This is a genomic window from Verrucomicrobiota bacterium (assembly GCA_037139415.1).
Classification (GTDB): Bacteria; Verrucomicrobiota; Verrucomicrobiia; order Limisphaerales; family Fontisphaeraceae; genus JBAXGN01.
On the sequence record JBAXGN010000006.1, the window covers coordinates 1 to 57,671 of the forward strand.

Below are 57,671 nucleotides of genomic sequence, written 5' to 3' on the forward strand. Positions count from 1 at the left end.
TCAAGGTGGCTCCGTAAGGGCCGGAATCCGGGCAGGTCGGCATCCGCTCCAGGAAAGATTCGTTCACCAGGTTGCTGACTTGAATGGCGGCATTCGGTTTCAGATGGTGGCGCTCCCGGTACGCTTCACAGGCGGCCAGGAACTGCCGCTGGTTCAAAAAACAAGTATTACAAGGTTCGTAGGGGCTGCAATGTGTCCGTGCTTTGACAAATTGGGGCACTATGATGGCCACGAGCAAACCGGCCGACGCGATGTATAAAACCACGCGCAGCCAAAACCCTTTGTCCCGCTTTTCTTTAACCTGGTTCATTGGTTGCTTTCACTGGTCGCTTTGCGGTAAACGAGTGCGGTTGGTGCCCGGTTTGCAAAAGGTCGCGAGCAGATTGTTCAGGCAGACGCGCTTGCCCGGCGTATAGGTGATCATAGTTTTAGCGCCGCAATACCCGGAGTTATGAGTACGAATCGTTTCGTTTGCTTATCCATTTTACATTCCTTGGCCAGGCGTTAAAGACACGGTACAAGTGAGGTTGGTGCCAAACTTGCGCGCATCATAGTTACCCTCGAAGAGCATGCTCAACGGCCTCTCCCAAGACTGGTAGTTTGGTGCAGAAACCTGAAGTTTGCCTCCCAGGTGATAGATCTCAGTGGTTTTAGTCGGCCCCAAACTCCGACGCCAGGTATCGGTCCGTTTGGCAAACCAATGCGATATATGTGCCAAACCGTCATTGCCGGTTGCTTGAACCGCACGCCGTTCCACATTTTCAATGGTGACGGTGAACGGCCCCGAAACCGGCTGCCCGTGTTGATCAAGAACCCGGATGTGGAAACAGAGGTCCCCGTAGCCAGTCGTGCTCGCTCCCCCGGGAATCACAAGATACCCGACCAGCAACAGCAGGGCGACGGAAACGCTTACCAGAAAAGTTTTCGACGGCCTCATCATAAAACAGCGGAGGATGCGACCAACTGGTTCATGCCTTTAATTTTTGCTCCCAACCCACGGTAAGCGGACGCGGCCAGCCGTCGCAATGCTCCCCATAGCGATGCATGGTCGGAGTATCATTGCTGAACTGATAAGAATTTGCTTTTGGCTCACTATGCATCTAGACGAGCCTACACCCACCCCAGTTGGGGAATCAATTATTGGCCGGATCAAACCTTCCAAGGGCTGCGGTAATCGCGCGTCAGCCATTTGGGATCGCTGGTGCTATCCGCGAACGCGAGCTTCTTGGGATCCCACTTGATCTTCTTGTTGTTGTAGTAGGCCTGGTTCATCAGGTGGCAGCAGATGGCTGAGCGGGCGCCGACCTGTTCGCTGGTGATCGGTTTCTTGCGGGACTTCACGCAGTCCATGAAATCAGCGATGTGGTTCTTGCTTTCGTAAAGCTTGATCTTGGCGTCCTTGAGGAACTCCTTTTCAGCAATTTGAACCTGGGCCGTGCAAGAGGTGTCTTTGTCTTCCTTGCCTTTATAGGAGGCGATGGTCTTGCCCTGGCGAACCACCACGAACTTACCGCGGTTGACCATGACTTCGCCCTCGCTGCCGAAAAAGTGCACGCCGAAACCATCCGCGTGCTTGACCGTGATGCCGTTGGCATAAACCAACGTCGCGCCGCGCTTGGCCCCGGCCTGCTCCGGCGGCAAGGCTTCCACCGGGCCGCTGGCGTCCATGCCCAGGCCCCATTGCGCGATATCGAGATGGTGCGCGCCCCAGTCCGTGACCATGCCGCCGCCAAATTCCCGATAGGTGCGCCAGTGCGGGAAATGGTTATGGATGCCGCGCGGACTCAAGGTGGAGTTATAGGGCCGCATGGGGGCCGGGCCAACCCATAGGTTCCAGTCCAGCCCCGGTTCTGCGGCTTCTTCCGGCAGATCGCACGGCACCCCGGGATCGCCAAACTGGCATTCGACGCGGCTGATCTTGCCGATGGCGCCGTTCTGCACCAACTCGCAGGCGATGCGGAATTCCTTGCTGGACCGCTGCATGGAGCCGGTCTGCAACACGCGCTTGTTGGCATCCACGGCGCTGAGCAGCGTGATGGATTCGTGCAGGTTGTGCGTGAGCGGTTTTTCGCAATAGACATCCTTGCCGGCGGTGAGCGCGGCCATGACGATGACGGTGTGCCAGTGGTCCGGCGTGGCAACGCAGACGGCATCAATATCCTTGCGGGCCATCAGTTCGCGGAAATCGTTGTACGATGCGCAGGCGCTCCCCTGTTCACCCTTCTTGCCGTAATTTTCGTCCACGCGTTTTTTGGCGGCTTCGCGGCGGGTGGTGTCCACGTCACACACGGCCAGCACTTTGGTTTCCTGGGAGAGGAAACCGCCCAACAAACCTTGCGCCTGTTTGCCCAAGCCGACGAAGCCCATCGTCAGTTTGCTGTTGGGTTTGGTATCCGCCGCCCAGATGCCAGAGGGCAGGATAAAGGGAACGCTGAGGGCAGCGGAGGTTTGGAAGAATGAACGACGTGAGAGTTGCATAGGGTTATTACTGGTTGGTTTAGTTGTTGTTCCGGGTTGCGTTTGGGAGACAGGCCACATACCGGGCCAACACCGCGCGCTGGCACCACCCGGTGCTGCAAGAGTTCGTGCTCGCAGTGTTTTCCATCGGCTCTAAATTTAAAGTCATGGCTGTCACGCGAAGGAGACTACTCCCCTTCCATTGGAAATGTCAAAACCTGAAAACGGAAACAGTCAGCGGCGGTGCAACCCTGGATAACGGATCGAGTCCGTTTTTTTGGATGGCAAAATTTTGAACCGGCATTATTGTATTCAGAAACCGTCAAAGCACAGTGGGACGGGCGCAGTCGTAATCAGCGCCATAAGCGATTTTAAACGAACAAGCCAATGAGACCGGGCGGCATAAAACAGGGGAGCCTGATTTTTGGATGGATGCTGGCAGCAGGGGTGACTCTGCTAGGTGCTGGCAAAGCATCCGATATGCCGATCGCGCCGGTCCCCAGCACAATCACCAACGAGTGTTATTCACTCACTTTGGCTGATGGCGGGGCGATGTTATTGACTCCAGGGATGTCGCCGCAGCGGATTATTCCGGAGTTCACCGTCCTGCTCAGCGAGCGGGACCCGGGGATATTCCGGAACTTTAATCATCCCAATCACCCCATCGCACCACGCCCGGCAGTCCGGTGGCGCAATGCCACCGAAACGGCGGAATCCTTGACCGCCTGGCTGGCTTCTCCGACTGTGCACGCCGGCATTCAATACGACGCCTCAGTCAGGAATGATCCGGTGGAGGGTTTGGTTTGGGAGTACCGGGACAAGACCGGGCGAACGGCCGTGCGGGTAGCGGGGAAATCCGGCGAAGGGGCAACCCGGCCATTCACAGTCGGGGAGAAGCGGATCGTGCGGGCTGCCAAAATCAGTGTGACAGCTCAAACCATAAGCTGGGAATTTGCGCCACAACCGGAATTCGCATTGTCCGCGACGCTCACGCTGCCCGCCGGGAACGGCGATCCGGAACTTTCCCTGGTGCTGACACCCAAGCAGAGCCGGTTCTTTTCCGTGGCGTTTACCGGTGCGCCAGCGACGCCGCGCACGAACCTGGTGCGCGCCCCGCAAGAATGCGCCGGACCTTATGGGCGGCAGGGCGACTTTGTGCTCAGCGAGGCGGATCTCAAATTACCACGGGTCTTTACCGCAACGAAAGAGGGCTGCTTTGCCTTGGTGGCGGCCCCATCCGAATGCCGGTTCCGCCTGCCCGCTCTGGAGGATTCCCGATTCGGGTTGATGCGGAGTTTTGACCAGGATGCGGTGCGCCCGGTCCTGATCGCCCCCTTGTTGGGCGGAGCGGAGTCACGGATGGTGGCCGGCAAGCCATGGAAGTTCACCATGCGTCTGGTGGCGAAGGCGGGGGATTGGAAAGTGCTGCAGCAGCATGTTGCATGCGGAATTTTTGGCCTGCATGACGACCGGGATAACTCGGGCCCCGGCTCCCTCAACGCCACCTTGGAGCGCGTCATGGATTTCCTGGATGATCGCAACGGGCATAACTACGCGATGTGGAGCGACGAGCAGAAGTATTACGATTATTTCACCGACCAGACCGGCGTCTTCAAACCGTTCTCCCCGCTTTACGGGCTGGGGGCTGCGCTGGCCACGGACGACGAGGCGTTTTTCCGCCGCCGGGTCCGGCCTGCGATCGAATTCGCGCTGTCACGGCGGTATAATTTGTTTGCCCCGTTCGAGGGGGTGAACCGCCGGATTGTGAAGGCCGCTGCCAGTAATGTTGGGGCTCCTTATATCGGCTACGCCCAACTGATTTCGCTCCATGAAATGCTCCAGCAACGGTCGCCGGTATTGCGGGCATTGGCGGACCAGAAGCCGGTGGCCACCATTCCCGATTTTTTGGCGCGTTGGCGGATTACGGGTAAACCAGCCGACCTTGAGGCGGCCTGGAAATCCGCCGATGGCCTGCTGAAAACCGGCAACGCCGGGGCCGAGCACGCACTGTTTGATTACCTGGAATTATACGATGCCACCAAGGATGCCCGCGCGTTGCGCGCTGTGGTCGAAGCCGCCTATGAGCGCACCGTCTCCCTGAACCTTTACCCGATGCCACCCGCGACCCAAGTCACGGTGGATGCCAAGGGCGTCGCACCGGTGCATCGGCACTCCTTTGGGCGGCACAAAAACATTTGGGGGTTCCTGGAACCCGTCCCCGTTCCTGCACCGGAAGTCACGGTGCCCGCCTGGCGTATCGCGCGGCTTGGTCTGGCTTCCCCGGCGTATCCGATTGAATACTGGATGAACACGCATGGCGCGTTGCTGCGCGCAGCAGCGGTGGCGGGCGACGACTTCCTCCGCGACGTGGCCCGGTGGGGCATGGTCGGACGCTTCGGCAATTATCCCGGCGACAATCGTTCCCACGACTCGCTGATCGCCGAGCGGCCGGATGCCGTCGAGACTCCGCCGTGGAACTGGAATTTTGCCACGGTGAATCCCGGTCATGCCTGGGACTTTGCCGGAGCCATCATTGACTGGCTGGTCAGCGATGCGTTTCACCGTTCTGGAGGCGCCATTGATTTCCCGGCCCACAGCGCGGCGGGCAGCCAATTCCGCGTGCGCCTGTACGGTGCGGCACCGGGGCATTTCTACGGCGAGACCAACGTGCATCTCTGGCTGCCCAAGGGGTTACTCGCCAGCGACGACCGGGAACTCGATTGGCTCGCCGCGTATGGCAACGGCCAGCTTTACCTTGCGTTCTTGAACCAATCCAGTCACGAAACCCGCGCTCAGATCCACCTGAAACCGGAACTTGCCGTCTGCCCCGATGGTCCGGCCCGGCAATGGCGGAACAATCAAATCGCTGAACCGCTTTTCGTGCAGGACAATCGCTTTGGCCTGGCTGTCCCGGCCAAAGGCATCGTCGCCCTGACAATTCCTGCGGCTGTCAAACCACGCTTCCAGGCCAATCTTTTGGCGGCCGACAACCCGGCGTTGGGTGCGGGCAGCTTCCAGCAGTTCCAAACCTCCTTCGGCCAGGTTCACGCCATGCTTTTGCGTGCCGGAAAAGGCCTGACAAGTGCGTATATTTACACCGATGCCTCCGCCGAAGACGTCATCGCCGCCCGCCTGCTCTGGCGGCAGGGAGCAGGCGCATGGCATGAAATGACCGATGCCATCTTCCCCTACGAATTCTCGATTGAACTCAGTGATGACGGCGGCGATTTTCAATGTTGCTTTGAAGTGGAAGACACCCAACAGAAAATTCAGAATTCGCCGGTCCTCGTCCTGAAACTCACGGGCGGTCCCGCCGCACCGGCTGGTCCGCCGCCGTTGGCATCCTCTCCTTTCATCGCCCCCTTCCCGCGCAAACGTTCGCCGGCTCCAGAAAGCTTCCGGGTCAGCGATGATTTTCTCGGCTACCTCAAGGGCGCGGCCAATCCGCAACAACTCGGCTTGCGCGGCGGGCGCTTCTACCCCTATTCGACTCCGTTGGGTCGGCGGATCGCCTATGGTCTTGAGGTTTGGGACAAGGCGCTTTACGCCCAAGGCTGCACTCCCGCCGAAGCCACTGCCCGGCTGCGCGCCGAACTCGCCCAGTGCGCCGGAGAACTCACCGAACGGCTGGCCCGTCAACCCAACCCGGTGAGCTACGACCGGCTCCCTGATTCACAGCGCGAACTCCTGCTAGACTTCGCCCTTTCCGAAACCACTGTGCGCATCCCTGCGAATGTTCTGGCGGCCATCCTTGCCAATGATTGGCGCGCCTTGAAAACCAATCACGCTTATATCCGCTACGCCGGCAACGCTCCCGACCACAACCGCAACCTGGCCTTTGCCCGGCGCTGGAAGCTGCTTTGACGAAACCGGCATTGACCCTCAGGGCCGGACGAGCACCACGCGGGAGCCGAGGAAAGGGTACGGAACCACAGGCCCTCCCACCTCGTAGTATTCGTAACGCACCAACGCGCTTGATGCAGCCCTGCATCACCATCCCAAGGCACTGGAGATAGTGATGGGAACAGTCGCCATTGGTCATCCAACCATGACAGTCAATCAAATCCGCTCGATCAGTATTTCTTGCGGTAAGCGGACTTTGGGGGCGCGCGCGTAGTTATCGGTGGCCGAGCGGTAGCCCAAGGCGCACGCCACCACGGCTTGGTAACCGGAATTGTTCAGGCCAAGGATTTCATTATACTTGTCCGGGGCAAAGCCTTCCATGGGGCAGGCGTCCACCCCGACCAAGGCGGCGGCGGTGAGCAGGTTGCCGAGCGCAATATAGGCTTGGCGTGCCGTCCAGTGATCCAGTTTTTGGGAAAGTGGTCCCTGGATTGAACCTACCATCATGTCGCGGTAGCCCTTCAGTGAACCGGCATCCACCTTGCGCACGGCGGCAATCCGGTTGACATACTGATCCACATACTCCACCGGGACCTGGGTGCGGGCGGCGAACACCACGTAATGAGAGCAATCCACCACCTGTTTTTGGCCCCAGGAATGCGGTACCAATTTTTCTCGCACGAACGAATCGGTGATGATCAGGAATTTGTACGGTTGCAGCCCAAAGGAGGAGGGCGAAAGCACCAGGGCGCGTTCCAGATCCATCCAAAGTTCACCAGGAATTTTTCGGGCAGAATCAAAGGCTTTGGTGGCGTAGCGCCATTCCAAGGCGCCAATCAGTTGGCTCGGCGAGATGGCCGGGGTGTGGGCAGTACTCATAGTTATATTATGTTTCCATGTTGCTAACTTTTAAAAACCATTGCTGCCAATATAGCCTGCTTTTATAAAATGGCATGTTTCTTGTTGAATCCCGACGGACTGCCCGACACTGGGTGTTACAATGCCTTGAGCCGTAATTCCGTATGACTGACAAGCCTTGGTGGTTAAAGGGTGTGGCGAACCAAGAAACTTGAATTATTGCGCCAAGAAAAACGTCAAGCAGTAGCATGAAGCAAACACGTCGAACATTCTTTCGGGTCAGTGGAACCGCCGTAACCGCGTTTTCCATCGTCCCGCGCCATGTGCTGGCCGCCAGCGGGCAAACGCCACCCAGTGAAAAATTGAACATTGCCTCCATCGGTGTCGGCGGCATGGGGGCGGGCGATGTCGGTTCGGTGGGTGCCAGCAATAATCTGGTGGCGCTGTGCGACGCGGATCAGGTGCGGAGTGATGCCTCCCAGAAAAAATTCCCAAACGCGCGCCGGTACCAGGATTTCCGGAAGATGTTTGATGAGCAGGAAAAGAACATGGATGCCGTCACGGTATCCACGCCGGACCACACCCACGCGGTGGCGGTGATGGCCGCCATTAAACGCCGCAAGCATGTGTATTGTCAGAAACCGTTGGCGCATTCGGTGTATGAGGTGCGTCAACTGATGAAGGCCGCCAAGGAGTACAAGGTGGTGACCCAGTTGGGCAACCAGGGGCACTCCTCGGATTCCATCCGCCAATGCTGCGAGATGATCTGGGCGGGCGCGGTTGGCAAGGTACACACCATTCATGCCGGGTGTTCGGCGGTGAATTCCGCCTTGGATCAGTTGCCCAAGCTGGCAGAAACCAACCCTGTGCCGCCCACGCTGAATTGGGATGTCTGGCTGGGGCCCGCGAAGCAGCGTCCGTATCATCCGTCCTATTTGCCGGGGCGCTGGCGCGGATGGACGCCCTTTGGCAATGGGACCATCGGGGATTGGACCTGCCATGTGATTGATCCCGTGTTCTGGGCGCTGGATCTGGGTGCGCCGTCCACCATCCAGGCGCAAGTAAAGGATTACGATCCCAAAACCCAGAGCGATGCTTTCCCCAAAGGGGACATCATCACCTATGAATTCCCAGCCAAAGGCCCGCGCGGCCCCGTCAAACTCGTGTGGCACAGCGGCACGGAGAAAATCCCGCGCCCGGCCGAGCTGGAAGCCGATCAGAAGTTGGATACCGGCGCGGTGGTCCTGGGGGACAAGGGAACCATGGTCTATGGGTCGCACGGTGCCAGCCATGTCCGGCTGATACCCGAGACGCGGATGGACGCCTATCAACGGCCCGAGAAAACCATCCCGCGCGTCAAAGAACACCACGCGGACTGGTTGAACGCAATCCGCTCTGGCGGCAAGGCCGGCTCCGATTTCGCTTACGGAGGACCGTTATCGGAAATCGCCATGCTGGGCGTGATCGCCCTCAAGTATCCGGGAAATAAGCTGGTTTGGGATGCGGACGCCATGCGCTTTACGAATTTCGCCGACGCCAACCAGCATCTCAACCCGCCCTATCGCGCCGGTTGGTCGTTGTAAACGTTACCGGAATTCGACCAGGGTCGCCATCCGTCATTTACAGGGACGGCGTTACAACGGCCGTTCCAGTGGAGGCGTGTGGCGCATTCCCGGCGCGCACTTCGGTCGGCGGCTTGTAATAGAAGGAATCCCAGTAGGCGCGGTCGGTGGCATAGATATCCACAGGTGTATTGGGGCCCAAATCTTTGGGCAGGATGCCGAAGCGTTGCATTTCGCGAAGGTAATGTTCGTTGGGGCGGAAGCCGGGCATATCAAACCGCTTGCCTTGTTCCAGACGATCATGGGCATTTTGCAACATGGCGAGCATGGATTTGTAGAGCGGATCATTCTTATCCTTGAAGCTGACCTGCTTGCACAGTCCCAAGCCACCCGCCTCTTTGGCCAGCGGCGCACGCACGATCAAGGCGCGCTCCGGGTTTGAGATATTCTGGATTGATTCAAGGGCATGACCGTACCTTCCGAGAATGGTCAAGGCGGTGAACTCCTTGCCGAGGCGGTCTTTGTGCGTGACGGAGTGGCAGGAACCACAGCGCTGCATGACTTGCGGGCTGCCGCCCACACCCACGGGATAACTGCCACAGCCCAAGGAGGCATAGGTGCCGGGATACGTGGCGCTGGTTTCGATCCAAAGCCGTAACAATTTCATTTCATGCTCCGTGAGCTTGGCATTGTAATGGCTGCCATCCGCCAGTTTCATGAGGCGACTGGCCGCGCTGCCGTAGCTGTAAGGTTCCCGGTTGCCATGGGGTTGGTTCCGCCCATCGGTGACGAGTCCGCGCTGGTTGATCGTCCAATAGCTGATGGTGTACATCGAGGTTTTATCCCCGCACAAATCCACCTTGCCATCCCGCTTGTCCGAGTTGTGGCAACTGACGCAACGACGGTCCAGGATGGGCTGAATATCCCGTGGAAAATCCAACACGGACGGCACATCCTTGATGGGTTTGACCGGGACCGGCAATTTTTTCATGGCCATCAGGGAAAGGTTGTTGGGGAGCGCGGCCTGGGTGCGTTGCTCATGGCAGCCGACGCAACCCGTGGTTTCGCCGGGTTGCAGCGTGACGAAGCTATGCATGCGTTTGACCGAGCGGTCATTCTCATCCAGGGCCACAAAGAACAGGGAGCGCAAGGCCGGCAATTCCAGAAATGCCGAGCCATCCGGTTCCACCGGCGCTTCGCCAACGATTTCGGCCAGGGTGAACGAACCGCCAATGGTCAGCGGCTCCATGCCGCCGGAGAAGTTGACGGGCTTGGGCAGTTGCTGGAGCACCAACAGCTTCTTGATGCTGCCGCGCTTGACGCCCGACATGTTGCGCCCGGTATAAATGTCTTGCAGGAATAGCCGCCCCGTGGCTTGTGACAATTCCACGCGGGCCGGAATGACGCGTTCCCGTTCGCGCGGCTGGATGGGCCGCGGTTCATGGCATTGCAACTGTTTCGGGTCGTCAGGCAGGGCGAAAATACGTTCCGCGTTGCCCTCGCCATCCATCACAAACAAACCCTTGGCGTGCGCCACTAGAAAACACGTTTCGGTGACGGGATAGGGATCCTTGTAGTCACCGCTCTTGCTGACAGTGCGATAAGAAGTGGGATCATCCGGCCCGTTTGAGCCATCCAGAATGGTGATGGGGCCCAAGTGTTCCGGTCGGCCATGGCCGGGGGAAAAACTGGCGACAATCTTGGTGGTGCCGGGAATCGGCTTGGCATCCAGCATCACCATGCCTCCCTTCATATTACCGAAAAACACATTCTGGCTGGTGCCATCCGGGTTCATAGTCCAGAGATGGTGGAAATCCAACTGGCTGCGGTCCACGTATTCCCAACGCATGTAGAGAAGGCGGCCATCCGGTAACACCCACGGGGTATTGTCGTGGTCGTTATTGGTGGACAACATGCGCACGTTTTTCCCATCCCCGTCGCACCGATGCAAGGTGGCCACACGCGTGTGCCAGCAATTCACATAGCGGCGACAACGGGACGAGGTGAACACGATGGAGCCATCAGGACAATACGTGGGTTCAATGTCGTCGTCCGGCCCATCCGTCAACTGCCTCAGGCCGGTGCCATCCACGTTGATTTCGTAGAGATGGAAAGGATGCTCTCCGCCCTTGCGATAGGCAAAGAGGATCTTGTTGCCGTCATAGTGAACCTGCGGATCACGGATACCCCCTTTGGGGTCCGCAAGAATATCCTTTACCGCGCCCGTGCGCAGATTCATGCGGCATAGCCGGCCACCTTCACCGTAGCCCCAATAAACCCCATCCTCTTTTTTGAATCCAAGAGTTTGCGCTTCCTCCGAGTAATCCGCATAATTTCCAAAGGTAACATACCAATGGTCGCGTCCCGGCACCCGCACTGCAAATACGATTTCCTCCGTATCCTTTAACGGGCCGGCCAGCATTTGCTTTAATAGCGGGCCGGGGTATTCCGCGGGGAACGTCATGCCGGGCGGAGTATAGGCCTTGCCCGCTTTGGCCGCCGGCTTGGCAGGCGCGGCAGTCACGGCTGTCTGCGGCTTGGCGGCGGCCGGTGCTTTGGCCGCAACCGCGTTGGTCTTACTGGCGGAATTGAGCGGGCCGGGCGCCGACTGAACGGCGGCCGCCAATGCCACCACCGCACCCACGGTGAGCCAGCGCTTCCCGAGCTTCAAGTTTGCAAACATTTTCATCGTGATACCCGCATTATTCAAACACTTTGGCTGTATTGGTTAAATACTTTCCCCGGTTCCCGCAGCTAGGCAAGCCAAAGGTACGGGTACTTACCATGGTTAGACTTAAACTGGACCAACTTATTCATTGGGCAGGCGGTTACCACCGCCACCGCCTAGTCCGTTACCTTTTTTTCCGGCGAGAATGGCGGCGCCGAGCGCGCCGGTGAATTGCGGTTGCGGGACCAACTGCACCGGGCAGCCCAGGGCCTGCTCCAGCGCGCGCAGCATGCCCGGTTGCAAGGCCACGCCCCCCGTGAAATAGACCGGCGGCACAATGGCGCGGCCCACCAGCGTCGTCACGCGCATGGCAATGGCGTTCTGCACACCGGCGGCAATGTCCGGCGCGGACACGCCCTCGGCCAGCAGGCCGATGATTTCCGTTTCGGCAAAGACCACGCACATGCTGCTGATGGTGGCCGGGGCGCGGCTGGCCCGGCAAAGGGCGTCGAGTGCGGCAATGTCCACGCCGAGCCGCGAGGCGACAACTTCCAGGAACCGTCCGCTCCCGGCGGCGCAGCGATCGTTCATCGCAAAATCCCGCACCCGCCCGCCGTCTTCCAGACTGATGCTCTTGCTGTCCTGTCCGCCGATTTCAAGGATCGTGCGGGCCGCCGGCGCGAGGAAATAGACACCCTGCGCGTGGCAGGTGATCTCGGTGATGGTGGTGTTCGCAAACCGGATGGCGTTGCGCCCGTAGCCGGTGGCAACGACCGGAATGCCGTCCCGCTCCACGCCCGCGTCGCGCAAGGCTTGCTGGAAAAGTTTTTCCGAGAGTTTCTGCTGCTCGACACCCTGGTCCGCGATGGCGGTGGCCAGGATTTTCGATTGCGCGGTGTCGAACACCACGACCTTGATCGCCCGCGATCCTGCATCGATTCCCGCGCAAATCATAAGGTTTGGTTCATAGGCGAGCCCGGACGGTTTCCATCAGCGCCTCCAGGCGCGCGGTGAGGCGCGCGGAATCGGCGGGGGAATAATCCGTGGTGATTTTCAAGTATGGGTGGTGCAAGGTATCCTCGGTGAACGTGCGCACGCGATAGGATTCCACATCGTAAGTGAGGCAGGCCTGCCAGATGAGTTCAATCACGCAGTGGGGCCGGAATTGGGCCGCCAGCGCGCGTAGGGTATCGAAGCGCCCGGTGTTGGGGGTCATCACGGAGCAGGGCAGGTGATAATATTTGCGCGCGAGGCTCCGGATGGGGTCAGGGTCATCCTCCGCCACATCTTCCAGGATCGGTTTCAGGCCGGTGCAGTTCTCCTGGCAGACGACGATTGCGCCGCAGGCTTCAATGAGTTCCAGCACGCGCTCCGCCCCGTGAGCCATCGGCACACCGGTGAGCAACACGCGCACCGGCGCTTTGCGCGGCGGGGCGGCGGGTTCATGAAGACCCTCATGGACGTGCCGCAGAATGGCCTCGTATTGCTCCAAGTCCGCCGAGATGCCCGAGATGAGACTTTTGAGGTCCAGCAATTGCCGTCCCGAGAAGGGCGGGATGTCTAGCGCCATCAGCTCGGCGAGTTGCCGACGCAAGGCGCGCTCGCGATTCATCACGCGGATGGCATCGCGCAGGCGGTCATCGGTAACTTGCACCTGGAACTGCGCTTCCAGAAACCGCATGAACTTCCGCAATTCCTCCGTCCAATGCTCCAGCGCCCCGGCGTCCTCGGATTTTTGCGGCAGTTCGAGCACGTACATGGGCTTGGTGGCGGCCATCAACTCGAACATCTTCTTTTTGCCATCGCACGTCGTCTCCGCGACTACCAGGCTGGCCCAGTTGAGAAATGGATTCGAGGCTTTAACCAGGTAACCGTAGGTGGATTTGATCAGGGGACACAGGTTGGCTGGCAAATACTGTTCGGCGACGGCCACGGTCTCGGCGGACCCGCCGCATAGACATACCGGGACTCCCCCGGCTGCCATGATAATCTCCCGCGGAGTGAATTCGCACATTATGCCGACGATGGGTTGCCCCCGTGCATGGGCCGCCTCGGCGTAGTCGTAGCAATGATCCAACATGGCGTCAAAATAACGCCAGGGACTGGATTTCCCCGGCGAATCGAGGTGGGCCGGTGTGCACGTGGTATCAGTCATACCTTGTTAGTTTGCCCGGCTGGGATTCACACTTCGTTTCATGCCGGAAGTGTACTCCCGACCGGTGATTTCGTAAAGCCCGGGTTTTGTCCCCTGTGACTGAGACCGCGTAGGCGACGACGTCAGACGCTGACTGAGCCCTCTTTCTGAACAAATTAACGTCTGCTTACGTCGGCTCCTACCATTGGAAAAACTGATAAGTCATTGGGGTGCACTACCACAAATATATATTGCGTTTTTTGCGCCTTTTCGCGGCTATGAATGTGTTCTGTCCCGGCATCCTGGCAGTAATCACATGAGTTTGAGTTCTTTTTTGATGTAAGCGAGGGTTTCAGGGCGGAGACCGGCTTCGCCGCGGTGTGGCGGCAAGGGTGGACTGACGTCCGTATTGGAGGTTTTGGCCAGTTATTTGTCCCGGAGCGCGAAGTGGGTGAGGGGGAAGGTTGGAGGTTGAATTCCAACAGCTACGGTTTTCATCAACTCGTTCGTCAAGGTTTATCGTTGCAAATAATCCGTTCCAACTTCTCCAGCCGCTGATTCAATAATTGAAGTTGGGTGTCCCGAGTTGTGATTTCCCGCTGCTGCTCCTTGAGCGCCTCGACCAACACCGGGATTAACATGCTGTAAGCAATTGAATAGTAACCCTCCGCATCCTGGGAAACTGCTTCCGGGACGATGTCCTTGATTTCCTGGGCTACAAAACCCAGTTGTGCTCTGTTATCGAAATGCATTTGGGGATTCTCCTTGGTACGCCAGTCGAACTGCACTCCACGCATGGCCTGGATCTTGTCCAAGGCTCCCGACAGCCGGACGACATTGGTTTTAAATCGGGCGTCCGAGAGATTGTTATAAGCACCAACTCCGGCTACGCTGCCATTAACCTGCAAAGAATAGGACGGGGCGGATACGCCAATGCCCACCGGGCCGTTGTTGACGCTCAACCCGCCCGTAATGCGGGCACCTCCGCTGGCCGTGAGGCCACCCCGCACATCGAGGCTATTTCCCACTTTCACCGCGTCCCGGGTTTGCAGCGAACCCACCTCCAGGAGTCCTGCCTCCAACTGTTGGACAAAGGCCCCGCCAAGGTCGAATGCCTGCAGGCTGCCGTCACTATAATTGACGACATAGGCATATCGTCCCGAAACCGCCAGGCCATGAGGTCCGTTGCCCGTGTTCACTGTACCCAGGCTGACCGCATAGTACGGAATGCTAATGTCGAAGAGTTGCAGCGTACTGCTGCCAAAATTCGCCACGTAGGCAAAGCGCCCGGCTACCACGATGGAATACGGTGTATTGCCGGTGCCCGCCGCGCCGATCATGGCGGGCGCGGCAGGATTGCCTACATCAAAGGTCCGTAGCAGGCTTCCCTGCAAGACGTACGCATAACGTCCCGATACCGCGATGCAAGTCGGCGAAACGACCACGGCAGAACCGACGACGACCGGCGCGGAAGCATTGCTCACATTGATGACTTGCAAAGCACCGGCATTGCAAAGCACATAAGCGTAACAGCCGGAAACCGCCACCGACACCGGCTGATTGGAGGTTCCCACCAACCCCACGCTGGCAGGAGCCGCGGGATTGCCCACGTCGATGATTTGCAGGGTGTTGCTACCCAAGTTTGCAACATAGGCATAGTGCCCCGAAACCGCCAACGCATTGGGGCTACTGCCGGCGCCCATGTTGATTGAACCAACGCTAACCGGTGCGGATGGGTTGCTAACGTCGATGACTTGTAAGGTGTTGCCACCTGCGTTCGCCACATAGGCGTAGCGCCCCGCCACCGTGACAGCCCAGGGGCTATTACCCGTCGCCACCGTGCCTAGACTGGCCGGAGCGGCGGGCGTGTTCACGTCGAAAATCTGAAGCGTGTTGCTGGAAGAGTTTACCACGTAGGCGTAGCGGCCCGAAACCGCCACAGTACTGGGATTAGATCCAGCCCCAGTGCTTGTCGAGGCAAGTCCGGAGGCAGGCACATTTGGCGGCACGGTAAATGGAGCGACGAGATTGGTCGGACCGATGGCCAGCGAATTTGCATTGATGGCAGTCGGAAACACAATGTTGAGGCTACTCAATCCTGCTCCGTTACCGATAAACGATCCCAAAAAATTACCCGCCGAAACTGTGCCATTATCCACGCTCAACCCTCCTGAAATTCGCGCACTTCCACTAACCGTCAGCCCACCACTAACATCGAGATTTTTACCCACCGACACTGTGTCGCGGGATTGCAGGGTCCCCGTGACTGTCGTTCCGGCTTCGAAGTGCTGCAAATACGCGCCACCCAATTCATACACCTGCAATGTATTGGATAGTATGTTGACCATGTAGGCATAGCGTCCGGCTACGGCCACCGCCATGGGGCCGCCGGTCCCGGTGCTGGTTGTTCCTGCGCTGGCCGGCGCGGCCGGATTACTGACATCAAAAACCTGAAGCGTGTTGGCACTGTAGCTGACAATGTAGGCATACCGCCCCGCTACCGCAACACAATGCGCGTTGGCACCAATGCTAGCCGAACCGACACTGGCGGGCAGCGGATAGTTACTGAGATCAAAGATTTGGAACCGGCCGCTGTTGCCCGTGACATAGGCATAACGTCCCGCCACCGCGATGGACAGCGGCATATTACTGGTTGTCACGGAGCCAAGGCTGACGGGGGCGGCGGGATTGGCCACATTGAATACTTGAAGGGTGTTGGAACCTGAATTGACCACATAGGCATATCTGCCATTCAAGGCGATGGCGGCGGGATTGCTGTCGGTGCCCACCGAGCCGACACTGATCGGTGCCGTCGGATTACCGACATCAAAGATGTTGAGGGTGTTGCCGCCGGAATAAAGCACGTACGCATAACGGCCGGCGACAGCGATGGACTGCGCGTTATTACCCACCCCCGCTGACCCTGCGAGGACGGGAGCAGAGGGGTTGCTTACGTCAACGATGCGCAGGTTGTTGCCTCCCATGTTCACTACGTACGCATAACGGCCGGCCACCGCCAGGGACGTGGGCAACCCTCCGCCACCACCGACTAAAACCCCACCCAAACCTATGGGATTGGCAGGCAGGCTGACATCGGAAATGCGAAGATAACCGCTTTGGTCCACCAGGTAGGCAAAGTTACCAACCACCGTCAAGGCCACCGGGGACAGCGCTGCTGAAATCGAAGACACGGCACTGGCTGGAAGGTTTGGCGGTACGGTCAGCGCCGAAATTTGATTGGTCCCTCCCACGGTCAGGGTGGCCCCATTGTTCGTCACCACTGCCGCCGGCAGTTGGGCTAGTGATAGCGTACCGCTGATTTGAGTTGCCTGCAGCGATCCGCTTAACTGGGTCGCGGGCAGTGTGCCAGACAGATTGCCTGCCGCATTAGCAAACATCGCATAGGGGGTGGGAGTGATTTTTTGCCTGGGAGCCAGGATGGTGAAGGCCCCGCCACCATTGGTGCGGACGCCAATTTCCAACCACCGGTCCGGCCCGGTAAAGGTGGCGCCAAAATCGAGCGTGACCAGAAACACTCCATTGGTTACCGGCATTGCTGCATTCGTAATGACCGTGCCGACTTGGCCAACCCCGTTGCTGACACTGCACAGGGTGAAAGTCAGGTCGTAGATACCAGTGACGGGATTCGCGCTGTTGCTCAAGCGTCCTTGGTAGGTGAATGCGGTCCCTTGCGCCAAAAGCGGCAGTGGAAACGCGAGGGCCATGGTCGCCAGTGCAAGGAGTTGAATGCGGACAACCCATGCTGGTGATAGAAAATCAGTTGCTCGCGCCCTTTCCGCTGCGATCTGCCGCTGTTTGGAGGTGGTGCGGGAGCCAACTGGGTCTTCCAAGCCTTCGTACACGCGTGTTGTCATAAAACTCATGGAGTTGGTTTTACCTCCTGTCTCCGGACTGGCCGCGATGCGATTATTCATAAATTGTAATAGCGTCTCTACCTGCAGAATTGCACCGATCTACTATAAACTGCCATCATAGTCATGATAAAAAATCCTTATGTCAAACAAATAATTGCAAAATCCGAGATTGCACGGTTGGAATGTGAAGCGATTGGTGCTCAACGGTTTGCGTCATCGCCGTCGTTGTCAGAACCTGATGCTGATAGAAATTGCTTTTTGGCACATTTGATGCTTACATTTGTTGCGGTGCGGTAAGGACCGGCAGAAATATGAAGACAGGATGGACGGGATGGACGGCAGGGATAAGTCACCAGTGAACAGTAACCAGTAATCAGTAAAAAGGAATGGGAAGGATGGGACGCATGGGAGCGATGGGGCGGATAGGCGAACCCCTTTTAGAACCCCTTTTACGAAAGGGTGCTAATCGTCGAGTGGAGTAACTATATCCAATTGCTCTAGGAACTGCCATATTGCGCGCTTCACGACCCGCGGCAGATTCACGCCATTGGGGTTATGGCTTATCCCCTTAATCCCTGTGGGCCTCACAAATGCCGCATCTGATTTAGGCAATAACTGAACACGCTCAAAGCAAATGAGCTTGATTTTTGGCTTCTTATCAATCTCTCTCCGGTATCTGATGACATAGCACAAAACATGCGATCTTGCTCGTTCTCGTGGCATCGCCACAAGCCTCTGCAAAGCCGGTTCACTCCCAAAATTGTGTGCCAGATTTTGGCCTGGTTTCAGACTATTGGCAAGCATCTGCTCGCTAATCTCGTAAACCGGATTCGTCAATGCTCCGGTGCTATCCAAGGCGGCCTCTAACCGCATAAGCACCTGCAAATCACAGATTGCTACTGCACCCACGTTCTTGAATGTGATCTTCGTCTGATTGGTGAAGAAAGCTTGGCTTAGACGTTCCAACTGAGAGGTTGTGTTATTTTCGAGGTCCAAGACATTTGCTATCGGGATACCGGATAAGTAATTTGTGACTAGTTTTATATTTATTTATCCCCGGAAGATCAAAAGCTAGCGGCTCGCATGAAAACTCAAGCCGCGGTTCAACCGATGACTCCATCTGCTCCTTAGCAATTTTGAGTGACTGGATCATCAATACGGCGATGATAACACCAACAACCGCACAAACCGCCTGAATGACGGCGCTGTCGTCTCTAAGCCATTGCAGTAGCTTTCTTTTAAGCCCTCCAAGACACTGCAGTAGCTTTCCCATAAGGTTTCCAAGACATTGCAGCAGCTTTCTCATAAGTATCATAATGGAAACCACCGGGACCTGTCCATCGCTGAATCCGAACAGTATTGTTGAACTGATAGGAATTTGTTTTTTGGCACATTTGATGCTTTCACTTGTCGCGTTGCGGTAGTGTGGCAAGGCGGCGCGATCCGAAGACGCGCTGAAAGAAGGAAAAATCAAACATAGTCATGCTAAACCCGAACAGCCGAAGGCTCGGCCGGGGCTCACGTTCCTACCGGACCAGACTCCGGTGAAATACCAGCCGTGTCCGTGGAAGAAAAATGCACTACGGCATTCCTACATTTCCTACCGCGTGGCGGAGGTTCAGGATGTGCCGAAGGTGGCGCTGGAGGCGGGGAACTCGGGGCAAATGATTTTCCAGCATTATCGCGAGCTGGTGCAGGCAAAGGACGCGAAGGAATGGTTTGGCATCTTTCCCAATAAAACTGAGACCTGAGGGCTGAAACGTGATGGTGGAAAGAAAATAGCCCGGACACTACTCCGGGCTTCTTCAACAACACTGTGTTTTCCGTTGGGTCACTACTCCCAACACCTTTAGATTAACACACCCGGGATTTTCGTCTTGTCACCAGTGCTGGGGACAAAAACTTTACCAGGGATGCATCTGGTCAAGCCAAGCGGCGGAAAACTGATGACTGGCGCTGCATCGAGTCGGTGCGAATTGACCGCGATATGTTTGAACGCCAATGGTGGGGTGATCCCTGAAAAATTTAACGCTGTAATGGTGTGTGGAAAGTAGAAATGTTATGACGGCGTGGACGATGGCGGCAGGCGAAGCTCATCCTGGGCCGGTGCCGCGATGCGACCGGGAGTAAAACCTTCGGAGAGCAACAGCACCCGAACGCTCACCTGGCCACGCTCGCGCAACCGGTCAGTCAGGCGCGACAGCGTGTTGCGGTCTTCCGTCAAAATAACGGGAATGCCATCATCCTCCGCCTGGGCCAGAATTTTCAGGTCGTTGATGATAATCGGGCGGCGGTCTTCAACGGGCGAAGCGCTGTCCTCGCGAACCGCCCGCAACAAGGCCGCCGCGCGAATCGCGTGCGGTAGATTGTAGGGCTGGATGCGGAAATTCTGGAGCGGCAAATCACTGACCGGCTGCTTCACTTCAAATTCGCCAGCGGCAACCGTGGAAAGCCACATGGGAATGCGTTGCGTGAGGCAATGGCGAAAATATTCCAACGCCACGGCATGATGCACCCGGCCCGGATCGGCAAACGTGATCAAAAAACTGGTGTCGAGCGAAACCTGAAGCATAGCGTCATTTATTCCCCCGGAGCGATTCCACCCAACCCGCCGCCGACGTCACATCGCGCCATGCTTCGCGGCCTTTCTGCCAAAGATTCGCCAGCGCGCGTTCGTCCACTTCGGACGCATTGGCAAGAAATTGAATCAGGCGGACATCGCGCAACGCCTTGGTGCGTATATGCTGCTCGGCCTGCACCCGAAGCGTGACGTCCTTGTAAAGCTGGTTTTCCTTTTCGCCGCCAAGCTGCTGTTCTGTGGCACTGATGCGCACGGTCTGGCCGGAATCCCCCAAAACCAAATGCACATTGGGGTCTTGCTTGCCGCCAGCGTTGACCACCTTGCCGGTCAAATACTTTTCCACACTCACCCAGGCATTCTCGCTGCCATGTTGAAACTGGCTGTTGTTCGCAATCCGCAGGGGACGCCGAACGGAATCGGTTTGAATGGAATAGGCGCGGCTGGGATACCGGCGGGTCCGCGATTGCCATTGCTCAATCACCTCGGCGCGGCGTGGCTGGATGGCGTCCAAATCTCCGGTATCATCAAGTTTCGCCAGATCACTACGGACATCCGCCGCCAAAAGCTGGGCCACCAGGGCAATCAATTTTACCGAACCTTCTTCGATGCGAACGCGGGAATCGCTGAGGCTGGCGTCCTTCACATCACCCTTGATGAGTTTTTCGACCTCTTCCAAAAAGCCGCGCAAGGTCGGCAGATCCACCGTGGCCGGGGTCAACGGGCGGTTGTCGATCACATCATTGAGTGAAAACTCAAGCTCTGTCAGTTCACCGGGCATATTGTTCGCAACAAAAGTATCGTCCGCGCAATCGAGTTTCACAAGTGGATTTACAGATAGGAATTTTCTTTTTGGCACATTTGATGCATTCACTTGTCGCGTTGCGGTAAAGGAGCATTGGTTTTGGCCCGCCTGCGTTTTCTTTCACGTTTTGTATTCATATACAGAGCTTAACCCCAGCGCGGAGGCGAAGCAAGTGCATAAATCAGGCTGGCGCGGGGCTGCAAACTGGAAGGGGACGAAAATGAGCAGATGGTTGGCGGCAGGCTGCGTGCCTGGTCCCACCACCCTGTAGCAGTGGTCGCAGTGAGCCGATTTGAAGTTCTGGGGGCGGGCCTCAGTCCGTGAGGACGCTTTCGTAATCGGGGGTCGGATCCACGTCGTCGCACGACTCGTAGGTCCAATCCCCATCGACAGAACCGGGCGGTGGACGGGCGGATGAGGTGGTTGGCCCCGCCCAGACCCGAATGGCGCTTAGTTTAGGCGCTTGAAATTGCGGGGTTTGTTTTTCCAGTAGCGGTTGTTGTGCGAGGCCGCTTTAAACTGATGGCGCGGCTTGGTGAGCCAGGGATAGGGTTTGGGCCGCCGTTTGACGGCGCGCGACTCTTGCCGGTGTGGACGATCCGGCAACTGGTCGCGCACCAAATTGAGGAGTAAATCCGCCCAGAGCGCCGCCCGCGAATCACGCCAAGGAGCGCGAGTGGGAAAATAAGAAAAAGACAGCAAGGACAGCAAGGACAGCAAGAATGGACCCGGACTGGGACGAATGGGAGGCATAGGAAAACTGATAGGAAATCGGATTTACCTCGTCCCCGCGTCTGGTATTTTACCGCTTGCCGCGAACTGATTACGGAGTACAATTTACGCGTGAACTGGATGACGGATCGTCACACATTTTTAGTAGCGGTGTTATTTTACGGGATTAGCCTGATTTATTCCGGGTTTCTGTTCAGGCGCGGGTTCCGGGAGGATAACCGTATTAATTACTGTGTCTTGTTGGGCGGGTTTGCGTTGCATACCCTGGCGCTATGGGCGCGCGGACAGCTCACCGGCCAATGTCCCTCCAAGAATCTGTATGAGGCCACCGTGTTTTCCAGTTGGGTGGTGGCAGCGGTCTGTTTGGCCGTCAGCTTGTGGCCCCGGTTGCGCTTCATGACGGTATTTGCCTCGCCGATCTTGTTTGCCATGGGTGTGTTTGCCTTGATGCCTTCATTGGATGTCCCGCCCGGCCATGTGGAGCCCAAGGACTTGGTTGCCACGAGTTTGCATGCAGCGCTGGTGTTGTTGTCGTACGGCGCGTTTGGGTTTGCCACGGTGGTCAGCATGATGTTCCTGGTGCAGGAGCACGACTTAAAGTTGCGCAAGGCGCGCGCTCTGTTTGCAATTCTGCCGCCCATTCAACGGTTGGAAACCATTATCACCGAGTTGACTGTGGTGGGGTTTTTCTTGCTGACGGTTGGTTTGGCGGTGGGGGCGATTGGGATTCAACCGGCGCCCGGCGCGCAGTTCAAAGGGGATTTGAAAATCATTTGGTCGGTGTTTGTATGGGTGGTTTACCTGGCTTTGCTGATTCTGCACTGGCGCTTTGCGCAGCGCGGGAGGCGTTTTGCCTGGGGCGTGGCGGGCACCTTTATCTTTGTGATGTTGACATTCTGGGGGGCCAACCTGGCTTCCCGCATCCATAATCCAAATCCATAACCCATGTCTGTGGTTGTCATAGGGCTCAGTCATCGCACCGCTCCGGTGGAGTTGCGGGAGCGGTTTGCGTTTGCCGAGGCGTCCATTCCGGCAGCGCTTCAGGAACTGCGCACGATGGGGGCGGCGGATGAATCGGTGATCGTATCCACGTGCAATCGCGTGGAGATCTACGCGGCCACGACGATGGAAGCAGCACGGGCCATCGAAACGATGGTCAAATTTCTCCGGCAAAAAGCCGGGCACGAAGATCCGCTGACGGATGAGATCTACACCATGCCGGAGCCCCAGAGCCTCGAGCATCTGTTCAAGGTGGCGTGCGGGCTGGACTCCATGGTTTTGGGGGAAACGGAAATTCTCGGGCAGCTCAAAAAGGCGTACGACCTGGCACTGCAAAGCGGCGGCACCGGATCGAAGTTGAACAAGGCATTCCAGCGCGCCTTCAACGCCGCCAAGTATGTGCGCACCCACACTAACATTCAGCGCGGCAGTGTGTCGGTGGCCTCTGTGGGGGTGGAGTTGGCGCAAAAAATCTTTTCCTCGTTGGGCGATCGGCAGGTCATGGTTTTGGGTGCCGGCGATACGAGCGAAAAGGCGGCGCGCGCGCTGTTGTCGCGGGGCGCTCATAGCGTCCTTGTTTCCAATCGCTCCTATGATCGGGCGTTGGCCTTGGCCACTGAATTGGGTGGCCGTGCCGTCCGCTTCGAGGAGTGGCACACGGAATTTGCCAATGTGGATATTGTGATCAGCAGCACGTCGGCGCCGCATTACATCCTGGACCGCAAGAAACTCGAGCCGCTCATGAAGTTGCGCGAGAATCGGCCATTGCTGCTGGTGGACATTGCAGTGCCGCGGGATATTGATCCCGAAGTCAATACCATGGATAACGTCTATCTCTATAATGTGGATGACTTGCAGGCGATTGCGGAGGATTACCTGCGGCAACGCAAGGATGAGATCGCCCAATGCGAGGAAATCATCCGGAACAAAGTCCGCGAGTTGCTGGACACCTCGCGCCGTCCCCCGTTGCCATCTGGAACCCATCTCGCTACCGAACATGAATAATCGCCCCATTATCATTGCCACACGTGGAAGCGCGCTTGCCCTGGCCCAAGCCAACAACGTATTGGGTCTGTGCCGGGCGGCTTTTCCGGAGCGTGCGTTCGAGATTAAGATTATCAAGACCACCGGCGATAAGCTGCAAACGGCCAGTATGGCCAATCCCAACAGCAGTTTGCCCAAGGGATTGTTTACCAAGGAACTGGAGGTGGCGCTGCTCAATCAGCAGGCTGATCTCGCGGTTCACAGTCTAAAGGATCTTCCCACCGAGTTACCCGCCGGGCTGAAGTTGGGCGCGGTCGGGCCGCGGGCGGATGTGCGGGATGTGCTGGTTTATCGTGATGCAGATTGGGTGCAAAAGCAGAAAAGCGAAGGGCCACCCCAGGAATGGGTGGTCGGGCAACCTCAGCAACGCGGTTGTCCGCCCAAAACCCATCTGAAGGATTTGCCGCCCGGTTTCGTGGTGGCCACGAGCAGCGTGCGGCGCAAGGCGCAAATTCTTGCGAAACGGCCGGACCTCAACGTGGTGGAAATTCGCGGCAATGTGGCGACGCGTCTGCAAAAACTGCATGACCAGGCTGACATCGATGCGACCATCTTGGCGGCAGCCGGTCTCGAACGGCTGCACTTCACCATTGCTGCCAGTGGGCATTTGCACGGTGAGAACATCCCGGAGGGTCTATGTGCCACCCGTCTGGATATCAGGGAAATGCTGCCAGCGGTGGGGCAGGGGGCGGTGGGAATTGAGATTCGCGAGGGCGATGAGCGGATGGAGGCGATTTGCGCGCGGCTGAATCACGAGCCAACCTGGGTGGCCGTGACCGCCGAACGTGCCTTCCTGATGGCGATGGGCGGCGGGTGCCAGACCCCAACGGCAGCCCATGCGCATGTCTCGGGAGCGACCGTACACATGGAGGCATTAAACACGATTGGATCCGCAGCGCATCGTGCGGAGGCGCGGCGTCCGCTGGCGGAGGCGGTGGAATTGGGGCAGTTTTTAGCCGCAGAGTTGAGCGGCAGGTAATTCCAAATCGCTATCAAGCTGAGACTAATCTTCTACTGCCAAGACGCCAGGATAGAAGACACCATTAGTCGCAAAAAGGCACAAAAAACGCAAAAAAGGATGGTATGGTGTAGCTCAAGCCACGGGCTTATCAGAGTATATGCCACGGTTAATTATCCATCGCCCATGGTGTCCGATTTCTGCTGCCAGTCTTGGCTAAATTCGCCCAAACTGAATAAAAGAAAACAGCGTTTAGCAATGGCACCGCTACCATTGCATTCAATCACTTTAGATTTGGCCATTTTACACTATTCTGCCGCCTAGGACTGATTTTGGTATGCCACCTGCTTACCGAAAAGCATGGGAAGTAGTGAAACAAGCTGCCCGTTGCACGATCATGCCGCCTGTCCCGCAGGCGGTGAGGCGTCCGTTTACCATCCTTCTGGGGCACAGGGATGTCGTGTGGTGGATGAATTGAGTCTGTTGTTCGACATTACCTATACGTTGGAAAGCAGCTTGGAATTGCGGAACGTCATACGTCCGGTTTTGCTACGGATGGCGGAGGTCCTGGGTTTGCGCCGCGGGATGATAACGATTCTCAACCGTAATCGCGGCGATTGGGCCATCAGCGAGGCCGTCGGGTTACCCGTGGGCGAAGCGAAGGAGGATTATCTGCAACAATGCCGCGATATTCTCAACCAAGTGGTTAAAACAGGTCAGGCGGTCGTGGTGCCCGATATTCGGAACGAGCCAAGCCTGCGGCCTAGCCGCACAGGTGAGGGCGATGGCACGGGGGCGACACCCGAGACTGGCCTCATCGCGTTCCTGTGTGTTCCCATTAAATTTGGCGACGAAGTGGTGGGCGGTTTGAGCGTGGAACGGAGTGAAAATGCGCGTTCCAACTTGGCGGCGGATCGCCGTTTGCTTTCGCTCATTGCCAACTCGATCGCCCAGACCGTGCATTTCCACCGTGACACCCACGAGAAGCTGGATGCCTTGAAGGTGGAAAACGAGCGACTGCAAGAGCAAATTAAAAGCAGCTTTCGGCCACAGCACATTATTGGCAATTCCAACGCCATGCGCACGGTGTATCTGCACATCGAGCAAGTGGCCAACAGCATCACGACGGTCCTCATCCGGGGTGAAAGCGGCACCGGCAAAGAGCTGGTCGCGCGCGCGCTGCATGAGCAAAGCCCGAGAAAAAGCAAGGGGTTCGTCAAGTTTAATTGCGCGGCGTTGCCGGAATCTATCATAGAAAGCGAGTTGTTCGGCCATGAGCGCGGCGCATTCACCGGGGCCATCGCCATGCGCAAGGGGCGTTTCGAGATCGCCAGTGGCGGCACCATGTTTCTGGATGAAATCGGCGATGTCACTCCGGCCACCCAGGTTAAATTACTGCGTATTCTGCAAGAGAAGGAGTTTGAACGCGTGGGTGGCCATACGCCCATCAAGTGTGACGTGCGTATCATCACCGCCACCAGCCGGAACCTTGAGGAGATGATCGAACAAGGCAAGTTTCGGCCCGACCTGTATTACCGTCTGAATGTCTTTCCCATCTACCTGCCGCCGCTACGCGACCGCAAAGCCGACCTGCTGCTGCTGGCGGATGCGTTTGTGGAAAAGTTCAGCCGTGTGAACAACAAAAACGTGCGGCGCATTTCGACGGCGGCGATTGACCTGCTGATGAGCTACCACTGGCCGGGCAACGTGCGCGAATTGGAAAATTGCATCGAGCGCGCGGTGCTGCTTTGCCCCGGGCAATCCATTGAGGCGCATCATCTGCCGCCCACGCTGCAAAAGAAGGCCCCGACCGAAACTGGCCCGTCCGGCACCCTGGATACCGCGGTCGCCGCGCTCGAATATGAAATGATTGTGGCGGAACTCAAAAGTTGCGATGGCAACATGTCCAAAGCCGCGCGTAACCTGGGGTTGACCGAACGCCAAATGGGCCTGCGCATAAAAAAATACGGCGTGGACTTCAAACGTTTTCGTCCGGCTTAAGGTTGGCAGCGGTCCCCGGTATATCGCGGTTCACATAGCCACCAATGGGTGGCGGTTGGTGGGTTTATTCCGTTCCGCCCCAGCTTGCTGCCAGTCCGTTTATCCGCAATATCGCGTTCGCCATGTTTCATTTTTTTCATTTTATGATTGAATATATTCCTTCACTGGTCTTAAAGCATAGCCTGCATGGTTTGCCATGGGTGAATTGTGCTGCCAGCGGCCCAATAACTGGGAATAACCTGACAACGATAACTGTTACCGAAAGCGAAACGTGAAACTGACTGACCTGCGCGGGATACTGCAATACATTCCGCGATTTCGAGAGAAGACGTTCATCCTGGCTGTGGATGGGGTGATCGTCACGGGGGAAAACTTTGCCAATTTACTGCTCGATGTGGCGGTGCTCCGCTCGCTCAGCATTCGCGTCGTGATTGTGCATGGCGCCTCGGCGCAGATCAAAGCCTTGGGCGAGGCGCAGAATGTCACCCCCTCGGACCTCGAAGGTTCCGGGGTAACCGATGAGGCGACCTTGAACCTGTCGCTGACGGCCGCGAACCGGTTGACACACGAAATTCTGGAGGGGTTGTCCACGAATGATTTGCGGGCCGTGTGCCCCAACGCCATCATCGCTCACCCATTGGGCATTCTGCACAGTGTGGACCACCTCTTTACCGGCAAGGTCGAACGGGTGGATGGCGAATTGCTGCAAACCCTGCTCGCCCAAGGCATCGTGCCGGTCATTCCGCCGCTTGGTTTTGACGGTGATGGCAAAACGTATCGGGTAAATTCGGATCATGTCGCGGTGGCGGTCGGTGAATCGCTGAAGGCAGCCAAGCTCATCTTTATCACCAACGTGGATGGGCTGATCGTCAAGGGGCAGTTGGTCCGGCAAATCCTCGGCAGTGAATTGGATCAATTGTTGTCCAGCCGCAAATCGGAGGTTGCGCCGGAGTCGCAGTCCAAGGCGACGTTTGCCGCGCAAGCCATTCGGGCCGGTGTGCCGCGGGTGCATATCATCAACGGCAAAGAGGATATGGGGTTGTTGGCGGAGGTGTTTTCCAACGAAGGTATTGGCACCCTGATTTATGCCAACGAATACCAGCAGGTTCGGCGGGCCATGAAAAAGGACATTCGCCACATCCTGCTGTTGACCAAGCACTCGGTGGAAAGCGAGGAGTTACTCAAGCGGACGCGACCGATGATCGAAAAGCAGCTCAACGACTATTACATTTTTGAAATTGATAAGAATCCGGTGGCTTGCGTGGCGCTGCACCTGTATCCCGAAAAAAACATGGGGGAATTGGCCTGCCTGTTTGTGAGTCCCTCGCATGAAAACCAAGGGATCGGACAAAAGTTGGTGCAGTATCTTGAAAGCAAAGGGCGGGAGATGGGGTTGGACGCCATTTTTGCCTTGTCCACCCAGGCGTTTACGTATTTTCAATCCAAGGGCGGATTTGTGGAAGGCACGCCGGAAGATTTGCCGCCGTCGCGACGCGAGAAATACGAGCAAAGCGGACGCAAATCAAAGGTGTTGATCCGCAAGCTGAAATAAGTTGGAGATAACCGGTCAGCGCAGCGTCGGTCCTCGCCTGATTACCGGTTGACTTTGAGGATCATGGGCGGCTGATTGTTGACTTGGATGGTGACTTGGTCCTGGGCGATGTCGAGGCATTTAACGATACATTTTTGGCCGGCGGCAATGACTTCGGCGCTTTCATTCTTGAGGATTAACACCCCGTTAAGGAACACGCGGGAGCGCTCGCCGGCAATCATCACGCCGTTAATCTTAAACAGTTGGTTTTTGGCATCCTCGGCCTGGGGGGACAGTTTGGTTTCCGCGCCCGCGCCCGCGGTGGGGGACTTGGTGAGCACTGTGGTCTGCAAGCGCTGTTGCAGTTGCGTGAAGAGGTTGGTTTGTTGGTGGAACTTGACCATGGCTTGCGCAAATGCAGCCTGGCGTTTCAGGTCCAACTGGCGCACTTCCACCAAGTTGCTGCGGCTGGTGGTTAGCACGCGCGTGACGATCGACTGGTACTGTTCGGCACTGGCGTGCAATTCAGGCGAGATGGCGACGACCCAGGTGGTGGCCTCCGTAAACCCTCGCTCTCGCGATTCGGCCCCGGGATTGCGCAGAATGGCGTATTTCATGGAATTGGTGAGGCGGGTAAACTCGGCATCCTTGTCGCGGATCAGGGCATTGGTGAGGGAACGGAATTGGTCCATGGCCAACGCCTTGCGCATGGCGGCGTGGTCCGCCAAGGCGGGAACTTGTTTGCCGATGACGGTGGCCATCTCTTGGGCCAGCTCAAAATAGGACGGCATGACATCGGGATGACGATTCAGGCCGGCGATGACGGTGTTGTATTGTTTCCAAGTCCAGTCATCCGGACCGTCGGAAACTTTGGATTCCGATTTCGCCGTGTTGCTTTTGGACGCCTTGGTGCCAGGTAAAGTGGCCACGGCCGGTTTGGTTTGGGCGGAGGCCGACTTGATGGGGGGTGGATTTTCCGAGTTCGCCGGTTTTTTGCAGGCAGACAACGCCAACAACGCCCAGATTAGGGCGCTCGAAAAGAAAATCCAACCACGTTGTTTCATTGAGGAAAGGATGCCACAAAATCGGTGGTTGGCACGGAAAAAATGGGGGCATAATTCGCTTGATAAAATCGCGGATGGGCCGCAAGGTAATTTGCCGACAGCAAATTCTATGAGAACTTGGCCGCGCAGAGATTGAAGCTATGATGCCCCCCATGAAATATCCCGGAAGAAGTCATCCTCCCGGCGACGTTAAGTTGCCGCCGCGCTATATGCGCAAGCTCGCCCCCCCGGTCGGCAGCGAAAGTTGGATCAAACCGTGGGCGCAATTGCGGACTTTTAATTTTCATCCGTCGCTTTTCCCTGCCATGGTTGGCGCGGTATCGCCTGAAGCCACACCGGGCGGGTTGGTGGCGGTGTATGACAAGGAGGGAAAGCACTTTGGCACCGGCATGTTCAATCCCACCGCGCGCGTGCCGCTGCGGGTGTTTCATCACGGGCCGGAGCCGGTGGGGGAAGACCACTTGGATCGTTCCGTGGAGCAAGCGCTGGCCATGCGCTTGGACATATTCAAGTTACCGGAGCAAACGGATGCGTTTCGGGTGATCAACTCGGATGGGGACGCGTTGGGCGGCTTGATCATAGACCGCTATGCCGACGTATTGAGCATTGAAGTGCATAGTCTGGGCATTTACCAGCGTCTGCCGCGCTGGCTGCCCATGCTGCACGCGCGCCTGGGCACCAAACGCATCCGGTTGACGGTGGATTCGTATGTCGCCAAGGTGGAGGGCATCCGCGATTTGCCGGAGATACCGAGCGACGCGGTGCGCAAGGTGCATGTGCGCGAGCATGGGTTGCGTTACGAGGTGGATTTCGCGGAGGGCCACAAGACCGGCTTTTTCTGCGATCAACGGGATAACCGTCTAAAGTTCGCCCGGATGGTGCAGGGCCGGCGGGTGTTGGACTTGTGCTGTTATACTGGTGGCTTTTCCGTGGGCGCGGCGGTGTTGGGCAAGTCGGAGGATGTCACCGGGGTGGATTTGGACGAGGACGCCATCGCTCAGGCGCGACGCAACGGGAACCTGAACCACCAGAACCGGATTCAATGGGTGCATGCAGACGCGTTCACGTATGCGCGGCAGATGTACAAGAACGGCCAACGCTGGCCGGTGGTGATGTTGGACCCACCCAAGCTGATGGAGAGCCGTGAAACGGAATGGGAGGGCTGGCGCAAGTACGAGGACCTGAATGGACTGGGCATTGCGCTGGTGGAACCGGGCGGTTTGCTGGTAACCTGTTCGTGCTCCGGGCTGGTTTCAATGGAGGAGTTTGAGCACGTGGTGATTCGTGCTGCGCATAAGCAGCACCGGCGCTTGCAAATTTTCGACCGGACCGGCGCCGGGCCGGACCACCCGATGATGTCGAACTGCCCGGAGAGCCAGTACTTGAAAGTGATCTGGAGTTTGGTGCGCTGAAAAGCACCTTAATAACGGTTGCAATTTCAGCGGGTATCGGTTATGTTCAACATAAGATTGGGACATGAACAACCGCGATCGTAACGGAACCACGGCAGACAAACACGTGGGGCGAGGGTGCTGTACCGGCCACAACGGATCGGCGCTCGGGTTCACGCTCATTGAGTTGCTGGTTGTGATTGCCATAATAGCGATTCTCGCAAGCCTGCTGTTGCCCGCGATGGCTGGCGCCAAAGCTCGAGGAATTTCCATTACCTGCCTGAACAATCTTAAGCAGTTGCAGTATTGTTGGCACATGTACGCCCATGATAATGAGGACGTGATACCGCCGAATAATTTCGTTTTCGGAGTGGTGATGGGCACCACCAACGGGCCATCCCTTAAGGAGAGTGATATGTCCTGGTTTAGTGGTATCGCACCCCAGGACACCAACGTAATCACTGCTGGCAACTCACTCTTGTTCAACTATAATCAAAGCCAGTCCATTTATCATTGCCCGGCTGATCAATCCACAGTGGACGGCTTCCCGCAGGTACTACGCAATCGCAGCTACAACGTTAGTAATAGCGCAAATTGCCACGCCGCCGATGGCTTTCGCCTATACAACGAGATTTCAAATCCGGCCAGCTTGTTCACGTTCATTGACACCCACGAGGATACCATCTGGGATACCACGTTCGGCGTGATCAGCCAGACTGATTTTTGGCGTGATTACTGGTTGGATATCCCGGCGGATCGCCACATGCAAGGGGCGAACATCGCCTTTGCCGACGGTCATGCGGAACATTGGAAGTGGCGGGTGCCAAAACCCGGGATGGCCATTTTTTGCCAACGTGCTTATAATAACGATGACTTGCAGGATTTGCGCCGTCTCCAGCAGCATATCAAGGGCGCCGGTGGTAACTGACGGGCGGCGGCACGGGTTTTGAGAAAATTACTTGAGCAGGCGTCGCGCGGCGGTGCGCACGGCGTCGGCAAGTTCGGCAGGGGATAACACGCGGCAATGCCCCCCCCAGCTTAGCACCCAGCGTTCGATCTCCACCAAGCTCGACAACTGCATCCGTAATTCCAGGCCACCCTCGGCCAAAGCCGTGAGCTGTTGCGATTCATGCCATTTCTTTTCGCGCACGATCTGGGCCACCGAGGCATCAAAGTGCAGCACCACCTCATAGCGGCCCGCTCCGGTGTGAACACCAAAGCTGTCGCGCAGCCGTTTTTCGAGGGAGAAGCGGGCGGGACGCGCGAACGTCTGCCCGGTATGCCGCACGGATTGCATTCGCGCTGGAACGAACGTCCGAATATCCTTGCGCAAATGATCATACGCGAAGAGAAACCACTCTCCGTTGATGTTGGCGAGGTGATACGGGTCCACCACGCGCGTTTCCGCCTCCGGGGCGCCCGGTTTTTTGTACTTCAATTCGAGCTGCCGCTGGTGGGCGGTGGCGTCCGCCAGCAGCTTGAAAACCTCCAGATTGAGAATTGGTTCGGCGCGATGCCGGAAGGAGATGGTCTGCCCCAAATCGGCCAGGTTGATGGAAATGGTATCCGGCAGGGCGGAAGCGACTTTTTTAATGGCTCCCAACAGCGGTTTTTCAAAGTTCGTGCCGCGATATTGTTCCAGTGCCTTTTCCGCCACCACCAATGCGAATAACTCACCTTCAGTGATTTGCAGGGAGGGAAAGGAGGTTACTTCCTGCGTGTAATAAAACCCGTTGCGAGCGGGGTCAAAATCAATGGGTAACTCCATGCGGTCCCGCATGAAGGCCAAGTCGCGGGAGATGGTTTTATAGCTGACCTCGAGTTGCGCGGCCAAGGTGTATGCATTGGGAAAACGGCCGGCCACCAATTCCTGGTGAACACGCTGCATGCGCTCCAAGGGCGGACGCGATCCCGCCCGAATCATGGGTTTGAAACTTTTGGAGGCGTGTTTCACGGATCAACGTAACCGACCCGGGGTTCGGCGGATGGAGCCGTGGAACCGGTCTATTGCCCGCGTTCAAGCCGGGTCAGCAATTCGTCGTTGGTCTTGTGCTTTTTGCAGGCGGCCAACAGCGTTTCCATGGCTTCCACTGGATTGAGGTCCACCATCATGCGGCGGAGCTTGCGCACGGCTTCGATCTGGTTGGGCGGGAATAATTTTTCCTCTTTGCGGGTGCCGCTCTTGGGAATATCAATTGCCGGGAACAGGCGGCGATCGGAGAGTTTACGGTCCAGAATCAATTCCATGTTACCGGTGCCCTTAAATTCCTGAAAGATCAGTTCATCCATGCGGCTGCCGGTATCCACCAACGCGGTGGCAATGATGGTCAGCGAGCCGCCGCCTTCAATTTTACGGGCGGAGGCAAACATCTTGCGGGGGATTTCCAGCGCACGGGCATCCACACCGCCGGTCATCGTGCGTCCGCTGCCGCCATGCACACTGTTGTAAGCGCGGGCGACGCGGGTGAGCGAATCAAGCAGCACAAACACATCCTTGCCCGACTCCACCAAGCGCCGGCAACGTTCAATCATGAACCGGGAGAGGCGCACATGGGTTTCCAAATCCTGATCATTGGAAGAGGCCACCACTTCCGCTTTGACGGAGCGTTGGAAATCGGTCACTTCCTCGGGGCGTTCGTCAATCAGCAGCACCAGCACCTGGACTTCGGGGTGATTCGCGGCCACTGCGTTGGCAATCTGCTTGAGTACCGTGGTTTTGCCCGTGCGCGGCGGAGCCACAATCAACCCGCGGGTACCCTTGCCAATCGGGGTCACCAAGTCAATGATGCGGCTCTCGAGCAGGTCGGGGGTAGTTTCCAATTTGAATTTCTCGATGGGATCAATGGTGGTCAAGTTTTCATACCGGACTGATTTGGTATAATCGGAAAACGGCATCCCGTTCACCTTGTCCACCGTTTTCAACTGCGGACTGCTGCCGCGATGCGGGGGTTGCAAAGCACCTTCCACTTGGCACCCTTCCCGCAGGAAGCTCTTCTTGATGGTGTCCGGGGTGACGAAAATATCGGTCGGCTTGGGCTGAAAATGCCCCTGTTGTGACCGCAGGAACCCGAAGCCCTTTTCGGAAATTTCAAGAAAACCGGAACCTGTTTCCGGTATGTTGGCGCTTTGCGCTGTACTCATATTTGTTACTTTTTTATGCAAACGTTGGTGTCGTCTTGGGTTTAAAAAAACTACCCTTCGAACTCTTGAATGAATCATGGAACAAACTGGCGAACCGAATAGCTTAAAAAACGAGCCCGCCGCCAGATATTGACCTGCGACGTGCCCAAGCTAACGCCATTTAACGTGGCGTGCAACTAAATTTTTCCAGAATTTTGCGAGGCTAGTCACAAGCCCCCGTTGAGATTGGTCGCAATTTGACCGGATTAACACTACCAAAACAGCCTACGGCAGCCTTGATTCGCCCAAAGGTTCACCTTGGGGGTGAGACTCGCAAGGGGTTAAGCCCCCACTTCCGCCCGTGCCTCGGCAGCGAGTGGCGTGCTCAGATAACGCTCTCCCGTTGAACAGGCGATGGTAACAATCAATTTGCCCTTATTTTCTGGCAATTTGGCCAGTTCGATTGCTGCCCAGACATTGGCGCCGGTGGAAATTCCTACCAAGATACCCTCTTCCTTTGCCAGTCGTCTTGCCATTGCAAATGCGTCATCATTAGCTACTTGCACGCATTCAACAATTTGAGGATTGCCTTTGCTGTCTTTCAAATGGAGGTTTTTGGGCACGAATCCGGCACCCGTACCCTGAATCTTGTGCGGGCCTGGTTTGATTGGCTGTCCGGCCAGCGTCTGGGAGATCACCGGAGAGTCCTTGGGTTCCACAGCGACCGCTTTGAAACTGGCACGCAGCGGTTTGATGGTTTCCGTGATGCCGGTGATGGTGCCGCCAGTGCCCACCGCCGAAACTAAAATATCCACTTTACCATCTGTGTCTTCCCAAATTTCCTTGGCGGTCGTTTGGCGATGGATTTCCGGGTTGGCAGGATTATCAAATTGCATTGGTATCCAGGCATTTTTCGTTTCCTTGGCAATTTGTTCGGCTCGGGAAATAGCACCGCGCATGCCCTCAGCGCCGGGCGTCAGGACCAGTTTCGCACCAAGCATTGCCAGCAGCGTGCGCCGCTCCAGCGACATGGTTTCTGGCATGGTCAGGATCAATTTATACCCTCTGGCGGCGCAGACGAAAGCCAGGGCGATCCCGGTATTTCCGCTGGTGGGCTCGACAATGACGGTGTCCTTGGTGACTAAGCCACGCTTCTCCGCATCAGCAATCATGGACATGCCAATGCGATCTTTGACACTGCCCAAGGGATTAAAAAACTCGCATTTCAGTAAAATGGTGGCTGGCAGACCAGCCGTAACCTTGTTCAGGCGCACCAAAGGGGTGCGACCAACCGTTTCCACAATGTCGTTATAAATCTTACCCATAAGTGTTACATTAGTTATCTGATTGACTTGGTTAAAGTTGGTGTGGATTCGTATTTTTGCAAGTTTCTTTTTCACCAAAACGGATTATTCGTTTTCTCCTGTTCCACGGTGGTAAACGGACCATGCCCGGGACAGATCAAGGTTTCGTCAGGAAGCGAAAAAATCTGCTGGCGAACCTTGGCACGCGCCAATTCTCCGACCCCTGGGGCCTTGCCCATGGAGCCAGCGAAGAGGGCGTCTCCCACGATGGCCAAATTCGGCGCGTCTTCGGGCCAGTTGCCAACGATATAGGTGACGCCGTCTTCCGCGTGTCCGGGCGTATCACGATTGGTGATGCGCAAGCTGCCGAGATGGAGAAAGTCATTCGCCCGGTTGCGGTGCTGAGGCAGCGCCTCTTTGGCGCCGGTATGCAATAACGCGCGCGGGAACTTTTCCCGGATGGCTGGCAGGCATTGTTGGTGGTCGAAGTGCGAATGGGTAATGAAGAGGTGTTTCAGTTGCAGGTCATTTTCCTGGATGGCCTGGAAAATCGGTTCGGGAGTCAAGCCGGTGTCAAACAATGCGGCTTCCCGGGTGACCTCATCCCAAATCAAATAGCAATGCACGCGGAAACCGTCATCACCGGTGGTAAGGCGGCGCATTTCCCGCCAGATGGATAAATCAGGCTCCGGTGGGGTCCAGCCGTCGGCAATGCGCTGAAGCTTTTCGGGATTTAATCCCAGCAGTTTGGCGGCGTTGGCCAGCTTGGCGTGTTTGGGAAGATCGCCATTTTCCTCGAATATCTGCAATTCCGGCAAGGGCAGTCCGATGGCTTGGGCGACCGCCTCGGCGGTTACCCCATTCATCTGGCGCGCTTTGCGAATGATATCACCCACATGATCTTCCAAATTCATGGAGAGGAATTTAGCGTGAAGTGAGGTTTCGTCCAGTCTGGAGATGCGGAGAAATGCACTTTTATCAAAGCGCCGCCTTGAAAAAGTGAATTACTGCCATTGGGGGGGATTAAGGCTGGCGGAAGGTTTTGCCTGCTTTGTACAATTCCATCAGGGTTCGGTTATTTTCCACGAGGGGAGTTACGCCCTGTTCCACGGAGATATCCACTGCCCGTTGAGCGGTTTTCACTGCCTGCTTGAAGTCGCCGGTCTCCGCATAAGCGGCGGCCAAGGTCCCGACCATGGACGGATAGCGGTAGCCCGTCAGGGAACAGGCATGGAGGGCGTGGCGAACCGCTTCGGCGCCATTGCGCACGCGGCTGTCTTTGGCGGTTGCCAAGCTCCACGCCAGATTGTTCAGCGCCTCTGGATAATCAGGGTGCAACTTTACGGCTTGGGTCAAATGCAGCACCACGTTGACTTTGTTGGTGGTAACGGCGTCCAGAAAGGAACCTAACGCAAACTGGGCGGCGGCTGATTGGGGGCGTATTTTGACGGCTCCCAGAAAGCAGGCATACGTTTCCTCGGGTTTGTTTTCCTGCGCGCTCAATTCGCCAACATTCAGAATGCATTGGACGCGATTCGGCGATATTTTTGCCGATGCCAGGAACGCTTTTTTGGCCTCGTCGGTACGCCCTTCCGCCATGAGTGCTTTGCCCCAGAAAAGCAGCGCGGTGGCGTTATACTGGGTCCGGTCATTGGCGTGGGTAAACAAGGCGCGGCTGTTGCTCCAGTAACGAAGTTGGTAGTGGTTCAAGCAGACGCACGCGATTATCAGGCCGGTGCCTGCCAACCCCCAGAGGGTGGCTTGGTGTGGTTGCTGTTCCGCGCGATCCCGCAGCCACCAGCTCACCAGGATTACCATGCCGATCAGCGGGTAATACATGAAATGATCCGCCAACGGTTGTTCGCTAATTTGCACCAGGCCGATGACTGGCAGCAACAGCGCAAACAACCAAAGCCATCCGGCCCGCAAGAAGGGCTGGCGCTGCGCATACGAGAATAGGAAGGCGGTGAGCGAGACCAACGAGAAAGCCGCAATCAGTGCCACCACCACCGAGATGGGCGGCCAGGGATAGACCACGACGAGCGGGTCCGGCCAGAATACCTTGCCCACATACCGCAGGGATGCCAGCGGGGTGTTAAGTAACCGTGTGAAAAATGGCACGGATAAGACGTCCTCAGAAGCTTTATAAAAACGCACCGCTTGCACCGACAGAAGCAGCGCGACGCCGGAGAGGATCAGGAAGGGGATTTTTTCCATCCAGAAGTGGCGCCATCCGGGCGCGTGGTCGCCGTGAGTCTGGGAGTTCCCCCGATTCAACGGCCAGGCATCCAGCACCAGCAGCCCGAGCGGCAACGTCAACAGCCAAGGATTGGCCATCAGGGCTAGGGCGAAACACAGCACCGCCAGGATGTATTGCAACCATCGGGTTTTGGTTCCCCGCGTGTATCCGGCATAGCACCAGACACACCCGAGGGCAAAGAAGAGGCCCAGCACCTGTTTGCGTTCGGCCACCCAGGCCACCGATTCGATATTCAGCGGATGCACCGCGAACAGGCCCGCAGCCAGCGCGCTGGTCCACAGATGACCGGTTAACCGGAACAGCAGCCAGAACAGCAACACCACATTGGCGGAGTGGAGAATGATGTTGATCGCGTGCTGGCCAAACGGGCCGCTGCCAAACCATTGGCAACCGAGCATCCAGGAAATTCGTGTGAGCGGCTGCCATACCCCGCCATCAAAAGAACGCCACGCCCAAGCCAGGCTTCCCTCGTGAACGCCGCTGAGAACAATCAAGTTGTTGCTGACGGACTCCGGATCAAGGCAGTTCAGATAATCGAAGCCCAAGAGCGGCCAGTATAATGCCAGCACGGCCACCAGCAGCGCAACGCTGAGCAGCCAGGGCCATAGACGTGTTTTCAATGGGTCAGCCATTCGTCATAAGGATTCCGATATTTGCTGTTTAGAAGCAAGGAGAAAGACAGCGGAAAACGTTGCAGTCTGGGATTTGAGACTTGACGGGGCAGGGGTGCCACAATAGTTTGCCGCGCATGGCCGTTATTGCAAGCCAGTGTTTCCTTGCCCCAAGTTTCGGCAAGGCTATGGAAAAGCGCCCCGCTGCCACAGTATTGGCGGCGGGTGGTGGTTTTACCGGCGCGTGGTTCATGCTGGTTTTGTGACTGGGTCTGGCACGCCAATTTTCATCTATGGGTCTTATCGTCAAACTCCGCACGCGCCTTCGGCGGTATCGCAAACTGGCGCTGGCCTGGAATAAATTTCATACGACGTTGCGCAAGTATTGGCTGCAAAGTTTCGCTATGCGGGCGTTGCGCAAGGTTTCCCCGGTAAATTCCCGGTTCGGCCCCGTTAAAGGCGTCTTTTCAGCGTATGAGGAGCTTCGTCAGGGGCGTTTGCGCGGGCGCATTCTGCTCCACGAGCAACCCACCCCGCCAGCCGCTCCGGATTCGTTGCGAAAACGCTGTCGCTTTGATAAGAAACAGGATGAGTGCCAGCCGTGGCCCATTTTTTGGAGTTACCATCCCGAAGCCCGTTTGGTGACTCAAACGCTGGCGTTACAGGATAATCAGAAGCGACTCTGCCTCGAGGCGGTCTTTCGGGATCATTTGCCATACGACCCGGCTTATCAGTATCTGGTCTTGCCGAAGCCGGTGCGGTTGAAAGGGAACTGGACCAGTGTGGTTTCCCGGTGGCAGGACGGCTTTGGGCACTGGTTTTTTGATGTGGTCCCCCGGTTGGCACTGTTGGCCGAGTTCCCGCCCGACACGCAAATCCTGGCACCGCCTGAACTACCTGGTTACCAATGGGAAACGTTGCGCTGGCTGGGTTTGGCCGAACGCGTGCGGCCTACCCCCGAGCGGCACCTGATCTTGGAACATTATTATTTCAGTCCGCCAACCATTCTCACCGGTTGTTATAATCCGTATGGGGTGTTTTTTTTGCGGCGCAGTTTTTTATGCCGGGCCGCCCGTGATTACGAGCCGCCACGCCGTTTTTTTGTGCGGCGGGTGGGTAAAACCCGGGGGATGCTGAATGAAGACGAGGTGGCGGCCTACCTAGAGCGGGCCGGATGGGCCATTGTGAACCCCGAAGGCATGCCGATGGAGAAGCAGATCAAATTATTTGCTGAGGCGGAGGCTGTTTGTGCTGCCCATGGTGCAGCCTTAACCCACTTGGTCTGGGCTCGCCCCGGCTGCCGGGTTTATGAAATCTGCGTGGATAACTATTTAAACGGCTGTTTTGAAGGTCTCGCGGAAGCGGTGGGGAGCCACTACCGCTTCATGGTATGCCCCGGCGACCGGGAAAATCAGTTTCACGTCAGTTTGGCCGAGTTGGAGAAGCTGTTGTTGCCAGAGGACCGCCCAACCCGTTAGCTCGGTTTCCAGACGTGGATCCGTTTATCCCCGGTCATTTACGAGCGGGGTGCCCTTTCAACTTCGTCTCACTGCCAGAGGCCAGTTTGGGGCGCTCAGCCGTCGCACCGGACGTTCCAATCGTACGGGATATCATTTTCAAAGGGCGGGATTCGATATTCATCCGGCGCTTTATAATCATATAGCTCGGTGCAGGTGTTCACAATAATCGCTTCCGTCTCCCCAATGCCCTTAAACCCGTGGACTACCCCGTTGGGAATCTTGACGAGGATTGGATTATGCTCGCCCAGGAAGAATTCATTGACCATTTTGTAAGTCGGGCCGGCCTCGCGATAATCACACAAGACCAATTTGATCATCCCCTTTACCACGGCGAAATTATCAATTTGCTGTTTGTGATAATGCCACGCTTTGACCACTCCGGGATAGGCGGTGGTAATATAAACCTGGCCAAACTTCACGAAATCCGGGTCGTCACAGCGTAATATTTCCATCAAACGTCCGCGTTCGTCAGCGATCACTTTCAAGTTCTTGACGACGACGCCCTCAATTCTTTTCCGGTCGGGTAGTTTAAATTGCTTCATAGAATTTGTTCACGTTAAATCGGTTTTTCGCCCAGCACGATGCCGACACCTTCCCTGACGCCCACGGTGTAAATGCCCAGCCGGGTGTTGATTTTGTTTAGATTATAGGTGGTGTTCGCCGGACGCGGAGCGATGGAGGGGAAAAAAGAGGAGGGGACTGGTTGGATGAGGGACCGCGGCGCCTTTACGGCATCCGCGACCGCATAGGCGAAATCAACGGTGGGAATAATATCCTTCCCGGCGACGTTGAAAATCTCGCCATAAGCCTGTTGGCGGATCGCTTCCCAAACCACTTTGGCGCAGTCCGCGTTATATAACGGCTGGGTGATGATATCATTGACCACCTGGCAGGTTTGTCCGGCGCGGAACTTATCGCGCCATACGGTCACCCAGTTACCCCGGCGACCTTGATTGGGGATGCCATACATCAAGATGGGCCGGATAATGATCCAATCTATCTTGCTGTATTTCACGGCATACTCCGCCCCGGCCTTCGAGATGCCATAATAGTTTATGGGCGATAACAAATCATCATCCGAATACGGGGCCTTGTGTCCGTCAAAGACGGCGTTGGTGGAGATATTGACCAGCTTGCAGTTAATATCCGCGCACAATTTTATCAAATCAATGGTGGCGCTCAGGTTGATGTTGATCGCCTCATGGTGGTTCTTTTGGGCGTAATCAACATTACCGATGGCCGCGCAATGAATGATGATGTCCGGCTTGATGCTGTAGATTAAATCCAGTCCGGCTCCCGTGGTCAGATTAAGGCTGTACCAGTTGCCAATGGCGTCGGGATGGTGATTGCAGGTGAATTTGTGTAATTCATGCTCGGCGGGCGCTAATGCGATTAACGCCTTGCCAAGCAATCCTGCCGCGCCGGTGATTACGATTTTCACGTGGGTGGTTTGAATTAACGAATCAATGCTTCCGCTTCGCCACCCGGTGGTCCGCCACTTCGGTGCGTTGCTGCTGCGTTACGGTATGCTGTCTGGTCGCCATTGTGTGCCAATTACCAAAAATGCGGATGCCGCAATTCTGGGCATCCCGGTTAGTGATGGGAAGGTGCGAGTGTCACGGCCTCGGGGTTTCGTCACCCGAGGTGCTGTGGGGCAAGCGCGGCACTTCCCGTTCACGATCCGGTTGGCAAACTAGCTTTGTCCTGATCGGGCGTCAATTCCAAACTCTAAAGCTGGGAGTTGCGGTTGGTTTGAAGAAACGATTGCGGATTGCTGGAATTCCCCTTAAACTTCACTTTATGCAAGGTTCGAGTGGCGCATCCACCAACGCTGGCCCCGAGGCAGCGCGACAACGGTACCTCCAGGCATATCGCTGGATGTGCCTGGCGCGGGTATTGGAAGAAACCATGGCCAGTTTGTATCGCGGCGGGGCGATCCATGGTGGCGTGTTCATGGGGCGCGGCCAGGAGGCGCTCAGCGTGGCGCTGGGCATCCGTCTCAAACGCGGGGATGTCTATGCCCCTTTGATCCGGGATCAGGCGGGACGCCTGGCCTTTGGCGAAACCGTTCTGGACGCGCTGCGCACCGCTTTGGGTTCTGCTGCCGGGCCGATGCGCGGGCGCGACGGGAATGTCCACCGTGGACGCCCGCGGGAGGGACTCTACCCGATGATCAGCCATTTGGGGGCCATGATTTCAGTGGTCAGCGGGGCGCTGATGGCCCGGCGGATGATCGGTGAAGCCGGGGTCGTGGGGGCGACGTGCATTGGGGATGGTGGCACTTCCACTGGCGCGTTTCACGAGGCCATGAACCAGGCCACAGTGGAAAAGTTACCCCTGGTGGTTGTGATTGCTGATAATCAGTACGCCTATTCCACCCCCGCCAGCAAGCAATACGCCTGCCGTTCTTTGGTGGATCGGGCGATTGGCTATGGGTTGAAGGGGGAAGTGGTGGATGGCACCGATCTGGCCGCTTGTCTTGAAATGATCGGCGGGGCGGTGGAACGCGCCCGGGCCGGGCAGGGGCCGCAGATGATTGTCGGACACCTGCTGAGATTGTGCGGCCACGGCGAGCATGATGATGCCAGTTATGTGGACCCGGCGCTGAAACAATCCGCCGCTGGTCGCGATTGTCTTAAAGTCGCAGAAGACTATCTATGCCAACAAGATATGGCGACGCGGGAAGAGATTGACCGTTGGCGGGTGGAAGCCGTAAAGCAAGTGAATGCGGCGGTGGCCGTGGTGCAGCGCGAAAGCGCGCCGGATCCGTTCCGCGAGGAATGGTGTGCACTATCCAACCGGCGATTGTTGGACCTGCAACACAATGGAGGGCTGGCGACATGAGCATCACGTATCTGGAGGCGATCCGCAGCGCCATGGCAAAGACTTTGGCGGATGATCCGCGGGTTTTTATCTACGGTCAGGATGTCGGCCAGTTGGGTGGCGCATTCAAGGCCACCAAAGGACTTCAAAAAGAGTTTCCCGGGCGGGTGATGGACGCGCCCATTAGTGAGGATGCCATCTTGGGGTCTGCCATCGGTGCCGCGATTGAGGGGATGCGGCCGATCATCGAGATTCAATTTGCGGATTTTTCCACGGTGGCCTTCAACCAGATTGTGAACCAGGCCGCCACGTTGTACTGGCGCACCGGGGTGCCTTGCCCGATTGTGGTGCGGTTGCCCAGCGGTGGCACTTCCGGCAGTGGTCCGTTTCACAGCCAGAACCTGGAATCCATTTATGCCCATTTTCCCGGGCTGATTGTGATGACCCCCGCCACGGTGGAGGACGCCTACAGCATGTTGATTGAGGCGGTGGCTATTGATGATCCGGTGATTTTCTGCGAACACAAGTTTCTCTATTATCATCTAAAGGCGGCCAAACTGCCCACGGAGGCGTTGCCGGTGGGTAAAGCCCGGATTGCGCGGCCGGGCCGGGATCTTACGCTGGTGACCTTTAGCGCCATGCTGCATGAGGCCCTGGCGGTTGCCGAGGAGTTTGCCACGGAAGGGACGGAACTGGAAGTGGTGGATCTGCGCACGGTCAAGCCTTTGGACACGGATACGATCATTGCCTCTGTGGCGCGCACGGGGCGGCTGCTGGTGGTGGGCGAGGGCTGGCCTTGGGGTGGGGTCACCGCCGAGGTCGTGGCCCGGGTCGCCACGGAAGGTTTTGGATTATTGGATGCTCCGCCCCAGCGACTTACCGCCAAAGATACCCCGGTGCCGTTTCACCCCAACCTTTGGGCGGCGCACCGGCCCACCGCTCGCAGCATCGCCGCCGCTGTTCGTAACTTATTAAAACTCTAAACGAACCATGCCGCAAATTCCCATTATCATGCCGCAACTGGGCGAGTCCATCGCCGAGGCGACCATCATTCAACTGTTGGTGCCGGCTGGCGCCGAGGTCGAGATGCACCAGGACGTGCTCGAGGTCGAAACCAGCAAGGCCACCACGACGGTGACCAGCCCCTGCCGGGGACGCATCGTCAAATGGCAGGTGCAGTTGAACGAGAGTTATCCGGTCGGCGAAACGCTCGGGTATGTGGAGGCCACCCAAGAGGAGATCGCCTCCCAAGGACTCGATAATCCCAAACCGGAAGTGGAACAGTCGCCGATTGATCATCCCGCTGCCCAAGCCGTTCCAATACCGGCTTTGGATGGCCCCCCAGTTGTGCGCCGTTCGGTGGAACCGCGGATCAAGGGATTACCCGTGCCCGCCAGCGCCGTGGGTGCCAGCTACATGTCTCCGCGGCTCAAGGCCCGGATGCAGGAACTGGGATTACACGCGGCGGATATGGCGGGGATTGCCGGGAGCGGCGCCGGTGGCCGGGTGACGATTGAAGATTTTGAGCGCTACATCGCGCACTTGGAAAAACAGAAGCTGACCGAGGCATCATCCATGCGCGTGGCGGTGGCGGATGCCATGCGGCGGAGTTGGACGCGCCCGATCGCCACCGTGGGGGTCATGGCGGAGTTGGATAACTTGTTGGAACACCGCAAGCGCTTCAACCCGAGGCCCGGCCCGGCTTTGTACGCGCTCCGTGCCCTGGCGCGCGCGCTCTCCGAAGATCGCGCTCCGGCGGGACGCCTGGTGGGCAGCAAAATCGTGCATCCGCCGGCCATTGACATTGGTTTTGCGGTGGAAGCGGAAGACGGTGTGTTGGTGCCGGTGATTCGCAACGCCGACCGTCAATCGTTGCGCGAACTTGGGCCGATCTACAATCAGCTCGTGGAGCAGGCACGCAAACGCAGCCTGCCGGTACAGGCCACGGGTGGCTCCGTGGCGACGGTAACCAATTTCGGTACCTTTGGCTTGGTTTGGGCAACGCCCATCCCGCTGCCGGAACAAACCTTGGTGTTGGGCTTGGGTGTGGGTCGCAAAATGCCGAAATGGGATGAAGCGACCCAACAATTCCTGCCGGCGACCTGTGCCTACTTGACCTTGAGTTTTGACCATCGGGTACTGGATGGCGGAGCGGCGGGGCGGTTGCTTACCCGCGTGGTTGCCCTGATGGAAGAGCCGGAGCAGTTATAAAAAAACCGGCGGAGTCGCCTCCGCCGGGTCTTAAATTCGGGGTTTTAACCAATCAAGAAGCCGTCGCTGCTGCTGCTGCCGCTGGAGCCGTCGTAGCCGCAGCTTCGGATGTCTCGATGAAACCCTGCAGTTGGCGCAACCGGGTGGGGTGACGCATCTTGCGCAACGCTTTGGCTTCGATTTGGCGGATGCGCTCACGAGTGACCTTGAACTGTTTGCCCACTTCTTCCAAGGTGCGTGAATAACCATCTGCCAGGCCAAAGCGTAATTCCAGAACCTTGCGTTCACGTTCCGTCAGGCTGGTCAACACATCGTTTAATTTGTCCTTCAACAAACTATAGCTGGTCATGTCCGACGGATTCTCCGCCGCTTTGTCTTCGATGAAATCGCCAAAGTTGGTATCATCGCTGTCGCCGACGGGCGATTGCAGGGAAATGGGCTGTTGCGCCATCTTCAAGACCGCGCGCACACGCTCCACGGGCATCTGCATTTCATCCGCGATTTCCTCCGGTGTCGCCTCGCGTCCGAAATCCTGCACCAACTGCTTTTGCACGCGCATCAGCTTGTTGATGGTTTCGATCATGTGTACCGGAATGCGGATCGTGCGCGCCTGATCGGCAATGGAGCGGGTGATGGCCTGGCGAATCCACCAGGTGGCGTAGGTCGAAAATTTGTAACCGCGGCGGTATTCAAATTTTTCCACGGCTTTCATCAGGCCCATGTTGCCTTCCTGAATGAGATCCAGGAACGACAGGCCCCGGTTGGTGTATTTTTTCGCGATGGAAATCACCAGCCGCAAGTTCGCCTCGACCATCTCGGTCTTGGCCTGCATGGCTTTGCGCGAGAAGTGCTGCAACTGCTTGAACGCATCGCTGTATTGGGCCCCATGCATGCGCACCAGTTCTTCCAGCGACTGTATTTTCCGTTGCTCGGATTGAATGATGGCGGCGAATTGCGGATTTTTTTTCTGCGCTTCAAGCTCGCGAATGGCGCGCCAGCCGCTTTGGAATTTGTCGTGGATGTTTTCCGCTACCTGGGACATCTCTTCAACGACCTTTTGCTTGTAAAAAAACTTGGGAAACGTGGCTTGCAGCCGGGCATCCGCGCGTTTCAAATCCTTTTGCGTCTTCTCCTGCTTGTTTTTTTGCACGCTGGTCTGCAACTCGGCGTATTTATCGTCCACGGTCTGGTCCATGAGGCGCACGGTCTTCACCAGCCGGCGCAAATCCTTGAGGTGGTTTTCGCGGCCTTCAATTTTTTTATCCACAATCACCCGGTCAAACCGTTCCTTGGGTGGTTCGGAAATCAATTTTTCTGCCAGCGCGATGTGCTCTTTGCCTGCGAAGCCGAAACTGTAAACGACTCGTTTGACTTCGTTTTCGGCGTCCTCGATGCGTTTGGAAATTTCCACTTCCTGCTCGCGGGTCAGCAGCGGCACCTGGCCCATCTGCTTGAGGTACATGCGCACCGGGTCGTCCAAAATGTCCAGTCGGCTCTTATCCTCCTCTTCCTCAGGCTCGGGTTGTTTGACCCGGTCCACCTCGGCCTGGTCCACAATTTCAATCTCCAAGGTGCGCAGCCGGGTGTAGATGTCATCCAGCTCATCGGGATTCACCACCGATTCCGGGAGCACATCGTTGATATCACCATAGGTGAGGTAACCCTGTTCCTGCGCCAGCCGTACCAGTTCCTTGACCTTTTCGGTCAGATCAACGCCGGATTGGCTCTTAAAGTGACTGATATGGGAAGCGTTATCGGCGGTGGCAAATGTGACCGCGCGGGCGTGCGCTTCGGCCATTTGCTCTTCCGTCATGTGTTCCGCAACCACCGGTTTGCCCTTGGCGTCCAGCAAGACCGCCTTGGAGACGGCCTTAGGAGCGATTTTGGATGCCACCTTGGGCGCATCCTTTGGGGCGACCGCTTTGGGCGCCTTTTCAGGCGCGGCTTTAGCGGGTTTTGGCGCGACCACTGGATGTTTCAAATCGGGTTTCTGTGCTAGCTTCTTAGCCTTAGTTTTTACCATATATCTATCTGATTCTCTACACGTACCGAGTGTTTACAAAAAGAGCAGAAAACCATGCCACCAGCCCGGTCATAAGTCAACTGGTTATCCCATATTTTTTCGTTGCCGCAAAAATAGGACGGTGCGGGATTTTGCCTTGCTTGCGGGCTACTTTGGTTAGGCGCGGACCAACGTAAGCGTGTCACACATCAAAGGAGGCACGAAAATGGCATGCATTTGACATCGCTGTGTGTGGGGGGATTCATGGGAACACGTACGGTTTTTGGACACCATGAGCAACTACCCAATCAAATTGCGTCCGGAGTTTCAATCCTGGATGAAATCAGTCAGGTCATCTTCGATTTTGATGCCACCCTCTGCTGGCGGCGGCTTGCCGGCTTCGTTGGCAGCCATAATGCAGATATTGCTGGGCACGGCTGAAAACAAAGTAGTGCCAATGATAAAAAAGGTGCTTTACAAGCAGACGATCTTGGGTACTATTTTTGAAAATTTATGCGATCTCGTTTAATTTGGTTGTCAGTGATGGCGGCTTTGGCGGCGGCCATGACCGGTTGTTCCGGCCCGGAAAAGAAGCTGGGACGCGGGTTGACTAACGCGGGTGAAATCACCCGGTTGGGTGAATTCCGCCGATCCATGGAGCAGACCGCGCTGTTCAATGGGCCGGAGGCCGCCTATTCCACCGGTGCCATTCGTGGTCTTAACCGCACCTTGGTGCGCACGGGGATCGGGCTTTATGAAATCATCACGTTCCCGTTGCCCAGCTATGAACCCACGATGAAGCCATACGCCACTGGAAAATACTCGGTCAATCCGGCGTATCCAGACAGCTTCCGCCCCGGCTTGATCGAAGATACGACGTTTTCGCCGGATACCTCGCTGGGTTTTGGCGGTGGCGATGTCGTGCCGTTTATTCCTGGCAGCCGGTTCCGGGTGTTTGACAACTAAGCAACCCCCTTTTCATGGGCGCCAGCGTGGCACGTTGGCGCCTTTTTTATTTCCATGCGCGTTTCCCTCGCTTCTCCCTGCAAGGTCAACCTGATCTTGAACATCCTCGGCAAGCGGCCGGATGGATTTCATGAACTCGAAACCGTGATGCAACCCGTGCCGCTGCACGATGGCTTGCATTTTGAAACGGCCAGCCACAGCGTGGCCTTGACCTGCGATCATCCTGACTTGCCCACCGGCCCTGATAATTTGGTGCATCGTGCCGCCACCGCATTTTTGGCTGAGGCGGGCATTACCGGGGGCGTGCGCATTCATCTGGAAAAGCGGATTCCCATGGCTGCCGGCCTGGGCGGCGGCAGCGGTAATGCGGCGACCACCCTGCTTGGGTTGAATCAACTTTTCGGCCAGCCGTTGAAGGCGCAACAACTTCACGCGCTCGCGGCGGCGCTGGGGTCGGATGTGCCCTTCTTTCTCCAAACCAACCCGGCGCTGGCCACCGGGCGGGGGGAAAAGGTCGAGTCTTTGGAGACTTTTCCGGTACTGAACCAGTTGGCGCTGCTTTTGATTCATCCCGGTTTCGGCATTGCCACCGCTTGGGCCTATAGGGAGTTGGCACGTTTCCCCGAGGCGCTTCAGGGTCGTCCGGGGCGCGCCCGCCACTTGATTTCGCTCCTGCGCCAGGGGGATTTGCGGGCGGCCAGCGCCGAATTTTATAATTCCCTGGAAGCTCCCGCTTTGAACAAATACCCGGTGCTGGGCTTATACCAGGAATTCTTGAAAGCGCACGGTGCGGTGGCCAGTTTGATGTCTGGCAGCGGTTCCACCACGTTTGCCCTGATCCCCACCGTGTCCCAAGCCAGGGAGGTGGAGGATCAGTTCAAAGCCCGGTTTGGCACGGCCGGGTGGACGGCGGTGGTGGCGTTGTCCGGCACCTGAATTTTGGTGGTCTCTCGGTTCCGGTATCGTCCGCCCAATATTTATTTTGCCATGAGTTGCCCGCCAAACGAGTTAACGGTACCGCCGCCCGATCGTCATTATCTGGATGCCACGGTGGGTTGGCTGATGCTCGGCAATTACCCGGAAGCGTGGGGGGAATTTCAACAGATCGCGCCCGGCTTTCGTCAGCATCCCGAGGTGCTCGAAACGGAATGGCGGCTGTTGGCGGCGGAGAAACGCTGGGAAGACAGTCTGCGCGTTGCCGGGCAGTTGATTCAGCTTTATCCCGCAGACGTCTCCGGTTGGATTGATCGTTCCTTTGCCCTGCATGAACTCAAGCGCACCCGGGATGCCTGGGAGCACTTGCTGCCGGTGGTGGATCGCTTTCCGAACGAACCCGTCATCCCGTACAACCTGGCCTGCTACGCCTGTCAAATGGGTGATTTTGCGGTGGCCCGCCGCTGGTTGAAGCGGGCCTTTGAGCTGGAAAAGCAGATGGAGAGCAAGGTGTTTCGTGGCGGGCAGGCGTTGGATGATCCCGATCTCCAGCCATTATGGAATGAAATTCCGGACCTGTTGGAGTAGGGGCGGATGCGGCGGGTTGGATACGGTGGAATTTTCGCATTGAGTTTTCCGATTTTGGTGGCACTAATTACTTCCATGTTGAAACGCACACCGTTGTTTGCGGCCCACCAAAAACTGGGGGGCAAGTTAATTGAGTTCGGCGGCTGGGAAATGCCAGTCCAATACACCAGTATTATGGACGAGCACCATTGCGTCCGGCGCGCGGCGGGGTTGTTCGATATCAGCCACATGGGCGAAGTGCTTGTCGGGGGGCCCGGAGCGGTGGATTTCCTCAATGGCGTGTTGACCAATGATCTCCGCAAACTCGAGGTGGGGCAGGGGCAGTACACGCTGATGTGCAACGAGCAGGGTGGCGTGTTGGACGACCTGTATGCGTATCGGGTGGGCGAACGGGATTATTGCCTGATCGTCAATGCCTCCCGGATTGAAGTGGATGTGGCCTGGTTGGTGGCGCAGTGGGATAAGTTTCCGCGCCGCGCCATTGTGAAATTGGAGAATGTTTCGGCCAAAGCCGGGGCGGTGGCCGTGCAAGGTCCACGCGTGGCGGAATTTGTGGATGCCTGTTTCCCGGGGCCCTCCCAGGGTGGCCGGTCCGTGGCCCGCGCCACGGAATTAAAGAAAAACCAAGTCACCCGGTTTGAAAGCCGGGGCATCCCGATCTGGGTCGCACGCACGGGATACACCGGGGAGGATGGCTTCGAGGTGTTCACCGCCACTGGATTGATTGAACAAATCTGGAACAAGCTGCTCGAACTGGGCAAGCCGTTCGGCATTAAACCGACGGGCCTGGGCGCGCGGGACACGTTGCGCACGGAGATGGGGTATCCGTTGTACGGCCACGAGTTGGACGAACAAACCACCCCGATCGAAGCGGGTTTGGGCCGGTTCGTCTCGCTCGATAAAGGGGAGTTCATTGGCCGGGCGGTGCTGGCCGGGCAGGTGGCCGGCGGCATCAAGAAACAATGCGTTGCCTTTCGCATGGTGGACAAGTCGGCGCCGCCGCGCCCGCAATATCCGATCTGGAGCACGGATGGCGCGGCCGCGCCCGTGGGGGTTGTGGTCAGCGGCACGCAAAGCCCGTCCTTGAATGTCGGCCTCGGCATGGGCTATGTCCCGCCCGCCGTTGCCAAACTGGGCACCCGGATTGATATCGAAATCCGTGGCAAACGGTTTGCCGCGGAGGTTGCCGCCAAGCCGCTGTATCAACGCCCCCCCGCCGGACTCCCCCATCGTTGATCCACCAAGGCACATTTTTAATTAATTATTTAACACTGTTTCCCATTAACAAAACTATGAGCAGCAAAATTCCCGCCGACCTGAAATACACCAAATCCCACGAATGGGTGCGCGTCAGTGGCGACCTCGCCACGGTGGGCATCACGGATCACGCGCAACAGGAGTTGACCGATGTGGTGTTCGTGGAACTGCCGGCGGTTGGCCGCACCGTATCCGCAGGCGGCGCCTGTGCGGTCGTTGAGTCGGTAAAAACCGCCAGCGATATTTATTCGCCGGTCAGTGGCGTGGTGGTGGAAAACAACCCGGAGGTCGTGGGGAATCCAGCCTTGGTGAACACCGCGCCCTACGAGGCGGGCTGGTTCTTTAAAGTTAAAATGGCCAAACCGGATGAGGTCAAGGGGCTGATGACCGCGGCCCAATATACGGCTCAGATTGGCGAATGATCCGGCCGGTGCCGGCCCGCCGTCATTCAACCTCGGAGAGTTTTCGGTACAGGGTGGCCAGGCTGATGCCCAGCAGTCTGGCCGTCTGCTCCTTGTCTCCGCCTGCGGCCGCCAAGGCACGATTCAGATACGCGCCTTCCTGTTCGCGGATGAAGTCCTTGAGGGTGCCAAGGGCGGTGCCGGTGGCCGGGGAATTGGCCCTCGCCGGTTGCTGCTCAGCGGAAGTTTTAAGCGAGGCTCCCGTGGACGGAGCCGCGCCGGGCAGGGTGACGGTTTCCGCCAAATCTGCGGAGCCGTTGGTTTTGGGGGCCAGCAGTTGCAGCGTTCCCGGCAAATCGGCGACCTGGATGGTCTCCGTTTCGCTCAAGGCGCAGGCGCGCTCGATGGCATTCTCCAACTCGCGGACGTTTCCGGGCCACGCATACGCGTTGAACGTTTCCATGGTCGTCCGGGTGATCTGAAAGGGGCGTCCGGTGCGGGCGTGGACTTTGTCGCGCAGAAAATGGCCAACCAGCAAGGGAATATCGTCCATTCGTTCCCGCAGGGAAGGGAGGCGGATGGGGATGACGTTCAGGCGATAATACAAATCCTCGCGGAACGTGCCGTCCTTAAGCCGTTTTTCCAAGGGCTCGTTGGTGGCCGCGACGACGCGCACATTCACATGCACCGGCATGTTATCCCCCACGCGCCGCACTTCCCGCTCCTGCAACACGCGCAACAGGCGGCTTTGCAGCAGCGCGGGCATCGCGCCGATTTCATCCAGAAAGATGGTGCCGCCATCCGCTTCCTGAAACAGTCCTTTCTTATCGTTAATGGCCCCGGTAAACGCGCCTTTGCGATGGCCGAACAACTCGGATTCGAGCAGGTTTTCCGGGAGGGCGCTGCAATTGACCGGCACAAAGGGGGCGAATTGGCGCCGGCTGTTGAAGTGCAGCGCGCGCGCGACCAGTTCTTTGCCCGTGCCGCTTTCCCCCAACAGCAGCACGGTGCTATCCGTGTCCGCCACGCGCTCCACCATTTTATAAACCTCCTGCATTTTTTGCGCGGTGCCAATGATCTGGCTGAATTGGTAGCGTTTGCGGAGTTGTTTGCGCAGAAACAGATTCTCGCTGACGACATCGCCATACGAGAGCGCCCGCTGGACGCACAGCTTCAGGTCATCCAGTTTGAATGGTTTTTCCAGGTAGTCGTAGGCACCCCGTTTCATGGCCTCGACGGCGGTTTCCACCGAGCCAAAACCCGTGATGACAATGACGGTCGCCGGGGGATTCAAGGCGCGGGCTTTTTGGAGAATTTCCAGCCCGTGCGCGCGGGTTTTATCGAGATAGAGATCGGTGATGACCAACTCCGGGGACTGAGCTTCAATGGCCTCCATGGCCGCCGGGCCGTTGCTGAACGGCAATACTTCATGTCCTTCGGCACGAAGCAATTCGGAGACCATCTGCACCATGGTCACTTCGTCGTCCACCAGCAAGACCTTGGCCATGCGCAGCTTGTTTTAATGATTGATGATGTCGCTCATCTTGAAGATGGGCAAAAACATGCAGATCGCAATGCCGCCGACCACCACGCCCAGGAATACGATGAGCAATGGTTCAATGAGCGACGTCAGGCCGCCGAGGGTCGTTTCAATCTCTTCATCCAGAAAATCCGCAATGCGCTCCAGCATGGCGTCCACCTTGCCCGTCTGTTCGCCGGCGGTCATCATGCGGATGATCATCGAGGGGAACAACGGGCTCTTGGCAAACGCGCCCGACATGCTTTCCCCGCGCTCAATATCCGAAGCGGCGGTGCGAATGGCTTTTTCCATGCCCACATGGCCCACCGTGTTGGAGACGATGTTCAACACTTCCAGGATAGGGACACCGCTACGCACCAGGGAGGCGAGAGTCCGGGTGAACCGGGCCAGGCAGATTTTATGGGCGATGCTGCCAAAGATGGGCATTTTAATGCGAATCCGGTCCCAAAACTCACGGCCCGGTTTGGTTTTGATATAAGCCAACCAACCCCAGGTGGCCGCGCCAAGGATACCAGCAATGATGACAATCCAATTTTTGACAAAATCACTGACCTCGATAAGAAATTCCGTCGGCGCCGGCAGTTTGGCGTTGAAGCCGGAGTAAATTTCCTTGAATACGGGCACCACCTTGTAGAGCAGAAAGATCACAATCCCGATGGCGACCGTGGTCACCGCCGTGGGATACATCATGGACGATTTTACCTTTTTTTGCAGGCGGGCCGTATTCTCTTGATACGTGGCCAGCCGGCCGAGAATTTCCGCGAGCAACCCGCCGCGCTCGCCCGCGCCGACCATGCAGACATAGAGCCGATTGAACGCTTTGGGATGTTTGGAGAGGGCTTCCGAGAAGTTATCGCCGCTTTCCACGCGGGCGGTGACATCCTTGATCACATCGCGCATGACCTTGTTATTGGTCTGCTCCGCGAGCGCCTGGAGGCACTGCACAATGGCCAAACCGGCATCAATCATCGTCGCCAACTGCCGGGTGAAGATCACGAGATCCTCCAATTTGACGCTGCCGCCGGCCGTTTTGCCTTTTTTGGCCACCTTTTCCTGGATATTCACCACCAGGAGATTGCGGTTCAGCAACGCCGCGACGGCCGCTTGCTCGGTCGAGGCATCAATGCTGCCCTTCATCTCTCTGCTTGATGCCGGATCCCGCGCAATATATGTGTATGAAGGCATAAATATCTAATGCCAGTAGCCTAGCAGTGCTGGTCGCAGTGCGCAAGCCCAATCACGGGCTGAATTTTCCGCCGGCAAAAGCTGGACCGCTGCCACCATCGGCAGCGCAAAAAAAGCATAAATATGTTTTGACAAACCGGGGGCCGGCTTTTAAATTTCCCTCTCTGGTTGGGGTCGTAGCTCAGTTGGTAGAGCACCACAATGGCATTGTGGGGGTCACAGGTTCGAATCCTGCCGGCTCCACCAATCAATTTTCGACGGCTTTTTGGACTAACGTCACCCAAGGTCGCCCCTGTTTACAGGGTGAGGCTTTGGGTTTATCTTTTTAGGCAGGTCGAACATTGGCAAGGCTGGATATGGATACTATTTCGATTAGCGCGTCCGATTGGGGCGCAGGCAGGATGCGCGGCATGGTGCCGCAACCAATGTTGGCTCACGCAGTTTCGGTGTTGGTGAGCCGGGTGAGTGTCCACGCCAACACGCAGGCAGACCATGGGGCGAGTATTTACAATTGATGCAAACCATTCTTCCAACCTCCTCCCCTACTTTGGCTGATTTTTCCAGCCCCCGCTTGATGCTTTCGGATTTGCGGGCGACGGATTCCAGCTCGGCGATTGGCGCGCTGGCCCAAGTGCTGGCGGGCGAGGGGTGCGTGCCTGAGGCCGCCGCGTTTACCGAGGCGGTGATGAAGCGCGAGACGGTTTGCAGTACGGTTTTTCCACCTTGTTGGGCGTTGCCCCATGCGCGAATCAAGGCGATTTCACGGGTCACCCTGGCGCTGGGCCGGTTGCAAAAACCGATCAAGTGGGGGGCCGAGGACCTGCCGGTGCGCCTGATCTTTCTGTTTGCGGTGCCGGAAAATGACACCGTGACCTACATGTCCATCATTTCCGCGTTGGCGCGACTCAATGCGGACGCGCGCGCCACCGAATCCTTGCTCAACGCGGCGGACCCATTGGCCGTGCTCGCCCAGGTTCCGCTGCGGAGACCCCGGCCCAGCCGGTCCTGACCGTTTTATACTCTCTATGAAGTTCGACATCGCCTTTCGTCCCAAACTGGTAGATACCATCAAAGGGTATTCTTCCAAGGATTTCGTCCCTGACCTGATTGCCGGCTTGACGGTTGGCATCGTTGCCCTGCCGCTGGCCATGGCGTTCGCCATCGCCTCGGGAGTCAAACCGGAAGCGGGTATTTTCACCGCCGTCATCGCTGGTTTTCTGATTTCCGCGCTGGGCGGCTCCAAAGTCTGCATCGGTGGTCCCACCGGCGCATTCATCGTGATTCTGTACGGGATTGGCATTAAATACGGTCTGGATAACCTGCTGATCTGCACGATGATGGCCGGCCTGCTGTTATTTGCGATGGGGTTGTCCGGCATGGGCACCATGATCAAGTACATTCCCTATCCGGTGACGATGGGGTTCACCAGCGGCATCGCGGTGCTCATTTTTTCCACGCAGATCAAGGATTTCTTTGGCTTGCAGGTGGAAAAAGTGCCTTCGGAATTTTTTGAGAAGATGGCGGTGTTGTATAAACATGTTGGCACGATGGATGTGACCACGTGCGCGCTGGCGGCGCTCTCGCTGCTCATTATTCTCGCCTGGCCCAAAGCCTGGCAGCGCCGCGTGCCGGGTTCCATTGTTGCCCTGGTGTTGGGCACCGCGGCCGTGGCGCTGGTGAATCTGCCTGTGGAAACCATCGGCAGCCGCTTCGGCGGCATTCCCCAGGGGTTGCCTAAACCCCATTTTCCGGAACTTGCCTGGGCCAACATTCAAAACCTGTTTGCGCCGGCTTTGACCATTGCCTTGCTGGCGGCCATTGAATCCCTGCTCTGCGCGGTGGTGGCGGATGGCATGATTGACGACCGCCACGATTCCAATCAGGAACTTATGGCCCAGGGGATCGCCAACATCATCACCCCGCTGTTTGGCGGCATTGCCGCCACCGGCGCCATCGCCCGCACCGCGACGAATGTCAAGAGCGGCGCCCGCACGCCCGTGGCCGGCATCATTCACGCGGGGACCTTGCTGGCCATCATTCTTGTGGCTGCGCCGCTGGCCAAATACATACCCCTGGCGGTCTTGAGCGCGGTGTTGGTGAATGTGGCGCTGCACATGGGCGAATGGCACAATTTTGGGCGTCTGCCCAAGTGGCCGCGCTCGGATGCCCTGGTGTTTCTCAGCGCCTTTGTGCTCACGGTCATTGTGGATCTGACCGTCGCGGTCGAAATCGGCATGGTGCTGGCGGCGCTGTTGTTCATCAAGCGCTCCTCGGAAACGACGCAGATCACCGCCGTGGACGAAACCACGGAAACCGAGGGTTCGCAGCATTCCCTCGTTGGCAAGGAAATTCCCAAAGGGGTGATGATTTACCGCATCTTTGGCGCGTTCTTTTTTGGGGCGGCGGATAAGTTGGAAAGCGCGCTCAAGCGCCTCAAGGAGGAGCCCGAGGTGTTGATTCTGCGCATGCGCAAGGTGGTGGCCATGGATGCCACGGGGTTGAACGCGCTCGAGGATTTGTACGAGCGATTACGTAAAAAAGGCAAACACATCATTATTAATGCGCCTCATACCCAACCCTTGATGGTTATGGAAAAAGCCGGGTTCATTGAGCGGTTGGGACCGGAAAACGTCTGTCCCGATGTGGATACCTCGTTGGCGCGCGCGCGTGAAATTCTGGGCTTGCCTCCGGTGGTGGTGCCGCCCGATCCGTTGCACAAGGAAAAACAAAATCTGGAAGCGGTGCGGGCGGAGTTAGCCTCGGCCTTGAAGCGGGTGGATGGGGTCCTGGAATCGCCCTCGCTGAATCGCTCCCTGGGTGAGCTGCCCGCCCGCGACAGCTCGGCGTCGGCAGATGGTTCCAGCCCCGTGCCAAAGTAAATTGCGGATTGTGAAATCAGGGGCCGGCTTTTTTATAAACGCGGAACACGGTCCGGTTCAGGCGTTGCTGCTCCCAGATCAGCTTCCACGGACCTGCTGGCAGCAGGGCTGGATCAAGCCGGCTCGCGTAATTGACTTGGAGAAAGAAGAAGGCGCAATTGCCAATGTCATTCTTTTTGACTTCCACCCGCCGGGTTTTAATCCCGGCATAATAATGGAGCATGGCGCGTTCCGTGTCATCGATTCCACGGCTGGCCACCAGGCTGCCGGCCGGCAAGATTTCCCGCAAGGGACTGAATAGGCCGCGGTAACTATTCCGGGCGTTTTGCATGGGCAGAAACAAGGTCATAAGCAGGAGGTACGCGCCGATTGCCCCTGCCGTATAGTTCAGGACCAGCGCCAGCGTATCGGTGCGGTCCGTCTGCCAGAAGCGCCACGCCAGCAGGAGGGTGGCGAACAGGGCAAGCGCGAATGGGATTGCATGGAAGGCAGGTTGGTACGCGTTGAACCCGGCGTACACGTTGGCCCATAGCGGGGCGGGGACCTGCCACAATTCGGCCAGCCAGCCCCCCCAAAGCGCGACGAAGACCACACCGAAAAACACGGTAAGCAGGAGGTGCGCCCGGCGAATCCAAGTTTCTGGAATGAAGTCGAAGGCCTTGGCCCCGGCGAGTGCCAGCAGCAGAACGATGGGCTGGGCGTACAGCAGGCGCGCGTCACTGGCCATGGATAGGACGCCCAGAATGACCACCAAGGGTAATAGGGTCAGTTGCAGATCCACGCGTTGCCAGATTTCCCGGCGCCCACGCCACCACGTCCAGAGCGCGAACGGGAGTGCGGGCAGCGTGAAATTCGGCAGGTTTCGCAGATAGAAAAACGATTCATTCGGCGGCCCCAGGTGGCCGGTGCCGCTTTTGACTCCCAGGAAACGTCCGAAATTATTCACCCAGAACCATTGGTGAAACAGTTCGGGGGAACGGGCGTAAAGCAGGGTTGGCCAGAGGATCACCCACGGCAACGCTGCCAGGGCCATGCCCGCGAGCAGGCGCAGGTAATTGCGCGTGCGCCAGGTGCGAAACAACACCGGTAGCAGCAGGGTGGAGGCCCCGATCAATCCCGGACCGATCAGGCCTTTGGCCATCAGCGCAACCCCAACTCCGGTTCCCGCCACGATCCCGCCCAGCCAGGGCCGTCGCTGGCTGAGCGCCAGTCCGCAAAACCCCAGGGCAAACCCGCTGAGCAGCGCCATATCCGTGATCAGCATGTGAAAATTGTGCAGGGTGGCGCCATTGCCGATCAGCAGCAGCGCCGCCAGCCAGGCTTTGCCGGGGCCATACAACTCCCGTGCCGCCACCAGCAGTGCCACCAAGGTGATGGCGTGAAAGAACAACAACGCCAGGCGCGCCCCTTCGTGGAGCGCGAGCAACGGGGAGAAAACTTTGGCGGTGAGCGCTGCCAGGGCGTAAAGCAGCGGCGGTTTCTCCATGAACGGTTCCCCCGCCAGGGTCGGCACCACCACATCCCCGCTTTCCACGATCGAGAGCACCATGCCAAAGCTATAGGTTTCATCC

At 57.3% G+C, this 57,671-nt stretch carries 46 protein-coding genes and 1 tRNA gene (1 of these 47 running past the window's edge); 23 read left to right on the forward strand and 24 right to left on the reverse strand.

The annotated features are described in order from the left end of the window. The 3 genes from WCO56_01930 to WCO56_01940 all read right to left on the reverse strand — a co-directional run. A partial coding sequence (locus tag WCO56_01930) for a hypothetical protein (protein MEI7728294.1) occupies positions 1 to 310 on the reverse strand: 310 nt, incomplete at its 3' end. Between the two features lie 174 nt (positions 311 to 484). After that, positions 485 to 940, reverse strand: coding sequence for a hypothetical protein (locus WCO56_01935; protein MEI7728295.1), 456 nt, complete (start codon positions 938 to 940; stop codon positions 485 to 487). 209 nt (positions 941 to 1,149) lie between these two features. After that, entirely contained in the window at positions 1,150 to 2,478 is a 1,329-nt protein-coding gene (locus WCO56_01940) for a Gfo/Idh/MocA family oxidoreductase (GenBank protein MEI7728296.1), read from the reverse strand. Between the two features lie 459 nt (positions 2,479 to 2,937). Between WCO56_01940 and WCO56_01945 the strand changes: the two genes are divergently transcribed. Then, positions 2,938 to 6,321, forward strand: a complete 3,384-nt coding sequence (locus WCO56_01945; GenBank protein MEI7728297.1) for a hypothetical protein — start codon at positions 2,938 to 2,940, stop codon at positions 6,319 to 6,321. 195 nt (positions 6,322 to 6,516) lie between these two features. Here WCO56_01945 and WCO56_01950 read toward each other — a convergent pair whose 3' ends face one another. Next, complete coding sequence (locus tag WCO56_01950) at positions 6,517 to 7,179, reverse strand: NAD(P)H-dependent oxidoreductase (protein ID MEI7728298.1); 663 nt, start codon at positions 7,177 to 7,179, stop codon at positions 6,517 to 6,519. Between the two features lie 227 nt (positions 7,180 to 7,406). Here WCO56_01950 and WCO56_01955 point away from each other — a divergent pair, with 227 nt between their 5' ends. Continuing rightward, complete coding sequence (locus WCO56_01955) at positions 7,407 to 8,741, forward strand: Gfo/Idh/MocA family oxidoreductase (GenBank protein MEI7728299.1); 1,335 nt, start codon at positions 7,407 to 7,409, stop codon at positions 8,739 to 8,741. 37 nt (positions 8,742 to 8,778) lie between these two features. On the opposite strand, the gene WCO56_01960 is transcribed toward WCO56_01955, so the two are convergent. The 6 genes from WCO56_01960 to WCO56_01985 all read right to left on the reverse strand — a co-directional run bounded on the left by WCO56_01960 (position 8,779) and on the right by WCO56_01985 (position 18,871). After that, positions 8,779 to 11,409, reverse strand: a complete 2,631-nt coding sequence (locus WCO56_01960) for a hypothetical protein (protein MEI7728300.1) — start codon at positions 11,407 to 11,409, stop codon at positions 8,779 to 8,781. Positions 11,410 to 11,529: 120 nt separating this feature from the next. Further along, positions 11,530 to 12,342 carry an acyl-CoA dehydratase activase gene (locus WCO56_01965; GenBank protein MEI7728301.1) on the reverse strand — a complete coding sequence of 271 codons (813 nt, stop codon included), beginning with the start codon at positions 12,340 to 12,342 and terminating at the stop codon, positions 11,530 to 11,532. A 10-nt stretch (positions 12,343 to 12,352) separates the two neighbouring features. Next, the gene (locus WCO56_01970) at positions 12,353 to 13,543 is read right to left on the reverse strand and encodes a double-cubane-cluster-containing anaerobic reductase (GenBank protein ID MEI7728302.1); all 1,191 of its coding nucleotides are present in this window, start codon (positions 13,541 to 13,543) and stop codon (positions 12,353 to 12,355) included. Positions 13,544 to 14,031: 488 nt separating this feature from the next. Beyond that, positions 14,032 to 17,457, reverse strand: a complete 3,426-nt coding sequence (locus WCO56_01975; GenBank protein ID MEI7728303.1) for a tail fiber domain-containing protein — start codon at positions 17,455 to 17,457, stop codon at positions 14,032 to 14,034. 402 nt (positions 17,458 to 17,859) lie between these two features. Continuing rightward, positions 17,860 to 18,393, reverse strand: a complete 534-nt coding sequence (locus tag WCO56_01980; GenBank protein ID MEI7728304.1) for a hypothetical protein — start codon at positions 18,391 to 18,393, stop codon at positions 17,860 to 17,862. Then, positions 18,377 to 18,871: a hypothetical protein gene (locus tag WCO56_01985; protein MEI7728305.1), complete on the reverse strand. Its 495-nt coding sequence runs from the start codon at positions 18,869 to 18,871 to the stop codon at positions 18,377 to 18,379. The genes WCO56_01980 and WCO56_01985 overlap by 17 nt, the downstream gene beginning before the upstream one ends. Positions 18,872 to 19,004: 133 nt before the next feature. Between WCO56_01985 and WCO56_01990 the strand changes: the two genes are divergently transcribed. Further along, complete coding sequence (locus WCO56_01990) at positions 19,005 to 19,148, forward strand: hypothetical protein (protein ID MEI7728306.1); 144 nt, start codon at positions 19,005 to 19,007, stop codon at positions 19,146 to 19,148. 308 nt (positions 19,149 to 19,456) lie between these two features. Here WCO56_01990 and WCO56_01995 read toward each other — a convergent pair whose 3' ends face one another. Together WCO56_01995 and WCO56_02000 are read right to left on the reverse strand one after the other, a co-directional pair. Beyond that, the gene (locus WCO56_01995) at positions 19,457 to 19,969 is read right to left on the reverse strand and encodes a PIN domain-containing protein (protein MEI7728307.1); all 513 of its coding nucleotides are present in this window, start codon (positions 19,967 to 19,969) and stop codon (positions 19,457 to 19,459) included. A 4-nt stretch (positions 19,970 to 19,973) separates the two neighbouring features. Continuing rightward, positions 19,974 to 20,798 (reverse strand): hypothetical protein, encoded by an 825-nt coding sequence (locus WCO56_02000; protein MEI7728308.1) that lies wholly within the window; start codon positions 20,796 to 20,798, stop codon positions 19,974 to 19,976. 834 nt (positions 20,799 to 21,632) lie between these two features. On the opposite strand from WCO56_02000, the gene ccsA reads away from it, so the two are divergent. The 5 genes from ccsA (at position 21,633) to argA (ending at position 28,066) form a co-directional block, all read left to right on the forward strand. Continuing rightward, positions 21,633 to 22,454: a cytochrome c biogenesis protein CcsA gene (gene ccsA / locus WCO56_02005; protein ID MEI7728309.1), complete on the forward strand. Its 822-nt coding sequence runs from the start codon at positions 21,633 to 21,635 to the stop codon at positions 22,452 to 22,454. Between the two features lie 3 nt (positions 22,455 to 22,457). Beyond that, positions 22,458 to 23,516, forward strand: a complete 1,059-nt coding sequence (gene hemA, locus WCO56_02010) for a glutamyl-tRNA reductase (protein MEI7728310.1) — start codon at positions 22,458 to 22,460, stop codon at positions 23,514 to 23,516. Continuing rightward, the gene (gene hemC, locus WCO56_02015; protein MEI7728311.1) at positions 23,509 to 24,534 is read left to right on the forward strand and encodes a hydroxymethylbilane synthase; all 1,026 of its coding nucleotides are present in this window, start codon (positions 23,509 to 23,511) and stop codon (positions 24,532 to 24,534) included. The genes hemA and hemC overlap by 8 nt, the downstream gene beginning before the upstream one ends. Before the next feature lie 339 nt (positions 24,535 to 24,873). After that, the gene (locus WCO56_02020) at positions 24,874 to 26,514 is read left to right on the forward strand and encodes a sigma 54-interacting transcriptional regulator (GenBank protein MEI7728312.1); all 1,641 of its coding nucleotides are present in this window, start codon (positions 24,874 to 24,876) and stop codon (positions 26,512 to 26,514) included. Positions 26,515 to 26,785: 271 nt separating this feature from the next. Then, complete coding sequence (gene argA / locus WCO56_02025) at positions 26,786 to 28,066, forward strand: amino-acid N-acetyltransferase (GenBank protein MEI7728313.1); 1,281 nt, start codon at positions 26,786 to 26,788, stop codon at positions 28,064 to 28,066. 41 nt (positions 28,067 to 28,107) lie between these two features. On the opposite strand, the gene WCO56_02030 is transcribed toward argA, so the two are convergent. Beyond that, entirely contained in the window at positions 28,108 to 29,109 is a 1,002-nt protein-coding gene (locus WCO56_02030; GenBank protein MEI7728314.1) for a hypothetical protein, read from the reverse strand. Positions 29,110 to 29,261: 152 nt separating this feature from the next. On the opposite strand from WCO56_02030, the gene WCO56_02035 reads away from it, so the two are divergent. Next, a complete protein-coding gene (locus WCO56_02035) occupies positions 29,262 to 30,521 on the forward strand; it encodes a class I SAM-dependent rRNA methyltransferase (protein ID MEI7728315.1) in 1,260 nt (419 codons plus the stop codon). 64 nt (positions 30,522 to 30,585) lie between these two features. After that, positions 30,586 to 31,428 (forward strand): prepilin-type N-terminal cleavage/methylation domain-containing protein, encoded by an 843-nt coding sequence (locus tag WCO56_02040; protein ID MEI7728316.1) that lies wholly within the window; start codon positions 30,586 to 30,588, stop codon positions 31,426 to 31,428. A gap of 27 nt (positions 31,429 to 31,455) precedes the next feature. Here the strand turns inward: WCO56_02040 and WCO56_02045 are convergent, their stop codons facing one another. From WCO56_02045 to WCO56_02065, 5 genes are all read right to left on the reverse strand, one after another. Beyond that, positions 31,456 to 32,454, reverse strand: coding sequence for a WYL domain-containing protein (locus WCO56_02045; GenBank protein ID MEI7728317.1), 999 nt, complete (start codon positions 32,452 to 32,454; stop codon positions 31,456 to 31,458). Between the two features lie 50 nt (positions 32,455 to 32,504). Further along, complete coding sequence (rho, locus tag WCO56_02050) at positions 32,505 to 33,719, reverse strand: transcription termination factor Rho (protein ID MEI7728318.1); 1,215 nt, start codon at positions 33,717 to 33,719, stop codon at positions 32,505 to 32,507. A 242-nt stretch (positions 33,720 to 33,961) separates the two neighbouring features. Further along, positions 33,962 to 34,945: a cysteine synthase A gene (cysK, locus tag WCO56_02055; protein ID MEI7728319.1), complete on the reverse strand. Its 984-nt coding sequence runs from the start codon at positions 34,943 to 34,945 to the stop codon at positions 33,962 to 33,964. Positions 34,946 to 35,016: 71 nt separating this feature from the next. Then, on the reverse strand, positions 35,017 to 35,838 hold the full coding sequence (locus tag WCO56_02060) for an MBL fold metallo-hydrolase (protein ID MEI7728320.1): 822 nt from the start codon (positions 35,836 to 35,838) through the stop codon (positions 35,017 to 35,019). 109 nt (positions 35,839 to 35,947) lie between these two features. Beyond that, positions 35,948 to 37,816, reverse strand: a complete 1,869-nt coding sequence (locus tag WCO56_02065) for a hypothetical protein (protein MEI7728321.1) — start codon at positions 37,814 to 37,816, stop codon at positions 35,948 to 35,950. A gap of 272 nt (positions 37,817 to 38,088) precedes the next feature. On the opposite strand from WCO56_02065, the gene WCO56_02070 reads away from it, so the two are divergent. After that, positions 38,089 to 39,273, forward strand: a complete 1,185-nt coding sequence (locus tag WCO56_02070) for a glycosyltransferase family 61 protein (GenBank protein ID MEI7728322.1) — start codon at positions 38,089 to 38,091, stop codon at positions 39,271 to 39,273. Between the two features lie 95 nt (positions 39,274 to 39,368). On the opposite strand, the gene WCO56_02075 is transcribed toward WCO56_02070, so the two are convergent. Both WCO56_02075 and WCO56_02080 read right to left on the reverse strand, forming a co-directional pair. Further along, positions 39,369 to 39,857, reverse strand: a complete 489-nt coding sequence (locus WCO56_02075; GenBank protein MEI7728323.1) for a dTDP-4-dehydrorhamnose 3,5-epimerase family protein — start codon at positions 39,855 to 39,857, stop codon at positions 39,369 to 39,371. A gap of 14 nt (positions 39,858 to 39,871) precedes the next feature. Continuing rightward, the gene (locus WCO56_02080; protein MEI7728324.1) at positions 39,872 to 40,756 is read right to left on the reverse strand and encodes an NAD(P)-dependent oxidoreductase; all 885 of its coding nucleotides are present in this window, start codon (positions 40,754 to 40,756) and stop codon (positions 39,872 to 39,874) included. Positions 40,757 to 41,115: 359 nt separating this feature from the next. Between WCO56_02080 and WCO56_02085 the strand changes: the two genes are divergently transcribed. The 3 genes from WCO56_02085 to WCO56_02095 are packed head-to-tail and all read left to right on the forward strand — an operon-like array spanning position 41,116 to position 44,349. After that, positions 41,116 to 42,159 (forward strand): thiamine pyrophosphate-dependent dehydrogenase E1 component subunit alpha, encoded by a 1,044-nt coding sequence (locus tag WCO56_02085; GenBank protein MEI7728325.1) that lies wholly within the window; start codon positions 41,116 to 41,118, stop codon positions 42,157 to 42,159. After that, the gene (locus tag WCO56_02090) at positions 42,156 to 43,121 is read left to right on the forward strand and encodes an alpha-ketoacid dehydrogenase subunit beta (protein MEI7728326.1); all 966 of its coding nucleotides are present in this window, start codon (positions 42,156 to 42,158) and stop codon (positions 43,119 to 43,121) included. The genes WCO56_02085 and WCO56_02090 overlap by 4 nt, the downstream gene beginning before the upstream one ends. A gap of 7 nt (positions 43,122 to 43,128) precedes the next feature. After that, positions 43,129 to 44,349, forward strand: coding sequence for a 2-oxo acid dehydrogenase subunit E2 (locus tag WCO56_02095; protein ID MEI7728327.1), 1,221 nt, complete (start codon positions 43,129 to 43,131; stop codon positions 44,347 to 44,349). 52 nt (positions 44,350 to 44,401) lie between these two features. Here WCO56_02095 and rpoD read toward each other — a convergent pair whose 3' ends face one another. After that, positions 44,402 to 46,330, reverse strand: a complete 1,929-nt coding sequence (gene rpoD / locus WCO56_02100; GenBank protein ID MEI7728328.1) for an RNA polymerase sigma factor RpoD — start codon at positions 46,328 to 46,330, stop codon at positions 44,402 to 44,404. 313 nt (positions 46,331 to 46,643) lie between these two features. On the opposite strand from rpoD, the gene WCO56_02105 reads away from it, so the two are divergent. From WCO56_02105 to gcvH, 6 genes are all read left to right on the forward strand, one after another. Then, on the forward strand, positions 46,644 to 46,880 hold the full coding sequence (locus tag WCO56_02105; protein MEI7728329.1) for a hypothetical protein: 237 nt from the start codon (positions 46,644 to 46,646) through the stop codon (positions 46,878 to 46,880). Next, positions 46,865 to 47,317 (forward strand): exosortase system-associated protein, TIGR04073 family, encoded by a 453-nt coding sequence (locus WCO56_02110; GenBank protein ID MEI7728330.1) that lies wholly within the window; start codon positions 46,865 to 46,867, stop codon positions 47,315 to 47,317. Before WCO56_02105 ends, WCO56_02110 begins: the two co-directional genes overlap by 16 nt. A gap of 54 nt (positions 47,318 to 47,371) precedes the next feature. Beyond that, positions 47,372 to 48,253 carry a 4-(cytidine 5'-diphospho)-2-C-methyl-D-erythritol kinase gene (gene ispE / locus WCO56_02115; GenBank protein ID MEI7728331.1) on the forward strand — a complete coding sequence of 294 codons (882 nt, stop codon included), beginning with the start codon at positions 47,372 to 47,374 and terminating at the stop codon, positions 48,251 to 48,253. A gap of 51 nt (positions 48,254 to 48,304) precedes the next feature. After that, positions 48,305 to 48,838 carry a tetratricopeptide repeat protein gene (locus tag WCO56_02120; protein MEI7728332.1) on the forward strand — a complete coding sequence of 178 codons (534 nt, stop codon included), beginning with the start codon at positions 48,305 to 48,307 and terminating at the stop codon, positions 48,836 to 48,838. A gap of 75 nt (positions 48,839 to 48,913) precedes the next feature. After that, positions 48,914 to 50,074 (forward strand): glycine cleavage system aminomethyltransferase GcvT, encoded by a 1,161-nt coding sequence (gene gcvT / locus WCO56_02125; protein MEI7728333.1) that lies wholly within the window; start codon positions 48,914 to 48,916, stop codon positions 50,072 to 50,074. Between the two features lie 56 nt (positions 50,075 to 50,130). Next, positions 50,131 to 50,517, forward strand: a complete 387-nt coding sequence (gene gcvH, locus WCO56_02130; protein ID MEI7728334.1) for a glycine cleavage system protein GcvH — start codon at positions 50,131 to 50,133, stop codon at positions 50,515 to 50,517. A 22-nt stretch (positions 50,518 to 50,539) separates the two neighbouring features. On the opposite strand, the gene WCO56_02135 is transcribed toward gcvH, so the two are convergent. Together WCO56_02135 and WCO56_02140 are read right to left on the reverse strand one after the other, a co-directional pair. Continuing rightward, positions 50,540 to 52,003, reverse strand: coding sequence for a sigma-54 dependent transcriptional regulator (locus WCO56_02135; GenBank protein MEI7728335.1), 1,464 nt, complete (start codon positions 52,001 to 52,003; stop codon positions 50,540 to 50,542). A gap of 12 nt (positions 52,004 to 52,015) precedes the next feature. Then, positions 52,016 to 53,173, reverse strand: a complete 1,158-nt coding sequence (locus tag WCO56_02140; GenBank protein ID MEI7728336.1) for a type II secretion system F family protein — start codon at positions 53,171 to 53,173, stop codon at positions 52,016 to 52,018. A 218-nt stretch (positions 53,174 to 53,391) separates the two neighbouring features. Here WCO56_02140 and WCO56_02145 point away from each other — a divergent pair. From WCO56_02145 to sulP, 3 genes are all read left to right on the forward strand, one after another. Further along, positions 53,392 to 53,467: transfer RNA gene (locus WCO56_02145), tRNA-Ala, on the forward strand. A gap of 268 nt (positions 53,468 to 53,735) precedes the next feature. After that, positions 53,736 to 54,230 (forward strand): PTS sugar transporter subunit IIA, encoded by a 495-nt coding sequence (locus WCO56_02150; GenBank protein MEI7728337.1) that lies wholly within the window; start codon positions 53,736 to 53,738, stop codon positions 54,228 to 54,230. 16 nt (positions 54,231 to 54,246) lie between these two features. After that, positions 54,247 to 56,100, forward strand: a complete 1,854-nt coding sequence (sulP, locus tag WCO56_02155; GenBank protein ID MEI7728338.1) for a sulfate permease — start codon at positions 54,247 to 54,249, stop codon at positions 56,098 to 56,100. Between the two features lie 16 nt (positions 56,101 to 56,116). On the opposite strand, the gene WCO56_02160 is transcribed toward sulP, so the two are convergent. Continuing rightward, positions 56,117 to 57,671: the 3' portion of a glycosyltransferase family 39 protein gene (locus tag WCO56_02160; protein MEI7728339.1), read on the reverse strand. Its footprint extends 89 nt past the window's final position; only the last 1,555 of its 1,644 coding nucleotides appear in the window; its start codon lies off the right edge, out of view; the stop codon is at positions 56,117 to 56,119.

Bases quoted from the DNA above. Each gene is read 5' to 3' on its own strand.
- WCO56_02150 (MEI7728337.1), top strand. From the start codon at position 53,736: ATGCAAACCATTCTTCCAACCTCCTCCCCTACTTTGGCTGATTTTTCC.
- WCO56_02085 (MEI7728325.1), top strand. From the start codon at position 41,116: ATGCAAGGTTCGAGTGGCGCATCCACCAACGCTGGCCCCGAGGCAGCG.
- WCO56_02090 (MEI7728326.1), top strand. From the start codon at position 42,156: ATGAGCATCACGTATCTGGAGGCGATCCGCAGCGCCATGGCAAAGACT.
- hemA (MEI7728310.1), top strand. From the start codon at position 22,458: ATGTCTGTGGTTGTCATAGGGCTCAGTCATCGCACCGCTCCGGTGGAG.
- WCO56_01950 (MEI7728298.1), bottom strand. From the start codon at position 7,179: ATGAGTACTGCCCACACCCCGGCCATCTCGCCGAGCCAACTGATTGGC.
- ccsA (MEI7728309.1), top strand. From the start codon at position 21,633: ATGACGGATCGTCACACATTTTTAGTAGCGGTGTTATTTTACGGGATT.
- WCO56_02095 (MEI7728327.1), top strand. From the start codon at position 43,129: ATGCCGCAAATTCCCATTATCATGCCGCAACTGGGCGAGTCCATCGCC.
- ispE (MEI7728331.1), top strand. From the start codon at position 47,372: ATGCGCGTTTCCCTCGCTTCTCCCTGCAAGGTCAACCTGATCTTGAAC.
- WCO56_02040 (MEI7728316.1), top strand. From the start codon at position 30,586: ATGAACAACCGCGATCGTAACGGAACCACGGCAGACAAACACGTGGGG.
- WCO56_02030 (MEI7728314.1), bottom strand. From the start codon at position 29,109: ATGAAACAACGTGGTTGGATTTTCTTTTCGAGCGCCCTAATCTGGGCG.
- WCO56_02105 (MEI7728329.1), top strand. From the start codon at position 46,644: ATGAGCAACTACCCAATCAAATTGCGTCCGGAGTTTCAATCCTGGATG.
- cysK (MEI7728319.1), bottom strand. From the start codon at position 34,945: ATGGGTAAGATTTATAACGACATTGTGGAAACGGTTGGTCGCACCCCT.
- WCO56_02060 (MEI7728320.1), bottom strand. From the start codon at position 35,838: ATGAATTTGGAAGATCATGTGGGTGATATCATTCGCAAAGCGCGCCAG.
- WCO56_02070 (MEI7728322.1), top strand. From the start codon at position 38,089: ATGGGTCTTATCGTCAAACTCCGCACGCGCCTTCGGCGGTATCGCAAA.
- gcvT (MEI7728333.1), top strand. From the start codon at position 48,914: ATGTTGAAACGCACACCGTTGTTTGCGGCCCACCAAAAACTGGGGGGC.
- WCO56_02110 (MEI7728330.1), top strand. From the start codon at position 46,865: ATGCGATCTCGTTTAATTTGGTTGTCAGTGATGGCGGCTTTGGCGGCG.
- WCO56_01960 (MEI7728300.1), bottom strand. From the start codon at position 11,409: ATGAAAATGTTTGCAAACTTGAAGCTCGGGAAGCGCTGGCTCACCGTG.
- sulP (MEI7728338.1), top strand. From the start codon at position 54,247: ATGAAGTTCGACATCGCCTTTCGTCCCAAACTGGTAGATACCATCAAA.
- WCO56_01965 (MEI7728301.1), bottom strand. From the start codon at position 12,342: ATGATTTGCGCGGGAATCGATGCAGGATCGCGGGCGATCAAGGTCGTG.
- WCO56_02140 (MEI7728336.1), bottom strand. From the start codon at position 53,173: ATGAAGGGCAGCATTGATGCCTCGACCGAGCAAGCGGCCGTCGCGGCG.
- WCO56_02065 (MEI7728321.1), bottom strand. From the start codon at position 37,816: ATGGCTGACCCATTGAAAACACGTCTATGGCCCTGGCTGCTCAGCGTT.
- WCO56_01995 (MEI7728307.1), bottom strand. From the start codon at position 19,969: ATGCTTCAGGTTTCGCTCGACACCAGTTTTTTGATCACGTTTGCCGAT.
- rho (MEI7728318.1), bottom strand. From the start codon at position 33,719: ATGATTCATTCAAGAGTTCGAAGGGTAGTTTTTTTAAACCCAAGACGA.
- WCO56_01940 (MEI7728296.1), bottom strand. From the start codon at position 2,478: ATGCAACTCTCACGTCGTTCATTCTTCCAAACCTCCGCTGCCCTCAGC.
- WCO56_01945 (MEI7728297.1), top strand. From the start codon at position 2,938: ATGCCGATCGCGCCGGTCCCCAGCACAATCACCAACGAGTGTTATTCA.
- WCO56_02135 (MEI7728335.1), bottom strand. From the start codon at position 52,003: ATGGCCAAGGTCTTGCTGGTGGACGACGAAGTGACCATGGTGCAGATG.
- WCO56_01975 (MEI7728303.1), bottom strand. From the start codon at position 17,457: ATGAATAATCGCATCGCGGCCAGTCCGGAGACAGGAGGTAAAACCAAC.
- hemC (MEI7728311.1), top strand. From the start codon at position 23,509: ATGAATAATCGCCCCATTATCATTGCCACACGTGGAAGCGCGCTTGCC.
- WCO56_02075 (MEI7728323.1), bottom strand. From the start codon at position 39,857: ATGAAGCAATTTAAACTACCCGACCGGAAAAGAATTGAGGGCGTCGTC.
- gcvH (MEI7728334.1), top strand. From the start codon at position 50,131: ATGAGCAGCAAAATTCCCGCCGACCTGAAATACACCAAATCCCACGAA.
- WCO56_02035 (MEI7728315.1), top strand. From the start codon at position 29,262: ATGAAATATCCCGGAAGAAGTCATCCTCCCGGCGACGTTAAGTTGCCG.
- WCO56_02020 (MEI7728312.1), top strand. From the start codon at position 24,874: ATGGGAAGTAGTGAAACAAGCTGCCCGTTGCACGATCATGCCGCCTGT.
- WCO56_01935 (MEI7728295.1), bottom strand. From the start codon at position 940: ATGATGAGGCCGTCGAAAACTTTTCTGGTAAGCGTTTCCGTCGCCCTG.
- WCO56_01970 (MEI7728302.1), bottom strand. From the start codon at position 13,543: ATGACTGATACCACGTGCACACCGGCCCACCTCGATTCGCCGGGGAAA.
- WCO56_01955 (MEI7728299.1), top strand. From the start codon at position 7,407: ATGAAGCAAACACGTCGAACATTCTTTCGGGTCAGTGGAACCGCCGTA.
- WCO56_02120 (MEI7728332.1), top strand. From the start codon at position 48,305: ATGAGTTGCCCGCCAAACGAGTTAACGGTACCGCCGCCCGATCGTCAT.